Consider the following 57,671-nt stretch of genomic DNA (forward strand, 5'->3'; position numbering starts at 1 on the left):
GCAGCCGGTTTCTATGCTAATCCCGGATGTGGTTGGTTTTAAATTAACCGGAAAATTGCAGGAAGGGATCACGGCAACCGACCTGGTACTCACAGTGACCCAAATGTTGCGTAAACATGGGGTTGTCGGAAAATTTGTTGAATTCTACGGGAATGGGTTATCTGATTTGCCCTTGGCAGACCGGGCAACCATCGCCAATATGGCGCCTGAATATGGCGCAACCTGTGGTTTCTTTCCCGTTGATGACATTACATTGGGTTATATGCGGTTAACCGGGCGCAAAGAAGAAGAAATTGCGTTGGTTGAAACCTACAGCAAGACTCAGGGACTATGGCGTAATTCAGGGGATGAACCCATTTTCACCAGCACGCTGGAGTTAAATATGTCAACCGTTGGGGCCAGTTTAGCCGGGCCAAAACGTCCTCAGGATCGGGTGGCGCTGGGAAATGTACCACAGGCTTTCCAGTCTGCCATGGAGCTGGATATTCACAAAACCCAACAACATTCATCGTCAGTCACCGTCACCCTGGATGATCAAACCTTTTCTCTGCTGGATGGTGCTGTGGTTATTGCGGCCATTACATCCTGTACAAATACGTCTAATCCCACTGTACTGATGACCGCAGGCTTACTGGCTAAAAAGGCGGTTGAAAAAGGTTTGCAACGTCAACCCTGGGTAAAAACCTCACTGGCTCCTGGCTCAAAGGTTGTGACAGATTATCTGGAGCTGGCCGGTTTCATGCCATATCTGGAGAAACTTGGCTTTAATCTGGTGGGATATGGCTGTACTACCTGTATCGGGAATTCAGGGCCATTGCCTGACCCCATTGAAGCAGCGATTAAACAATCGGATCTGACTGTAGGGGCGGTACTTTCCGGTAACCGAAATTTTGAGGGGCGCATTCATCCATTGGTACAAACAAACTGGTTGGCATCACCACCGCTGGTGGTGGCTTATGCTCTTTCCGGCAGTATGAAAAAGGATTTGATGCGGGAACCTATCGGGAAAGATCAACAGGGCAATGAGGTTTACTTGAAAGATATCTGGCCCAATAGTGCGGAAGTTGCAGAAGCGGTTGGAAAAGTCAGCACTGAAATGTTCCACAAAGAATACAATGCCGTATTTGATGGTGATGAAAGCTGGCAATCGTTGAGCGTCGAAAGTTCAGCGACTTACTCCTGGCAGCCGGATTCCACTTATATACGGCATCCCCCATTTTTTAGTGACATGACGGCTGAACCTAAACCGATTACCGATATTCATCAGGCCCACATTTTGGCGATCTTGGGGGATTCAGTTACGACCGATCATATTTCCCCTGCGGGAAATATCAAGGCTGACAGCCCTGCCGGACGTTATTTGCAACAACATGGTGTTGCGCCCAAAGATTTTAACTCTTATGGCTCTAGACGCGGTAACCATGAAATTATGATGCGAGGCACATTTGCCAATATTCGCATTCGCAATGAAATGGTCTCTGGTATCGAAGGAGGATATACCCGTCATATTCCGTCACAATCTCAGCTAGCCATCTATGATGCTGCCATGCGTTATCAGGAAGAAAATATCCCATTGGCCATTATTGCGGGTAAAGAATACGGTTCAGGTTCGAGTCGTGACTGGGCTGCGAAAGGAACGAGGTTGTTGGGGGTCAGAGTTGTGATTGCCGAATCTTTCGAACGTATTCATCGTTCTAACCTTATTGGTATGGGAGTATTGCCGCTGGAATTTCCTCAGGGTATCAGCCGTAAAACATTAAATTTAACCGGAGATGAGAAGATTGATGTTGTTGGGTTGGGAAACATTAAGCCCGGAGGGACAATGGCGGTGAAAATCACTGATGCCAATGGGCAGGAAATAGTGATGGATGCTCGTTGCCGAATTGATACAGGTACTGAACTGGCTTACTTCTATAATGGTGGCATTTTACATTATGTGATCCGCAATATGTTGAAATAATACCATAGGGAAGTGCAGTAACCGGATAAGCCATACTCAGAAATAAAAACTGCGCCAATTCCGACGCAGTTTTTTATGATAGGCAACAATGTATTACTTTAATAATACGCTGGCATTTATTTGAGTAACAAGTGCCCCATCCGGCTGGCTTTGGTATCCAGGTAGTAAGCGTTTTTGGGATTTCTGCCTACAATCAGGGGAACTCGTTCGATGATATTAATGCCTGCTTCTATCATGATCTCAACTTTTTTCGGGTTGTTGGTCAGAAGGCGGATGGCATGAACATTCAACAGCTTATACATGTCTGAGCAAAGGGTAAAATCTCTCTCATCAGCAGCGAAACCTAACTGATGGTTAGCTTCGACGGTATCAATTCCCTGATCTTGTAAGGCATAGGCGCGGATTTTATTCAGTAGGCCAATATTGCGGCCTTCCTGACGGTGGTATAGCAGTATGCCACGGCCTTCTTGACTAATTTGCGATAGGGCGGCTTCTAATTGGAAGCCACAGTCGCACCTTAGACTGAACAAGGCATCCCCTGTCAGGCATTCTGAGTGGATCCGTGATAATACCGGCTTATCACCGGAGATATCACCGAAAACAAGGGCAACATGGTCGCGGCCTGTTTCGATTTCTTCAAATCCAATCATTAGAAATTCGCCCCATGGCGTAGGTAATTTTGCTTCAGCTACTCGTTTTAGCTGTATTTTAGTTTTCATATGTTGATTTGGCTCGTCATAAATATGGCAGTAATCAGAATAATCTCGGTTGAGAAATCAACTAAAAACACGAAAAAATTTTTCTGATTACAACACACGCATGAGGCGCCATTATAACAGAATTTATTAATGTGCATGGATATAAAGCGCCGATTATTCAATCATAAGTATCCTATTAGCATGCTAGACTATAAGCTGATTTTTGCGGATGTACTGTGTCACAGTGTCAGCTTGTTTGGAAAAAAAGGTAGGATTTAGCGCAATCAAGTAGAATAATGTCACAAAAAGAGGGAAATCAGCGCCTATTGCAATAAATTGCTTCCTCTGCGTAGATGAGAAATGCTAATTTAACACGCCAGTGTGTCTGTAGTTTGGCATAATTAATCAGCAACAATAGATAACAGGAAGAAATGTGAAATATTTTCTGATTTTATTACTGGCACTGGTTGTTTTTGTTATCTCAGTAACTCTGGGAGCAAATAATAATCAGATAGTGACATTTAATTATTTGATTGCCAAAGGTGATTATTCTGTATCCACATTACTGGCTGTGTTATTCGCTGTCGGTTTCGTCCTCGGCTGGGGGATTTGTGGAGCATTTTACTTGCGCGCCTGTGTTTCCCTTCGACGTGCGAAACGTAAAATCAAACGCCTGGAAACCCAGTTGGAACAGCCACCTGAGTCATCCGCAAAAGCCGTATCGACTGTAGCCTTAAAAAAGGAATAATTCTCCATGTTAGAGCTGTTGTTTCTGTTGCTTCCCATTGCTGCCGCCTATGGCTGGTATATGGGGCGCAGAAGTGCTCAACAAGATAAACAGCAATCTGCTGATCGTCTTTCCCGTGAATATGTTGATGGTGTTAACTTCTTACTCTCCAATCAGCAGGATAAAGCGGTAGATTTATTTCTTGATATGCTGAAAGAGGATAGTTCTGCATTTGAAGCGCATTTAACACTGGGAAATCTATTTCGTTCCCGTGGTGAAGTTGAAAGAGCTATCCGTATTCACCAATCCCTAATGGAAAGTGCCTCCCTGACGTTTGAACAACGTTTACTTTCGATTCAACAACTTGGTCGGGATTATATGGCTGCCGGAGTCTATGATCGAGCCGAAAACATGTTCATTCAGTTGGTTGATGAAACTGACTTCCGTGAAAACGCCTTCAATTCTTTGTTAACTATCTATCAGTCAACCAGTGATTGGAATAAAGCGATCGAAATCGCCGAAAAGCTGGTCAAACTGGGTAAACACCACTTCCGTGAAGACATTGCTCATTTTTACTGTGAGCTGGCGCTGCAATCTATGGGCAATGATGATCTTAGCGATGCTATCGGTCATCTGAATAAAGCGGCGCAGGCAGACAAAAATTGTGCTCGTGTTTCAATCATGTTTGGTCGTATCTATATGGCGCAGGGCGAATATGCCAAAGCGACTGACGCACTGAAACGTATTCTCGAACAGGATAAACAGGTCATCAGTGAATCTCTGCCAATGCTGCAAGAGTGTTACCAGCATTTATCTCAGCCGGAAGAATGGGAAGCCTTTGTCCAACGCTGTGTAGATGAAAACTGTGGAGCCATTGCAGAACTTCATATGGCTGATATTATTGAGAAAAAAGAAGGGCGTGATGTAGCCCAGAATTATATTAACCGTCAGTTGGAGCGTCATCCGACGATGAGGGTTTTTTATCGCTTGATGGACTACCATCTGGCAGATGCAGAAGAAGGGCGAGCTAAAGAAAGTTTGATCCTTTTGCGTAATATGGTCGGTGAACAAATCCGGACAAAACCTGATTATCGATGCCATAAATGTGGCTTTACTTCCCGCTCGTTATATTGGCACTGTCCATCATGTCGCTCATGGGATTCGATTAAACCGATCCGGGGCTTGGATGGTCAGTGACACGGTTTGACTCCAGACATGTTTCTCTTCATCAGTAATTCAAGTAGTAATTCAATTCATTAGTAAATGAAAGGGCCTAAAAATGACCTCCTGCACAGCTCAAATTTTAGATAAACAGATTGACTCGCCTGTTATCGTTGCACTGGATTATGACAACCAGCGTGCAGCGCTGGAATTTGTCGATAAGATTGACCCACAATCCTGTCGTCTGAAAGTGGGTAAAGAGATGTTTACGCTGTATGGCCCACAATTTGTTCAGGCACTGCATCAGCGTGGTTTTGAGGTATTTTTGGATCTCAAATTCCATGACATTCCCAATACAACGGCAAGAGCGGTTGCGGCGGCGGCTGAATTGGGTGTCTGGATGGTCAATATTCATGCCGGTGGTGGCGCGAGAATGATGACGGCGGCGAAAGAAGCATTATTGCCTTACGGTAAGAATGCCCCACTGTTGATTGCTGTCACAGTATTGACCAGCATGGAACAATCTGACCTGTTGGACGCTGGGATTAATGCGACTCCGGCACAGCACGCTGAGCGTCTGGCATTATTAACAAAACAGTGTGGCTTGGATGGCGTGGTTTGCTCTGCGCATGAAGCACAGCAATTGAAAGCGGTGTGCGGACAGGCATTCCAGCTTGTGACACCGGGGATCCGTCCTGAAGGGGCAGATGCGGGCGATCAGCGTCGTATCATGACTCCGCCTCAGGCCGTTCAGGTCGGGGTGGATTATATGGTGATCGGGCGTCCGATTACTCGTGCGGAAAATCCGGCACTGGCATTACAGCAGATTAATCAATCTATTGGGATCGTTCATGGATAATCATTCTCGCTTGGTTTACTCGACGGAGGGTGGTCGTATCCGGGAAGAAAACGTTAAACCCGTTCGTCCGAAAGGTGATGGTATTGTACGTATACAGCGTCAAACGAGTGGACGTAAGGGGAAAGGCGTTTGCATTATCACGGGCATTGATGCTGATGATCAAACACTCACCAAGCTGGCTGCCGAATTGAAGAAAAAATGTGGGTGTGGCGGTTCAGTCAAAGACGGTGAAATCGAGATTCAGGGCGATAAACGTGACTTGCTGAAGCAGCTTTTAGAAGCGAAAGGCATGAAAGTGAAATTGGCGGGAGGTTAAGTCGGGTTTCCCGCCTGACAGGCTATGCAGCAAGTGCGCTGTATAGCCTGCAAATATCGATATCCCGCAAAGAATTATGCCCTGCGTTCATTCCGCTTCTTTATTTTGAATCATGATACGTGCAGCCTCAGCCAATACATCAGGTCGGGCGCTGGCATTTTGGTTATTTGGCTGAGTAAAGTAAGTAACCAAAACCCATGGAGAACGGTTTTTTGTTGGCCAAATTACGGCTATGTCATTTGTTGTACCATAATTGCAACGCCCGGTTTTATCTCCTACCACCCAATCTTTTGGTACACCGGCACGAATGCTGGCACCACCTGTCGTATTTCCTTTTAGCCACCCAACTAATTGTTCACGCTGTATCGTCGCCAGGATATTTCCCAATGCCAAATGATATAGGCTGTTCGCCATACTTTGTGGTGTTGACGTATCACGTTCATCTCCCGGTATAGCCGTGTTTAATTCAGGTTCTTTACGATCGAGACGAAAGTGATGGTCGCCGATAGTACGGGCGAATTTGGTCACTTCATGTGGGCCGCCCAATTGGTTAAGGAGAAGGTTCATCGCTGCATTATCACTATATTGTAGTGTTGCGGCGCTCAGTTCTCCCAACGTCATGCCATCTTTGAGATGTTTTTCCGTAATAGGGCTGTATTCAGTAAGATCTGATGATTGGTAGTGAATTCGTTGACTTAATAAATGGCCACTTGTTTCACTTTGCTTCAAGAGCGCGGATACCGCCATCAATTTACTGGTACTGCATAAAGGAAAACGTTCATTTGCACGATAAACGGTGGTGGAATGATCAAAGGTATCTATCAGTACAACACCGAGACGACCCCCGGCATTTTTTTCCAGCATTGAGAGCTGATGGGTAAGTTGATTCTGCCTGAAAGTGTCTATTTGGTGGGGCACTCCAGCCTGATGAAGGGCCGCATTGGCAGAAAATGTGAGTAAGGCACCAAATAGAGGAGAGAGTGCGGTTGTCACGTTGATTAATTTGAATGAAGAAAGCCGCATGTAGAACTCTTATCTTGTTGTAATGTATCGTTATTATAAACTGTTATTATAAAACTGCCGCCAAAGATGGCGGCAGTTCATGTTGCATACGAACTTCCCGCAAGATTAACCTACAGGACGAGCTACGATATTGCGGGTTTCCATTCTGACTTCTTCAATGCGAACATCAATGATGTCATTCAGACGGTAGGCAGCTTCACCTTTAATTAATACCGAGCCGGTTTCCTGACTGCATTGCAGCTCATCACGAACAGCGTGCAAGAATGGCCCGGGAACAAAAGCAATGGCACCATTATCAACCAGACGGACGCGTAAGCCCCCACGGGTGATATCGATAATTTCTGCTGGGAAAGTTTTATCTGTACCGGCATGAGGATGCAGGAAACGAGCATAGAGCCAGTCACCGACATCGCGTTCTGCCAGACGATTTGCCCGACGGCGATCTGTCAATTGCAGACAAATCTCTTCAGTCGGTTTTTCAACATCGGTTTGCTGAATAATGGCCTTCAACAAACGGTGGTTGATAATATCGCTGTATTTACGGATAGGGGATGTCCAGGTCGCGTAAGCATCAAAACCTAAACCGAAATGTGGGCCTGGCTCAGTTTTGATTTCCGCAAAAGTTTGGAAGCGGCGAATGCGGCTATCCAGGAACTGCGTCGGTTGTTTATCCAACTCACGGCGTAATTTACAGAACCCATCCAGCCCCAACAAGGCTTCGGCATTTGCATCAATGCCATATTCTTTCAGGACTTCAACGACTTGCTCAATATGAGTGGAATCAAAACCGGTATGGACATTGTAAATCCCAAAGCCTAATTTATCGCGCAGAACCATAGCGGCACATAAGTTTGCTGCGATCATGGCTTCTTCAACAATACGGTTGGCCGAACGTCGTTGTTCAATGACGATATCAACAACATGACCGCCTTCATCAAGCATAAACCGATAATCTGGACGCTCCTTGAAAACCAGTGCATGTTGATGACGCCAGTTATTGCGGCGTTCACACATCTCTTTCAGAAGTGTGATTTGTGTTTTGACGGCTTCAGATTTCGGCTCCCAACCTTCCTGGCCTTCTAACCAATCTGAAACTTCGTCGTAAACCAGCTTGAATTTTGATTCAACCCATGCAGCGAAAAATTGAATATCATCGCCTAATTGACCATTTTCCAGAATAGAAACCTGACAAACCAGAGCCGGGCGGCGAACATTCGGACGCAGAGAACATAAATCATCTGACAGTTCACGCGGGAGCATTGGGATATTGAAGCCTGGCAGATAGTTGGTGAAACTGCGCTGGTAGGCAATTTTGTCCAGTTCACTGTCAGCTTTGATATAAGCTGTTGGATCTGCAATAGCAATAGAAAGTTTTAGGCTACCATCATCATTTTGGGTGATGTACAGAGCATCATCCATATCTTCGGTTGTTGCACTGTCGATAGTGACAAAATCAAGAGCGGTCAGATCAGTGCGTTCAATGGACTCATTGTCTAACTGGCAATCCGTCATTACGGGTGCCTCACGTCCCAGACTATGACGTGTCAGAGTTACCCACCAGGGAGCATAATGGTCATCTCCTTGAGTGATATAGCCCGTGACTTCAGCTTGGAATCCGCGATCGCCTTTCAGTGGATGGCGGCGCATTTCCGCCACAGCCCAATCGCCATGTTGGAAAGTATGGGTAACCTGACTCGCAGGGCGGCAGGGGATGGTATCTTTTAATAATGGGTGGTCAGGGATAATCCACAGTCGATTATCATTTTCTTTCTTTTGGATCCTTCCGACAAAACGAGTCAGGAATGGCTCAACCAACGTTTCCGGATCAGCAATCTCTTTTTCTTTATCTGTATGAATAGCCGCAGTAATTCGGTCACCGTGCATGACCTTTTTCATGTAGGGAGGTGGAATAAAATAACTTTTCTGTCCGTCGACCTCTAAAAATCCAAAACCTTTTTCAGTTCCCTTAACTAAACCTTCTACGCGAGTGGTTTTGGCGTGAAGTTGCTGTTTTAGCTGCGCAAGCAGCGGATTATTTTGAAACATAATATCTGGGGAGTATGGAGTTATTATCGATAATTTTGGACAACAGTTTTACGCGAATCGACGTTGTGGAGCAAGTAACATCTTATCAAAACAGGAAAAACTGTGGGATAAGATCAAAAATCGGGCATAAAATTTCTTACCGAAACGGATAACAAATCAGAGATCGATTACATTGTCATTTTAGTTACAACATACTTATAAGTTAACAAAAAACCACCTCCATCAACATCAGATCATCAAAAAATAGCCTACTAAGTGAACGGAATCACCTAAATAAGTTTCCGTAATTGTGACACACTGAAATTCTGAAGATCCCTTACCCCCACACTGCGTGGGGTAGTTCCTTTTTTATGTAGGCTTGTAGAGTAGTCGGATTCGGCCGGTCTCCTATAGTAATTTATAGGAGACCGGTTTTTGAAGCACAGAGGTGAGAATTAAAGATGAAAGATGAGTCTGGGGGGCTTATTATTCAGTTTTATCCCTGTATTCACACAGATCTTCAATAATACAAGATCCGCAACGCGGTTTACGGGCAATACAGGTATAACGGCCATGCAAAATCAGCCAATGGTGGCAATCAACCTTGAATTCAGCCGGCACGACTTTCAATAGCTTCTTTTCTACCTCATCAACATTTTTCCCAGGTGCAAACTGGGTCCGATTACTGACGCGAAAGATATGTGTGTCAACCGCAATAGTTGGCCAGCCAAAAGCGGTATTCAAGACAACATTGGCTGTCTTACGACCAACACCCGGTAATGCCTCCAATGCTGTGCGATCTTCCGGTATTTCACCTTGGTGCTTTTCCAGCAAAATCCGGCAGGTTTTGATCACATTTTCAGCTTTAGTGTTATATAACCCGATGGTTTTTATATACTCTTTTAAACCATCAATGCCTAAATCAAGGATCGCCTGAGGGGTACGGGCAATGGGATATAGCTTTGCGGTTGCCTTATTAACACTCACATCTGTCGCTTGTGCAGACAGTAAAACTGATATCAGCAATTCAAAAGGCGAACTGAAAACCAGCTCTGTCGTTGGATGTGGATTGTTATCCCGTAAGCGGGTGAGTATTTCGACCCGTTTTTGTTGATTCATATCTAATTGCACCCTCAGCTTCTCGTGATATGGCTGCCACAGCCTTTTTCGACGTTGTATTGGCGTTCTTTATTTTCTGTCCGATTTTTGATGCGTTCGTCAATGATATATTTTCCTGCCAGCATCAAGCCTAATCCAACAAATGCCCCTGGTGGTAAGATGGCAAGCAAGAAGGGGGAATCCATATGGAGAATTTCAATGCGTAGTGATTTAGCCCAACTGCCCAGCAGCAAATCCGCACCATCAAAAAGAGTCCCGTTACCCAAGATTTCTCGTATAGCGCCCAGCACAAACAGGGAAAAAGTAGCGCCAAGTCCCATTGCCAGACCATCAATCGTTGAATGGTAGATGGAATTCTTCGAGGCGTAGGCTTCCGCGCGACCAATGACGATACAGTTAGTCACAATCAAGGGAATAAAGATCCCCAATGATTCATATAACCCGAATGCAAAGGCATTGATTAACATCTGAACGGCGCTAACGACGGATGCAATGATCATCACGTAAATGGGGATACGAATTTCATGGGGAACCCAACGGCGCAGGGCTGACACGGCAATGTTGGTGCACAGTAAAACCAAGGTCGTCGCCAATCCCAGCCCCAGTGCATTGGTCGCGGTAGAGGAAACGGCCAATAGAGGACAAAGCCCTAAAAGTTGAACCAATGCGGAATTATTTTTCCACAGTCCTTGGATAAATAGGTTTTTGGTTTCATTCATGATTATTCTTCTCCACAAATTGGAAGGGAAGAAAGCCGTGCAGGAACGGTCTCCAGATAAAGCGTTGTCCGCTTAACTGCATTGACGACAGCACGAGGGGTAATGGTTGCGCCGGTAAATTGGTCAAATTCCCCACCGTCTTTCTTGACGGCCCAATGGTGATCGTCTTTTGACATCACTGTCTTGCCAGAAAACGTGTTGATCCAGTCGGAAATACGGGTATCAATTTTATCCCCTAATCCCGGAGTTTCATGATGTTCAGTCACACGTACACCGAGTACCTTGCCAGAGAAATCAGCCCCAACCAACAATTGAATCGCACCTGAATAACCATCAGGGGCGGTACTTTCCAGTGCCGCTGCAACGGGGATCCCATTTTTACGGGCGAGATAAAGGTGATGGGGTTGTGTATTACCCAGTGTATTATCTGTCACCAGATAACACTCATCCTGCATTTTATTGTCATACAAATTCGGGGGAACAATTTGATCCAGCAAGACCTTATGTTGTAGTGCGGCTTGTTCTGTAATCCGGTCTTTTGTCAATGAATAAACAATGGCGGTTAATCCTGTTGTGCAGGCTGCAAAAATGGCGAGGATAACACCGTGACGTCGCATGGTTTCTAACATGGCAGTCTCCTTTTCCCTATTTATGACCGTAAGCACGGGGTTGTGTGTAATGGTCAATCAGTGGCACGCAGATATTGGCCAATAATACGGCAAATGCCACTGCATCTGGATAACCACCATAAACACGGATCACCCAAATGAGTCCTCCAATGATAGCGCCATAAATCAAGCGACCTTTTGGTGTCGTTGATGCACTGACAGGATCTGTCGCAATAAAGAATGCCCCCAGCATGGTTGCGCCGGACAGAAGTTGTAATAGAGGAGGTGAGTAACGGGCAGGATCAATGAGCCAGCTAAGTAATGCACAGGCACCCAATGACAAAATGAATGCGGTTGGGATTTGCCAGTTGATGACTTTTCGATTGATCATCATCAGCCCACCGACCAGATAAGCAATATTGACCCATTGCCAACCAATCCCTGCCAAAACTCCCTGTAATATCGGCTGCTGCAATACTTCATCCATATTGTGGGTCAGCCGGCCGGTTTTAAAACTATCCAACGGTGTTGCCTGACTCAGTCCATCAATCCCTTGTTGTAGCTGTAGTAAGGTAGAACCATCAGGGGCATGACCTGTGAAGATAACCATCAGGCTATCCCAAGGGGTTAAAGTGAATGCCTGTAGAGATGCGGGTGGCATCCAACTGGTCATTTGCACAGGGAATGAAATAAGCAGGACAACATAACCCACCATGGCGGGGTTAAAGGGATTTTGTCCAAGACCACCATACAGATGTTTGGCAATAATGATGGCAAAGAAAGTTCCGAGAACGATCAACCACCATGGTGCTAATGGTGGCAGGCTAATCCCCAGCAGTAATCCTGTGACTAAAGCCGAATTGTCTTTGAGATAAGGGATTACCCATTGTTTTTTCAGTGCAATCGCTGCGGATTCTGCTAACAATGCGGTAATGACTGCCAATAAGATTTGGAACAAGGTTCCAGAGCCAAATAAATAGGTTTGTACCGCAATGCCGGGGATGGCAGCTAAAACCACCCAAAGCATGATCTGGCTGGTGCTTTTCTTATTGTGTGTAAAAGGCGAACTCGCGATCTTTAGCTGGTTATTGTCAGTTTTTACTGGCCTGAATTTCATCGATAATGGTCACTATTCTGTTGGAATTTCATGTTTTTCTTGAGCGGCTTTTTTGTCCTTAACGCGGGCAATCGCGGCCGCAACGGCGGCTTTACGCGGATCGGTTTCTTCCGGTTCAGCGGCAACGGTTGGTTGCGGAACGGGTTCAACCTGATTTTGCGCGTCTTTTTTGGCCTTAACACGGGCAATCGCGGCCGCAACGGCGGCTTTACGTGGATCGGTTTCTTCCTGTTCAGCGGCAACGGTTGGTTGCGGAACGGGTTCAACCTGATTTTGCGCGTCTTTTTTAGCCTTAACACGGGCAATCGCGGCCGCAACGGCAGCTTTACGCGGATCGGTTTCTTCCGGTTCAGCGGCAACGGTTGGTTGCGGAACGGATTCAACCTGATTTTGTGCGTCTTTCTTGGCCTTAACGCGGGCAATCGCGGCCGCAACGGCGGCTTTACGCGGATCGGTTTCTTCCGGTTCAGCGGCAACGGTTGGTTGCGGAACGGGTTCAACCTGATTTTGTGCGTCTTTTTTGGCCTTAACACGGGCAATCGCGGCCGCAACGGCGGCTTTACGCGGATCAGTTTTTTCCGGTTCAGCGGCAACGGTTGGTTGCGGAACGGATTCAACCTGATTTTGCGCGTCTTTTTTAGCCTTTGCTCGAACGATAGCCGCCGCAACAGCCGCTTTGCGCGGATCGGGTGTCTCTTCCACACTGTTTTGTGACTCGTTTGGTGACATTGTCACTTCTTCACTTTGGGCGGCCTTTTTCGCTTTTGCTCTGGCAATCGCCGCAGCGAGGGCCGCTTTACGTGGATCATCACTTTCAACTGATACGGTTGTTTTTATATCCGCATTCGAACTTGGAGCTGTCTGTTTTTCTGCCTGACGAGCTCGCTGCTGTTCTTTTCTGGCCTTACGTGCTGCAATTGCGGCTGCGTTGTCAGGTAATTGTCCTGCTTGTACCGTGATAGATTCGCCAGCGTTACTTTGCTTCTCCTTGACACGAGCAAGCGCAGCTTCCACCGAACTTTTATCGCTACTGCTCACTGGTACTGCGGCTTTTTTATGGCGTTCTTCACGAGCCAATTTTTCGCGTTCCATACGTACCTGTTTGGCTTCAAAGCGTATTTTGGCTTCCGCAGAACGGCGTGACTCCACTTCTATCGCCCGTATTTCTGCTTTCTCTTGTCGGTAATATTGGACTAAAGGAATATTGCTTGGGCACACATAGGCACAGGCACCACACTCAATACAGTCAAATAAATGGTGGTTTTTAGCTTTTTCATGCTCTTGTCCACGGCTGAACCAATAAAGTTGTTGCGGCAGTAATCCGGCTGGGCAGGCTTCAACACATAGACCACAGCGGATGCAGGCTTCTTCAATCTCTTTGGGTTCCATCTCTTGTGCCGAGGGGACAAGAATGCAGTTACTGATTTTGACGATGGGGACAGTCAGATCCGGTAAGGTAAAGCCCATTAATGGCCCACCCATAATGACCATCTGTTCTGTATCAGGCTTAAACCCCGCTTGTTGTAACAGGAATTGAACCGGAGTGCCAAGGCGTGCCCAGAAGTTACCGGGGGAGGTGAGAGCTTCGCCTGTCAGGGTTACGATCCGTTCAATGAGGGGTTCACCATCAATGACAGCTCGCTTGATGGCCATCACGGTCCCCACGTTTTGCATGAGAACGCCGATATCAGAAGAACGTCCTCCGGATGGAACCTCTTTCCCGGTCAGGATTTTGGTCAGTTGTTTGGCGCCCCCAGAAGGATATTTTGTTGGAATAACCCGCACTATAATGGCGTTATCGCCCTTGAGCGCGGTATTCAGGGCATCAATGGCTTCGGGTTTATTATCTTCAATGCCAATCAACACCTGTTTGGGATTGAGCAGGTGCATCAAAATGCGGATACCTTCGATAACTTCGTTTGCATGCTCCTGCATCAAACGGTCGTCAGCAGTGATATAGGGTTCACACTCAGCAGCATTGATAATCAACGTACTGAGGTTGTGTTTTCCACCCTTGAGCTTTGTCGCTGTAGGGAAGCCGGCCCCACCTAATCCTGCAATTCCCGCTTGCTGAATGCGTTGTAATAGTTCATCGGCATCAAGGGTTGTGTAATCGGGGGACTGAATACGTTCACCCCATTGATCTTCGCCGTCAGGCCGCAACCGTACACACAATTCTTTCAGCCCGGAAGGGTGCGCCGTGACGCAAGGTTCAATTGCGGTAATTGTGCCTGAAGTAGAGGCATGAACAGGTACAGTCCGACCTGTGCCGATAGTCAAGGGTTGACCTTTCAGAACCTTATCACCCACTTTAACCCGCAATTCACCTTCCGGCCCCAAATGTTGCTGTAGGGGAATGATGAACTCATCGGGCAGTGGAGCCTGGCGCAATGGCGTGTGGCTGGATTGCAACTTCATTTCAGGTGGATGGATGCCACCTTCAAAATCCCATATTTTATTTTTGTTAAGCCAATTGAGCAGGTTAAACATTATTTTTAACCTCAATCGGATTAACAGGAGAGAAAAAAGGAGGTTCAGAGGTAACAGGAATATTTCTTACCGGAATGGTATTTAAATCCCATTTCCAATTTGATGTGGTAGCAGCGACTGGGATCATTGTAATGCAATCGGTTGGACAGGGAGAGACACACAGGTCACAGCCCGTGCAGAGATCTTCAATAACAGTGTGCATGGCGCGGTTTGCACCAATAATGGCATCAACCGGACAGGCTTGAATGCATTTGGTACAGCCAATACAGTTTTCTTCGTCAATGAACGCCACTTTTCTGGCCGGGTTTTGTACGCTGTCATCGCCATCCAGTGGTTGAGGTTCTATGCCCAGTAATTCGGACATCTTGAGCATCACTTGTTCCCCGCCCGGCGCGCATTTGTTGATCATTTCGCCGTTATTGGCGACGGCTTCCGCATAGGGACGACAGCCGGGATAGCTACATTGCCCGCATTGACTCTGAGGTAACAGGCTGTCTATTTTCTCAACGATGGGATCTTCTTCTACTTTAAAACGGCGAGCAGCAAAACCAAGAATTAGGCCAAATATTAGCCCAAGCACACTTAATACGCCGATAGCAATCCATAAAGGCATCATCAGAATTTCACCAAACCACTAAAGCCCATAAATGCGAGGGACATTAATCCCGCAGTAATAAGCCCTATCGATGAACCACGAAAAGGGGCAGGAATATTGGCAACGGCCAAACGTTCACGAATAGCGGCAAACAGCACCATGACAAGGGAAAAACCCGCCGCCGCGCTAAAGCCATATACCGCAGACTGGAGGAAGCCGTGAGATTGGTTGACATTCAGGAGTGCCACCCCAAGTACAGCACAGTTAGTGGTAATCAGTGGCAGGAAGATCCCTAAAAGCCGGTAAAGCGTCGGACTCGTTTTGCGGACGGCCAGTTCAGTAAACTGAACAACAACCGCAATAACAAGAATGAAACTCAGAGTACGCAAATAAACCAAATCAAGTGGTACAAGAATAAAGGTGTTTATCAGCCATGAACTGATGGAAGCCAGAGTTAGAACAAAGGTTGTCGCCAATCCCATACCAATAGCGGTTTCGAGTTTTTTGGATACGCCCATAAAAGGACATAAGCCCAAGAATTTCACTAAAACAAAGTTATTGACCAAAACTGTGCCAATAAATAACAAGAGGTATTCAGTCATTGCTATACCTGAAAATGAGATGTTGGAAAATAATACACGGTTATATAGTCTGAATAGAAATTCCTCACCTGACGGTGAGGCAAGTGGAGGCAATGATAACAATCAATTGTGGGGGGTGTTATCGATCTTGTGTGAAAGTCATTTTTACCCGGTGAGAGCGCTTAATATAAGGAACAAAAACGGCAGCAGCCAGTAATGGCCATAATAAGGTTCGTATTGCCATCTCATCATTAATGGGAGAAAAGGCAAACGTCTTTATGGCAATCAGAACAGAAACCATCAGCCAAATAATGAAAATACGCGGGAAACGTTTTGATCGAATAAAAAGTAACTGCAAAACCCAGACGGTAAAACACCACATAATTGCCGAGGTTAATACAGAGAGATACCACATAGTAGTAAAATTCCCAGCAACTTGGTGGATGGCCTCGTTTTTATGGATAAACATCATGGCATATAACAGCAACATCAGGCTGGCGGCGATGAAGGTCATGATGAGATAAGCCGCAGGAGCCAATAACCAGCCGTTAATACGATAATAATCATTGGATTGATACATAAAAGAATTTTCGCTCCATAATGAGTACTCTGATATAGAGAAATTGATATAGAAAAAAGAGAGTAACACAGGTATCAGGATTATTTGCTAACGTGTGATAGGTAGTGATATTTTCTGATGCTTTGAGGGTTATTAATGGGTTACCAGTTTGTGATATTGCGATTCTCACAGGCCGTTATGAGGGGCGTAGTTATGGAAAATAGTTATGGAAAATAGTTATGAGGAATAGTTATGAGTGATTTGTTAAAAGTGGGTTTGGTCGGTTATGGTTATGCCAGCAAAACTTTCCATGCACCATTGATTGCGGGGACACCCAACGTTGAACTAGTGGCTATTTCAAGCAGTGATGCAGAAAAAGTCAAAAAAGACTGGCCAACAGTGTCAGTCACATCTTCCCCGGAAACACTATTCAGTGATCCTGACATTGATCTTATTGTGATCCCAACGCCAAATGATACTCATTACCCACTGGCACAAAAGGCACTGGCGGCAGGTAAGCATGTTGTTGTTGACAAGCCTTTTACTATTACGGTGGAACAGGCTGAGTCCCTGAAAAAACAGGCAGAAGAAGCTCATTTATTGCTGTCTGTATTCCATAATCGTCGTTGGGATTCAGGTTTTTTGACAGTGAAGTCACTGATTAAAGAAAATAAATTGGGGGCATTGAAATATTATGAATCCCATTTTGATCGCTACCGTCCGGCTGTTCGTCAGCGTTGGCGTGAAGCTGCCGGTGCGGGCAGTGGTATTTGGTACGATTTGGCGCCACATTTATTAGATCAGGCTGTTCAGCTTTTTGGCAAACCAAACGGCATTACCGTGGATTTAGGCATGATACGCCCGAATGCAGAGACGGCGGATTATTTTCATGCGCAACTCAGTTACCCTGATTTGAGAGTGGTGCTACATGCGACCATGCTTGCGGCTGCACAATCCCCTATCTATACCTTGCACGGTATGGCAGGAAGTTACGTGAAATATGGTTTGGACCCGCAAGAAGAACGCCTGAAAGCGGGAGAAAGACCACCTCGGGCAGATTGGGGATATGATGCCCGTGACGGTTCAGTGACGTTGTCACAAGGTGATGACCTGATTACCCAAGTGATACCAACAGTACCGGGTCATTATGGTGCATATTATGCCGCTATTCGTGATGCTATCTTGTTTGGTAAGCCTAATCCCGTGACTGCCAGTGAAGCCATTCTGGTCATGAAACTTATTGAAGCGGGTGAACAATCGGCGAGAGAGCAACGCACAATTATTATTGATTAATGGTGATTAATTGACCAAGCCATAGCTTGTAAGGCAAAGGGAGCTATATTGATGAACGTGTTGCAGAAATTAAGAATTGATCCTTTTTTAGTGGTACTGATTACCGTGGTCATCATCGCCTCGTTTTTACCTTGTGAAGGCGAAGCCCAAAAATGGTTTCAGCACTTAACCACAGCCGCCATTGCATTGTTATTTTTTATGCATGGGGCGAAGTTATCCCGTAGTGCCATTTGGGCCGGCATTGGGCACTGGAAACTGCATTTGGTCATTTTTATCAGCACCTTTGTCTTATTCCCGATACTGGGTATGGGGCTGCATTTCATCGTACCGGAATGGATATCACCTACAATTTATATGGGATTTCTTTATCTTTGTGCGTTACCTGCGACGGTGCAGTCTGCCATTGCCTTTACTTCTGTTGCCGGAGGCAATGTCGCTGCGGCGATATGCAGCGCTTCTGCTTCAAGCCTGTTAGGGGTGTTTCTGTCTCCATTATTGGTGGGTTTTTTGATCCAAACCCATGAAGGGGGAGCACATGCCGATACCTGGAAAGCGATAAAAGATATTATATTGCAACTGATGGTGCCGTTTATTGTCGGTCACTTATCACGCCCCTTGATTGCCCGATGGGTGGAAAAACATAAAAAACTGGTCAACATAACAGATCGTTCCTCCATTTTGCTGGTGGTGTATGTTGCATTCAGTGAAGCGGTGGTGGAAGGTATCTGGCATAAAATCGATGCCTATTCACTGGTTATGATCGGTATCGTGTGCTGTGTTTTATTGGCACTCGTGCTCGTCATTAATGTATACAGTTCACGTTTGCTGGGGTTTGACAAACAAGACGAAATTACCATTGTCTTTTGTGGTTCGAAGAAAAGTCTGGCGAATGGGGTACCGATGGCTAACGTGTTGTTTCCTGCTTCAATGGTAGGGGTAATGCTATTGCCGCTGATGATTTTCCATCAAATTCAACTGATGGTTTGTGCTGTACTTGCCCAGCGTTATGCTCAACGTTCAAAACCTAAAAAGGCAGATTAATTTCTGCCTTTAGAGTTAATATTTTTAGCGAGTTGCCACTTTGTCTATCAGGGCCTGTTTTTCCGCTTCACTGAGGAACGCGCTTGCCAATCCATTCATCTGTGCCTGTCGGATCTGTTTTGGAGACAGTCCTGCTGCTGGCGCAGCAATATTATACTCATGGCGAATTTCAATACCTTCGACTGCCGGGTCATCGGTATTGATTGATGCCAGAATACCGTGCTCAAGGAATTGTTTCAGCGGATGAGTGGATAATGAGTTGACGGTGCTGGTTTGCAGGTTCGATGTCAGACAGGATTCAATACCGATACGGTGTTCAGCCAGATAGTCCATTAAGGCCGGATCAGTAATAGCTTTAACACCGTGCCCAATACGGGTTGCCCCCAATTCACGAATAGCATGCCAGATGCTTTCTGCACCGGCGGCTTCTCCGGCATGTACGCTAATGTTCCAGCCAGCATCACGCGCCTGAATAAAATGTTGCTCAAACAGATGACCAGGGAACCCAAGCTCATCACCCGCCAAATCTAATGCCGTAATGTGTTGTTTATGGGCGAGAAGGCCGGCTAATTCTTGAGAACACGCCTTTTCCCCAAAGGTTCTGCTCAGTATGCCAATCAAACGGATCGGAATATCATGTTGTTGGCTGGCTGAATGGATACCATCAATAACGGCTTCTACAACCCCTTCAACAGGTAATTGATGTTTCATGGCCATGTAATAAGGAGAAAAGCGCAGTTCAGCATAATCAAGACCGGCGTTAACGGCATCTTCAACATTTTCAATGGCGACTCTGCGACAGGCAGCTAAATCGGCCAGAACGGTGACACCCCAGTCCAGTTTTTGGAGAAAACTGATAAGGTTGGGTTCATTTTCAATGATCTGGACATGAGGACGTAATGCTTCCAGCTCGTCAGCAGGGAGCGGGATATTATGCTGACGAGCAAGAGCTAAAATGGTTTCAGGGCGGATATTGCCGTCAAGGTGACGATGTAAATCGGTCAATGGAAGCTGTGTATCAATCATCATTTTTTATCCTTTCGAATTATTTTGGGTATAGCAAATTTCAGATATACAAAAAAGCCAGTCAACACGTTGACTGGCAAGAAAATGAAAGCACTATCGATATTTTTTAGCTGTTCACTTATTCAGTTACAGGCGTTTCAGCATCATCATGCTGATTTTGCTCACCATCTGCATCATCATAGGAACCCACAAGCCCATTATCAAGCAAGAATTGGTGCAGGCTGGTTTCTTTGCTGTTTAATTTAACTTTGTCATCGGCGTAGTGGAAATTAAGACCAATAACGTCGTTTTCATCAGTGAGGACATTCAGTTTAATTCCCTCTTGAGCCAGTGTGTTGACTTGTTGTTTTGCCTTGGCTTCTGCGGCGGTTTTATCTTCACCTCCCAAAACATCTGCCTGGGTGATGGATTCCACCAGCATGGCCTTGGGTACATTAATGTGTAGTGACAGGCTTTGGATCAGGGTACGGATCACCTCTTCCGGCTCCATAAGGAGCAACGCATTTTTGTCTTCAGGAATGTTCTGTAAGGACAGTTTGAAATCCACCGTACTTTCGCCTTTACTGTTTTTCCAGCTAAAAGGAGAAAGGCTGAATTGCGGGTCCTTATTCAGGAGTAGATGCAAATTACTGAGAACGGCAGCGTAAGTGATATCATAAGATGAACCATGTGTGGTCAAGGTTTCTGCGGCTACGGTATCATTATAAGCCTGAGTAAACTTACGGACTGATTCGCCATCCAGTTTTTCCATGCCCAGAACAATCTTACCTGAGCCGAAATCCATGTTTTTAACTTTTATGCCGTCAATACTGTAACCAATTTTGATGTTTAGGTTATCTTTATCTTCTGTCAAGTTGGACGTAATTTTGAGTCCCTTGAAAGCAGTATCATTGGTTTCTGTGGTATCTGATTCACCCGCAATCCCATGCGTGGAAATTTCACCAATGCCATAGCTCTGATCGCCAATATAGATATCGAAAAGACCTTTTTTACCATTCCCTTTAAAATCGATGTCTTTCAGGATGATTGATTCTTTTTTGGTCGGATCACTGAAAGATAATGCATCGCTTTTGACGGAAAATGAAAATGCATTTAAATGACGGTCAGTCTCAGCGTTGATCTGTGCGCCAGAGAATGACAGAACCCGTTTTTCCCCATTTTCTTTCGTTTCCGTATGATTCACGGCACTCAGGTTGATGTTGGAAGAAAGGCTTCCGCCATAGCTGAATTCAGCATTTATGTTAAGCGGGGATTTTCCTTGGGTAAGGTTAAACAGATCTTTCAGTGGCTCACTTTGTTCGAGTTCAGAATGGATAGACGCCATTTTTGGCATCAAGTTGAATCTTTTCAGGCTTGAAACAGGAAAGGGACCATGATCAATGGTTGATTTGAAGATAATTTCTTCACTCTTTGACTTAGTACCTTTTATGCTGAGGATTAAACGGACATCAGAACTGAAAACACCGCGTTTGAAGTTTTCTGCTTGCCATTCAATGCCACTTTCAGGAAATGCTTCTTTGAGCTCTGTATTTGCTTTGCTTATGAAATGATCCAAACGTCCTTCAAGTTGTTTACCTGTGTACCATGAAGCACCTGTCCATACCGCTCCCAGAGCAACAACAACGCTTACAGCAACTAACGATTTTTTCATGTGGAAATCCCATCCTTTTAACGCATATGCGTGGTTGATATATGCGTTTTTATTTATGTCAATAATGGTTGTTAAGTGTATAACCTAACTAAGATATTTTAATCAATTTTCTCTGAAAATGTGACTAACAACCGATGAAACAGGAATAACTCTATGAATATAGACAATTAATTGGATACTTTGGCTATTTTCCCGTTACCATGAACAATAGCGGTTCTTTCTATAGCAGATAAGAAGATTGATTCCCCTGAGAATAATCTCAATTGCTGCTTGTCAGAGTTGATAACTATTTGACCTTCAATACAAAATATAATCGATGCTGAATTGTTCTCCAATGTGATTGGTTGTTCTGAAACAGCATAAACAGAAAAATGGAAATCATTGACGGGAACAGGATAGTTCAGTGCGTCTTTTTCCTGTTTTGGCGTGGTCAGCAAAGCATCGGCAGACTTCGGCATAAAATCCAGATTAGCCATTAACTCAGGAACATCAATATGCTTACTGGTTAAGCCGGCACGCAGTACATTGTCTGAATTGGCCATCACTTCCAGGGCGACACCTTCAAGATAAGCATGGGGAGTGCGGGCATACAGAAACATCGCTTGACCGGGTTTGAGTTCAACCACGTTAAGCAGGAGGGGTGAAAACAAACCGTTATCATCGGGGTAGAAAGAGGTCATCTTTCTGATGGTGTCCCATGGCTCTCCCTGATGGCTATTGAGTGCAGATTTTAAGACGGCAATGGCTAAATGTTTTTGCTCGCCTTGCATGTTCAATAATTGGGAGAAGAGAAACGACAGGTTTTGTTCTGTCGGATGCTGGAGGAATGTCTGGATATCGGGATGTGCCGCAGAAACATAACCCAATAATTGTGCGATCTCTGATAAGGGCCTGAAAGCGTTCATTGCCTTAAATGGTGTCAGCGCATAGACCAGTTCAGGTTTGTGATTATCGTCTTTATAATTGCGCTGTGCTGAATCTAAGGGAACCCCTTGCGCATTTTCTCTGGCAAATCCCATCTCCGCAGAAGTTTTATCAGGATGCACTTGAATTGAAAGCGGTTGAGCTGCACACAAAACTTTGAACAAAAAAGGCAAACGTCCGAATTGGCGGGCAACAGTGTCCCCAAGATACTTTTCTGGTTCCTTGGCAATCAGAGTATTCAGAGCGATGGTTTCACCGGTTTGAGGAACCGTCACCAGTGAGCTGCATTTTGGATGTGCTCCCATCCATAGTTCTGCCATTGGCTGATTGTCAGGGTTTTTGATGCCGTAAATATCCGTTAGGGCAGTTTTGCTTCCCCAATCATAATGTTGGATGTTATTGGTCATTTTCAGCATGGCGACTTTCCTGTAATAAAAAACTGTAATAAAAAAATAAACTCATTTATATGACAACAATACAATAAACACGGTCAGGTCGCATTATCGATCATAAATTTATGGCATGATAAAAAGATACCGACTACTTTATCTGCAAAGTTTGTTTCGGCGTATTCAATTATTCTGTGTGCTAAGGAGATAGTAATGGCAGCCACTCGCATTGAAAAAGACTCAATGGGACCTATCGAAGTACCTGCTGACCAATTATGGGGAGCGCAAACCCAGCGCTCACTGGAGCATTTCCGCATTTCTCAGGAAAAAATGCCTGTTGCGTTGATTCATGCTCTTGCATTGACTAAACAAGCAGCCGCCAGCGTGAATATGGACTTAGGTCTTTTGCCTAAAGAACGTGCTGACGCAATTATCGCTGCGGCGAAAGAGGTGTTGGAAGGTAAACACCCGACAGAATTCCCTCTTGCTATTTGGCAGACCGGTTCGGGAACTCAAAGCAACATGAACATGAATGAAGTGTTGGCGAACCGTGGTAGTGAGATCCTTGGCGGTCAAAGGGGTAATGAACGTCTGGTTCACCCTAATGATGATGTCAACAAAAGTCAAAGCTCCAATGACGTTTTCCCAACCGCTATGCATGTCGCGGCCGTTATCGCAGTGCGTGAACATCTGTTACCAGAGTTAAAAGCACTACAAAAAACGCTGGCAGATAAAGCGGAAGCCTTTAAGAACATCGTAAAAATTGGCCGCACCCACTTACAAGATGCGACCCCTCTGACTTTAGGTCAGGAGATTTCTGGTTGGGCGGCGATGTTGACACATAACTTGAAACACATTGAAGATAGCATTCCGCATGTGTGCGAATTGGCACTGGGTGGTACAGCGGTAGGCACCGGCCTGAACACGCATCCGGAATACGCTGTTCGCGTTGCGAAAAAAATTGCGGAACTGTCCGGCCAGCCTTTTGTCACTTCCCCGAACAAATTTGAAGCCTTGGCAACCTGTGATGCCTTGGTTCACTCGCATGGTGCGTTGAAAGGTTTGGCAGCATCACTGATGAAAATTACCAACGACGTTCGTTGGTTGGCTTCTGGCCCGCGTTGTGGCATCGGTGAAATTTCCATTCCTGAAAATGAGCCGGGCAGCTCAATTATGCCGGGCAAAGTGAACCCGACTCAGTGCGAAGCAATGACGATGTTATGTGCACAGGTTATGGGTAATGATGTCGCCATCAATATTGGCGGAGCGTCTGGTAACTTCGAGCTGAATGTGTTCCGTCCCATGGTGATCCATAACTTCCTGCAATCTGTTCGTTTGCTGGCGGATGGTATGCGCAGTTTCAATGAGCATTGTGCGATTGGCATTGAGCCTAATCATGACCGTATCACGCAATTGCTGAATGAATCGCTGATGTTGGTAACCGCATTGAATACGCATATCGGCTACGATAAGGCAGCAGAAATCGCCAAGAAAGCCCATAAAGAAGGTCTGACGCTGAAACAATCCGCGATGCAACTGGGTTATTTGACGGAAGCTGAATTTGATGCGTGGGTTCGTCCAGAAGATATGGTTGGTAGCATGAAGTAATGCTCACCCTGACGTGACCTTACCTGCGTTATTAAAACTAAAAAACCGGAGAAATACGTACTCCGGTTTTTTATTGCTTAAATTTCTTTATAGAGATGCAGACGAGGAATAACGAGTTCAAGTGGTTTGGCTTTGGGTTTATATCTGTGTTTAATGGCATTGACATTATAGTTAGGCAATGCACCAATTTTCGGTTTAATTTCGCTATCTTCTGTATAGAAAACCATAACCGGAAGTGGGCACGCATATTGAACCTGCTTTTGTAGCTCGGAATACCAAACCCGGGTAATGGGTTGTACTTTTACTGGCCTCTTGATTTTCAAGATCACATCATCGGGGAGTTTCTTGATATCTGTTATTTCCAGTGCCACCAATGATGCCCATTGATCGCTGGTGTAGGGGGGAACTGCACGCCCCGCATTATAGCTTTTCTCCAGCCGTTCCAGGACTTGTTGCTTAGTGACTTTATTAATGATGTTTTTGTTGGCCCAGCCGAAATTGATGGAATCAGGGTTTAACAGGGGAGTGATAGTGCGATAGGCATTCAAGGTGATGAGACCCCTCAAATGATTATGAACAAATTCAAATCGTTGCTCTTTGCTGACACCTGATTCTTTGGTCACGATCTTTTCCAGTTCTACTTTTAACTGATTGACGTCATTAACGACACTCATTGCTTCTTTATATTGCTGGTGGCTAACGGCAAAGCATAATGCGCCGGGAAGCCGACTTGCTGCTTTGCTACTGATATTGGGATTATTATGATGTATAAATAACTTCTGATAGAATCGTAAACCTAAATTAAGCGCTTCATTTCCCCGTAGTGAATTAACTGTAATTTCAGTCACTTCTTCATGTTCTTCACCTTTTTCGACTTGAGGTAATTCAAATACCCGGGCATCAATAAGTGGATAGTTCATTAATAAGGCAATAAGTTCAGATAATTTTTCCTCCTGATTCTTAAAGCAACGTGTAAGCGACTCAGTTGAAAGGTATTTATTCATATTATCATCCCCAACGATGGTGTCCTGAGAACTTTGATTTAATTAGTTACAACATACTGTTAACTATAAACACAAAGAAAACAAATCACCACAACAAAATCAAACGAAAACTCAATAACACAAAAGGAAGAAGAACACCTGTTGCGATGCATTTCAACATTGTGATAAAAATTAAGTAACTTATTAAGTTTTGATTCAAACTACCCACTTATTCCACATAAGAAAAAGTTTTCATTCGCTTTTCCATTCCGCATTTTTCAGCGGAGCAAGTAATACATCAAGGTTGTTAAATATGAAAAGATTAGTCAAGCCTGTGAATTCCTTTAAAAAGGTGATAGATGTATTATTACCCTATTCGGAATTAATTACATCAGACTCATCTTCACAAGGAAAGTTGATTGAAATTGAAGAGGAATTTGCTAAATTTTTCTTATTGGAACAAGGTTATGTCAATATACGCAGAATAAATGATGATTTAATCATAGCAACGTCTTTTTCACCTTATATCATCGGGTTATCTTTTTATTCCGGTTCGGAAATCTATTATTCCATTGAGCTAGGACCAAGCTGTAAAATTTACCAAATCCCTCGGGTCAACGCCTTGAATGCCATAAGAAAACATGACCTTTACCGAGAGTGGATGAGGATCATTTCGTATAAGATCTCTTTCTTTTATGCAAGAGATCTTAGCCTTTTTCGCTATGAAACCCGGGAAGTTGTATACAGTCTATTATCTCGTCTGATGACTTTGCCTGATGACTTTCGGGAAAACATCTCGGTCATTAAATATATAGAGCAGCGGTGCACTCTTTCCCGTAGCTGTATACAACGGATATTATTTTCATTGAAGAAAGCCGGGAGTATTGAGATTGTGGATGGCTACCTGATAAAAATTATTGCGTTGCCTACCCAATCTTACTATTAAAACCCCGATGCTTAAAACATCAACCTTCTAATTTATTGAGTTTAAAACCCAAATAAAGAGCGATAATGGCTAAAAATGAAATAAATATTGCTACACCATTCCATGCAAAATACAACCAGAATACTCCGCCCAATGTGCCGGTAATGCTTGAACCTGCGTAGTAACCAAATAGATACAGGGATGAAGCCTGCGCTTTAGCCCGTTTTGCCCGTTGTCCAACCCATCCACTTGCAACAGCGTGAGCCGCGAAGAAACCGGTCGTTAATATCATCATCCCAAGTATCACAGCCCAGACAGGAGAGAATAGGGTGATTAGGGAACCAACCAACATAGCGCTGATTGCTGCCAGCAATACTCTGCCACGTCCATACTTACCCGTCAGTGCTCCTGCTTTTGTTGCGCTGTAAGTCCCGGTTAAGTAAACAACAGACAATAATCCAACAATAGTCTGACTGAAATGATAAGGCGTTTCTAATAACCGATAACCAATGTAGTTAAACATCGTAACGAAACCGCCCATGATTAAAAATGCTTCAGCAAATAGAAAGGGAAGACCTTTATCACGAAAATGTAGCTTTAAATTGATGAGCAATGACTTAGGCTTTAGTGAACTGGATTTAAAATTCCGGGATTCCGGCAACATTTTCCAAAATGCGATAGCGCAAATAAAAGCAAATGTACCCAGTGAGATAGCCGCAAACCGCCAGGAGAAGTAATCTGCAATCACACCGGTAAGCAAACGGCCGCTCATTCCTCCCACTGAATTACCACTAATATACAATCCAATAGACAAGGCAGCATAGCTGGGATGAATTTCTTCACTTAAATAAGTCATTGCTACAGCGGCAACACCACTGATCGACAAACCTACAAGGGCGCGAATAAGCAAAATTCCGTGCCAGCTTGTCATAACGGAACTCAAAAGAGTAAAAATAGCGGCCGCAACCAATGACATGACCATAACATTCTTACGGCCAAGAGCATCAGATAGGGGACCTGTTATTAATAACCCAAGGGCTAACATCCCTGTAGAGAGAGATAAAGCCAGACTACTATTAGCCGGTGATACGTTAAATTCATCTGACAAAATCGGTAATATCGGCTGAACAAAGTAAAGTAGCGCGAAAGTTGCCAACCCGACGGCAAAAAATGATAGTGTTACACGCAGATAGGCTGCATCCCCACGCTGAATATAGCGTTGTTTACTTTCACGCCCTTGTCTGAACGTGTTTTCTACATCACTTTCAACGCCAGAGACTACCGACTTTTCACCGACGCTTTGAATTGTGTTCACGCGACTTCCTTCTTTAAATAATTTTTTAAGTAAAAAATGTTAAATACTTGATTGAGATCAAGAATAGGAATTCATGAATATTTTGTCTAATATATTAATCATTCCAAAATGATATGTTTAAAATATCAATTGAAGTAGATAGGTGTTTTTATTTGATTTTACTGTGGAAAATTGGAGGGTAGAGTATGGCCGTCAATATTGAACTCAGGCATTTACGTTACTTTATTGCTGTCGCAGAAGAATTGCATTTTGGGCGCGCCGCAGAGCGGTTAAATATCTCACAACCACCATTAAGCCAACAGATCCAAGCTCTTGAGGCGAATATAAACGCCCAGCTACTTATGCGTAATAACCGAAATGTCAGCCTGACACCCGCAGGACAGATGTTTCTTCAGGAGGCATACCAGATAATTGCTCAGGTTGATGCAGCAGCGATTAAAGCGGCCAGAATGCATCAAGGAGAATTGGGGGAGATATCCATTGGCTTTACATCCACCGCCCCCTTTATGCGCAAGATAACACTGAGCCTGCGTCAGTTTCGGGAATCTTATCCTGATGTGGCCATTCATATGCATCAAATGAATACCAAGCAGCAAATAGCGCCTTTGCAGACAGGTAGAATTGATATGGGGATTATGCGCAATACCTCATTGCCAGATAATCTAGAGTATCAACTGCTCTTCCGGGAGCGCTTTATGCTCGCGGTATATGATGGTCACCCCTTGCTTGCATACGCAAATGAAGGCGTTAACCTGGAAATGTTATCTGATTATCCACTGGTGTTTTTTGAACGTGATGTAGGAACGGCTTTGTACGATGAAATTATCTCTTTGTTGGCAAATGCCGGTGTGACTCCCGTGATTTCACAAGAAGCCGGGGAGGCGATGACAATACTTGGATTGGTTGCCGCCGGATTAGGAATTAGTATTATCACTGAATCATTTACCCGCATGAAACTGGACGGCGTCCAATATCTGCCTTTAGCACAGAATCCCACTTACTCAGAAGTTTGGTTAGTTAAGCATAAGAATTACAATAATGGTGCAGCCGTAGATCGCCTGACTCATCTCTTAATCTCCAATATCTTAGACCAAAATGAGTAAATGAAATGGTTAATCAAAAGCAATAATCACGATAAGTTCGTGTGAAAGATCACATTTCTACTTCAAACGGATATCTTCTCGCTTAAACAACGACATAATCGTCATTAATTTTTTAGCGGCGCGAAATAAATAGCGGGAGGCGAGGTGAGTGTCGATGTTCATCCAAATCATATTGACCAGATTAAACAGACGAACGTGGGGTTGGTTTATCGGTTAATTGATCAGTACGGACCTATCTCGCGTATTGCACTTTCCAAAAAATCCCAGTTGGCTCCGGCTAGTATTACAAAAATTACGCGAGAGCTTATTGATGCCCATTTGGTGAAAGAAGCCGAATTTCCTGAACTTGGCTTTCGGGGGCGTCCTGCTATCGGGCTAAAGGTAGATAGCGAAGGGTGGCAGTTCTTGTGTATTCGTATTAACAAAACGAGCATTGTTATTGGACTTCGTGATTTAAGCAGTCATCTCTTGGTTGAAGAGGAATTGCCTTTCTCAGTACGCTCCAACCAATCTTTCTTAGGCTGCATTGTTGATGAGATTGATAACTTCTTTTTTCGACATCAATGTGCCCTTGAACGTCTGACAGCCATTAGCATTATCATTAATGCGATTATTGATCCGATTAACGGGATCATTCAAAGCTCACCGCACTACGATGTGAAAGATATCCCCATTAGAAAATTTTTGCATCAACGCACGGGACTGCCGATTTTTTTGCAGCACTGCATAACCGCATGGACAATAGCTGAATCGCTCTATGGCGCCGGGAAAAACTACCAAAATCTTATCCAGCTAGTCATTGATGATAATGTAGGGGCCGGGATCATGACGGCAGGGCAAATGCTCCATACTGGAAATCATAGCGTTGTAGAGATCGGGCATACTCAAATAGAACCGAATGGTACACGTTGTTACTGTGGTAACAGGGGCTGCCTTGAAACCGTTGTCAGCATTAACAGTATCTTGCGAAAAGCCTGCCAACAGGCAGCTAACCATCCCTGTTCCTTAATGAATACGATGGTGGTTAATAATGAGCCATTGACGATTGAGCGCCTTTGTCAGGCCGCGATAGCCGGTGATCCTCTGGTAACAGAAATTATCTATGATGCTGGAGAGCGAATCGGACGTATCATGGCGATTTTAGTCAATATATTTAATCCCGAAAGGATCTTGATCGGTTCGCCGCTGAACAATGTACAACATATTCTTTATCCAGCCATTCAAAAGCAAATATCTCAGCGCTCACTTCCCGGCTATAGCCAACAAGTTGATATTGTCGCCACTCAGTTTGACAACACTGGCACACTTCCCGCAGCAGCGTTAATTAAACAATCCCTATATAGTGGTAAGTTATTGATAGAACTCATGCAAGGATAAGAAGAATAGTTTACATTAGGTAAAACATTGAGCTAACGCAATCCCTCCCTCAAATACATCCCATACACTCTATGCCTGCTCGCTAAAAAGCGTCACCGATCTATCTGTTCTGTATTATGGAAAACGGAAATGAATTTATGTTAACTCGCTTATTTGTTACAGGCACGGATACCAACATCGGTAAAACAGTTGTTACCCGCGCATTACTGCAAGTCTTTAATCGTGAAGAAACAACCGCAGTAGGGTATAAACCCATTGCGACAGAGAAACGGGAAACGCCGGAGGGAATACGTAATCGTGATGCCTTGATTATACAGAAGTCCTCACCCGTTCAAGTGGATTATGAAGAAATCAACCCGGTCATTTGGGAAAATAATTATAGGGAAGCCAATAGGGCTGACTTTACCCAAATGACAAAAGGATTAAAAAACTTAGAACATAAAGCCGATCGCGTGATTATTGAAGGTAATGGTGGTTGGCGAATGTTACTGGAAGATGAGGTGTCTTATTCTGATTGGGTTGTACAAGAAAAGCTCCCTGTCATTTTGGTGGTTGGAATTCAGGCCGGCTGTGTCAATCATGCCATTCTAACCGCTCAGGCCATTATTAATGATGGCGTTCCTCTCGTGGGGTGGATTGCCAACCGGATTAATCCTGGGTTAGCTTATTACGCCAAGACGCTGGAAAGGTTACAGCGTCACATACCGGCACCGCAACTTGGAGAAATTCCCTATCTCTTAAGGCCAGAAGAACGAGATTTATCCTGCTATCTGGATGTTTCTGCCATGTCGGATATCGATATTTGATAGTCAGTACGTAAGTAGTAAAAAAGTAAAAAGGGGCACATATTATGCCCCTTTTTATTGGTCCAGAAAACTATTCTTGGCTTTTCTTATCGCTTGAAGTCTGGTTATCCGTTTTAGTATGAGCAAGACGGATGTACACTATTTTCTGCTTGCTGTTATCACAATGGCCAACAACTTTCCCATTAGCCGCATCGCCTTTAGCCACCTGGTCGTTAGGGACAACCTCAAGCCTAAAGCCCGTTTCAGGAACACCATTTTTAATGATTTTCTGTGCAATTTCCGCTTTCAAACTCTCACATGTCACCTTTTGTGAAGCCTGTACTGCAAAGGGAGAAAGCGTAAAAAACAACGTTACAGTCAGTAGGATCTTTTTCACCATCATCTCCTTACTTTGACGTTGGTATTGAAACTATCAAGGTTTGATCGGACGGCCTGTATTGATATCCAAACAACGTTTAGTATTTGGTTCCCAATAAACATTAATATCGGCGCTTTCCAAACATGCCTCACGATTATCAGCTTCTACTTCGTACTTATCAAATGCTTTCTCTCTACGTTGATCCATTTTCTTACGTAGGTTTTTCTGTTCATCCCATACTTCTTTGCTTTGACGGGCCATTTCTTTGCTCATCGAATTGTCACCGCCTCCATTAATGGTTACACATGTGCCATCTGATGAGCAAGGTGCAGAAAATGCCGGTGTTTGCCAAAAGAGTGGCAACAATAGGGCAAGAGCAGAAACATATTTAACAATCAAAGAACTATGAGCACGCATATTTGAACCTCTTTCAATGTGTCAATTACGACAATGTGTCATTACGATCATTGGTTTCTATGTACACTTAAACCTGCGAATGATTGACAAACCGGCATCATCTCTAATGTATTAATATTGACACGAGAAGGGAGATTCGCAACCCAAAACACCGCCTCTGCAACATCATCAGCCGTCAGTGCATCAGTCCCTTCATATGTTTTGTCAACTTTTTCCTCATTGCCTTTAAAACGGATGTGTGAAAACTCTGTTCCACCGACAAGCCCTGGCTCAATATCCGTGACCCGAATATTTTTACCTTGCAAATCAGCCCGCAATCCTAAACTAAACTGTTTTACGAAGGCTTTAGTCGCACCGTATACGTTACCTCCTGCATAAGGCCAGCTTGCTGCGGTAGAACCAATATTAATAATATGCCCACTATTCACTTTCACCATATTGGGCAGTAGGACTCGTGTCATGTTTACTAACCCTTTAGTATTGGTGTCGATCATGGTGTCCCAATCGTCAGGATTGGCTTGATAAGCTGGCTCCAGCCCTAAAGCAAGCCCGGCATTATTTACAAGCACATCAATATTGCGCAGTGTATCTGGTAATTGCTGAATGGCTTTTTCAATTGCAGAACGATCTCTCACGTCAAGTTGAATAGTATGGACTTTTTCACCCAGCTCTTTTTTCAGTTTTTCCAATCTATCCTTACGACGACCGGTAGCAATGACTACGGAACCATGCTTGATAAATTTTCTTGTAATTGCTTCACCAAAACCAGAAGTTGCCCCTGTTACAAAAACGATCATAGTTATCCTCTACTTGCGAATTGTTATTGTTAGCTTCCATATTAGTAGAGAAAGTTATTTAGTATTAGTCAAGGTTAAATTACCTTAACAATTGATAATTGATTGTTTTTAAATATAAATTTCTAATTTACTTAAAAATGGAATATTTTATGTCATAAAATACTTGATATTAAACAATAACTAAAATAAATTATTTGAGCCAAATCTACATGGATTGTTAAATTTTCTTTATAGACGTAAATAAATGTAGATCCATCAGGAAAAAACATGCCGTTTCATCAACCATTCAGAACTCACTTTGAGCAGGGCGATCTTGTTTTTGGTTTATCTAAAGAAAGAATCAAATATGCTCAAAAATACCCACAGTTTGCCGATTTTCTTGATGTTAATAACATCGCAACCATTGATAGATATTCAATTACCCAACGTGAAATTTACATACGTCAGATGTATGAACACAAAATTCCATCCAATCAGGAATGTTTTAATAAAGCGATAAAAGAACATCGTAAATACAATTCGATAAGGAATTCTGACGATACGTTGAGTATTGAGTATGGTAGTGGAAAAGTTAACTATCCCAGACAAATAACCAGTCGAAAATGCAAAGCGGGATTATCTTGGTTCTCCCAAACCTCACGCCGATCGTGTATCCATTTTATTTTAGATGGAATCGACATGGAAAGCGTTGTCCACAAACATTATGAAAATAAAATAAGAAAGGGAAGTTCATACACAGGAAGTGAATTAAGGTGGATATACCGCAACAGAAGGGACCCGAAAGTTCGATCTTGTATTCAATTTTGGAGAAATGGTATACCAGTGACGCCTCCATGGGTAGAAGGAGATAATGCCGCTTTATGGCAAAATTATCATCCGAAATTTGAAAAATCCAGAATAGAATTGGGAGAGTTTGCTGAAACAGCGCTAGACATCTATTAGTACAAAAATGGCCCGAAGTTAACGGGCCATTTTTGATTAATTTGTTGCTGCTTGGTTCATATACTCCTGAAGGAAGCCGTCAAATACGATTTGGCCTTTATCGATTTTGATAACCCGATCAGCGAGTCTAAATACACGTGGGTCATGGCTTATCATAAGTACAGTCTTACCATGAACAATATTGTTCAATGACTCTGCAAAGCTGTTTATTTTACTGGAACGTGGATTAAGGAAATCTTAGATTCTGATTGGCTTCCTTGTCAGAACTTTTACGTATGCTGATACGAAGACAGCAGAGTAAAACAACGGAACATACAATAGTCCAATTGCAATCAGCATAGTTCCTATAGAAAGCATTATAGCTACTGTGCTATCAGGGGAAGTGATATTCATTAAACCTTCTGATAATCCTAGCAAAAACTCTTTTTCTTGCAGTTTTGCGTAAAGCCAGGAAGCCCCAACAAGAACGGTCCCTAGCCAAAATGAGATCCAGCATATTGCGGATGTGAAAGAGGTTGAGTTGTTTCTCATGCTTTGCCTTTTTATTCCTTAGATTACAGATAAAAACAGTGAAATGTGTATCTATTAGATAATTAACTATTTTGTTGTAATAGTTAAATTTTTTCCATGTTTGGATATTTTAATGCAATGCTAGTGCATTGCAACTGTGTATTGTTGTGTATTCCGGCCGCACAGCCACATCTGCGCGGTTAATGAGCATTTTTCGTCTTCAGTTGTCTTGAGGGAAGATCGGCTAAAATTTAGCACGAAATATTTTTTCTTTAATTTAATTACATATTAATATGTATGATTGCTTCTTTAATTCGCTTTGTAATTAAGTCATTATGCGAGTAGAATATAGGCATTTATGTTTTTTTAATTAAAAATTAATATATGAATAAATTTAAAAATAAAATACCAACCTAAATTTTAGGCAAATTTTGAAAATGGAAATATACTTTAGTTATCTATTTTGATTTTTATAAATCCAATGAAATGGAGATTAAGTATGTTTACAGTAAATTATTACGATAGATTTGCAGCACTAGATCTATACGCAGCAACTATGTATGATCAATATCCAAATAACCTTTTACCACCTCCAGACTCACGCATAGAAAAAGATGGTTGGAAGCTAAGAGGCTATATTTCTTGTAATTATTATAATTATTCAACATTGATGAACATCAAAACAGATAAAGATGAATCAATGATTATTGATGAAAGAGTTAATTTTGGATATATTGCAGAGAGAATAGAAAATCCAGGCGAATACGTTATTACTCTCCGAGGAACCAAAACTTTTGCAGAAGCAATTAATGATATTAACTTAGGAGGATATATATCCCCATGGTCTGATACACCTGAACAAAAGGTTTTTGATGGTTTTTATTCAATGTATAAATCTTTGGATCTCATTATTTATGACAATACAACAGGTATTGATTATTCCCATCTTAAACTAGCAGATGCTATCGAAAAATTTATCGGAGTAAATGGTTACTGTATGATATCAGGTCATAGCCTTGGTGCTGCAATGGCAACTTATCTTATGAGGGATTTTTATGATAAATATCCTAACTATAGATCTTGCTTATTTGCTAGTCCAAATGTAGGGAATTATGAATTTGTTACATATGTTAGTCAAAATTTTCTTGATTATGCTGTTGTTAATTATGTAAATGACATTGTTCCTAAATTACCCTTAAATTCTTATCAACTACCATATGTTACTGAACTGTATCCAAGAGACGATGTGAAAATAAATGATTCAATAAGTTGTAACCATACCATACTCACTTACCTTGCTTTATTGAATAAATTCAAGTTTTACGATGTTCTTGAAAAAAAAGTTCCAGAAGAGTATGAAACATGGAATGAATGTCTACAAGTTACAATACACGGTTAACTAATAAAAATACTTGGATTCGCCTAATAAGTGCAATTTCTAAGAAAGGCGGTCAGTTACTATAGTAGGCATCTTTCTCGCCAAAGGAAAATGCACTATGGCCTATATGCAACTGACCGAAATAGAAAGATATCAGATTTTCAGTTTAAAAGAAGCCGATTTTACACAATGCCTTATCGCAACATCTCTCAATCGAGCCCATCAACGATTAGCCGGGAATTGAGACGAAACAGAGAAGCACAAACATACGGCCCTAAACAGGCTCAGCTTAAAGCCGCCACGCGGCGGTAAAAGCCGTCAAAGTGACACCCGAGATCGTCAAGTTGATTAAACAGTTAACTTGGCAAGATTTAAGCCCTGAACAAACAGTCGGTTATCTCAAAAGGGAAAATATCATCTCTTTGCATCATGAAACCGTTTATAGATTGATCTATAAAGATAAACTTAATGGTGGTGATTTATGGCAGCATCTCAGAATAGCTAAAAAACCGTATCGTAAACGCTATGGAAGTCGTGAACGCAGAGGAAAGATCAAAAACAGAGTCAGCATTGAACAGCGCCCAAAATGGGTTGATAAAAAGCAGCGTATTGGTGATTGGGAAGGAGATACTATCGTTGGCAAAGATCATAAAAGTGTATTATCAACATTAGTTGAACGAAAAACGTTATTTGCGTTCATTATTAATCTTGAAGATAAAACAGCAGAAGGCGTCGCAAAAGTGGCAACAAGACACTTATCAATGATAAAAAACAAATTTAAAACAATCACCTTTGATAATGGTCTCGAATTTGCTTAACATGAACTTATCAGCAAAAATTTATTTTTCCATATGAAAGGTTAAAACCACCGACTTTAGTCGGTCAGCTTTAGCTGCGATACTGTATTGCACGAGAGGTGCAATATGGATTACAGATATGGCAGCCACACAGTATTTCAGATCGAATATCATTTTGTGTGGGTAACGAAATACAGGTACAAAGTGCTGACAGGTGAAGTCGCCCTACGAGTGCGAGAGTTAGTCCGTCAGACATGTGAAGCGTTTGAAATCAGGATGATTGTCAAAGCAGTTTTAAAGTGTCACCTCTTTGTGCAAGTTAGAAAGGGCACTTTTGGTCTATGTTATCGTCATGAAGTACAGTAGAGTTACTTCTGCATCGACAAAAACTTTATCCACATGATTTTGAACCAGTTACATCTCTGGATGTCTGGTCAAATTTTCTTTTTAAATGTATTAACAATTTTTTTCATGAAATTGACTATTAGAAAATATAAAAATTACTGATTCGGAGGGATTATGAATAAATCATTAGATGAGCTAATTGTTAAATTAACTGGTTATCTTGGCGCTTTAAGGGAACAAAAATCCAACAATAAAAGCATAGATAAATTCCCGAGTAAAAGAAATCTATTATCCAATAATGAAGCACACATAAAAATCATTATTGAACAAGGAGAAAGATTGTTAAGCCTTAATAAGGAGAACGAACTATTTGGTTTAAAATCCCACCAAAATGATAAAGCAGTTTTAATGGATAACTTTTCGTCAGACCTTGAGCAATTCGCCACAACAAAAGGGCTTTGTTTAGGCGGAAAACATATACTCTCGTACGGTCAATCCAGGATACCAGAGCATGCCTTTTTCCACTTGGCCACATCGTCACTCCTACCCAATACTTACGCATCAATAGAGCAACCTGCTGGGCAGGCTTTTAGTGTTTATTCTATTCCGTTCAAAATAAGAGTGGCACTTGAAAATAAGATTAAAAGCATTATCGGATTTAGAAGTCTAAATATAATAAGAAAGAATGGAAGGAAAGATGAATCTTATGAGTTACCTTTTACGCACATCCTCAATGAGTTAAAATACACAAAGTGTTTAGACTTACCATGTTCATTAGATGATATAAAAAATATATATCAATGGAGCTGTAATTTTTGTCATACAGGAGAAAAAGAACCATTATGGCTTTTAATGAAGGCATTGGAGATTATTTCACCACTATTTATCTATAAGTATCAGAAGATACATGAAATTGATATTTCAGATCTGTGGCATAGATATGTTTTATCGGAAGAATATATTATGTCTAAATTATATGATTATAAAGGCTTTGTTCGCCCAGTGTATCATTTTAAAAAAGGGTGGTCCGTCCAAAAATTACAATTACATCTAAACAACCCTGAAGATCCGAAAAGAAAATACAGTAGAAAAGATGCAAATGAAATTACGTTTAACTTATCTGAAACGGAACTTTGTGAGGTTTCATGTTATTGGTGTTCTAGGACAAAGGAGCACTATTGAACTGTAAAAACCTATATAAATGAAATTTCAAAGTACCACTTTTACTTGTAAGGTATAAGTGGCACTTTTCAATGCTTCTCAATCTCCTGCGGAAAATTGGGCCGCAATTAGTTTCATTGTCCTTTCCATGCCCTGATAGACAGTCGCATCTGTAATATTTAGCCTTGCGAGTTCCTTCAATATTCTAGCTTTGTTTCTGATCACTATTTTTTCTACTTTAAACTCTTGCATAGAATCATCAGGATTTGATACTAAATCTGGATAAACAGCATTGTTTCCGAATAATAAGAATGCACCTGACTGTGATGACATTCTTTCATTATTATTTCGTCCTTTAACGAAAATTAACCTTTCCAAATCTGTTGGTATAATTACATCTTTAAAATAAGGCTTTTCATCCTTAATGTAATGTATGAGCTTTTGACAAGCTTCAATTTTATTGAAAGTCTCCTTGTCCATATTGCAATCCAGCTGATCTTTCAAGGTTTGGCTTAGCATTGATATGTTTGAGATGCAACTTACTGTATCAGAATCAAAAAATTTTATACGTTCCCTTTTGGTTTTGAAAATAATCACATGTCCATCAATCTCATTTGTTAGTTCTTTATTACTAATGTCACAACAAGCGAAATACAGAGCGATTAGTGGATTTGATGTTATATCCAACAAACGAGTTGGTAGTCCGTAATGTTGCATCCTTACTAACTTATCTAGCATTGTTTTATCATCAACAAACTCAGCAGGCCTTGCTGTTAGGGCTTCACGGACTAAGCTTGATTCATTGTGTAAATGCTTAAAGTTACCTTTTTTGTTTTTCCTGAAAACAGATGGGGCTAACTCATAAGATACGTCAGAATGCCCACGATAAAAGATTTCTTCATCTTCTTTATGTTCTTGCTCTAAAACACACGCCATGAAACTTTGAACATTATCAATTATTGGGTAATTATCGATTTCATCGGGAAGTGCTTCGACAGGAGGGAGTGGGGTGCTTCTTGTTGTTATATTTAGAAGGGCTAGTGTTTGATTTAAATCGCTAGACTTTATTCCCCAGTGAGTACGTTTCAATCCATATGAACCTAATTCTAAAACTTTTTGATATAACTCTTTGTCTATCACGACCACATCATCTTGTGAATGAGTGATTTGAAAATCAAACTCAACGTTTTTGTTAACTGTTCGTAGGTTTGATATAACCCCAAGCCGAAGAGTAATGTACTCAACATTATTTCTGGAATAAAGCTCTGATATGAATAACGTAGGTAATTTCTCAATATAAGATAGTGCCTTGTCATTCAAAGGGGTTAACTTCAGTCGGATGTCCTCAGAGGTGCCTTCTAACATACGTGAAATTGGGAAGTCACAACTACCATTAACCTTTTCATACATGGGCCAATGTTCAAAATAGTCAGGTTCTCCGCCCATAATTAGATTAAACATTAAAAATAAATCCTTATATTAAATTAGATGAGTGTTTGACAATCCATTCTATTGCAGTAGGTGTTCTTATCCATGACTTAATATTATGATTTACATAATCAATGGCCTCATCCAATTCACCTAACGTAATATATCCACTGTTGGACTTCGGTTGCATACGGCACTTTGATAACAAGCCGGGGATGTGGCTGTTAGAATCAATCGCAGTTCTGGCGATATCATCGGCATCAGGTGATGACTGTCTGTAGGCGAGGAGGGCGCGTGTATACTGAAGATACGGACGCACATCTTCTGAATAATCATTCAGTAGTAAGGTCAGCTCCTCCACCATTTCCAGTTCGAGATAATAGCCAGTTAATAAATGACGAATCCCCTGGTTGTCGTTCGGGTTGAGCTTGAGCATTTCGCGGCAATGAGCCATGGCTGGGTAGAAATTACCTGACTCCCATAAGGCATCAGCCAAAGCTGCTTTTGCTCTCATATATGGACGTGTTTCGACAAATCCCCAGAAATTGCCCGCAAATTCCTGAAAATCTTCGCCTAGTGCAACACTGGCCGCATATAACGCCGTTTCCAGAGTACCGATTTTTGACTCAGGGGGCTCTTGAGATATCTCGCAGTAGAATGAGTATGCGTCAGCACAGAGCGGGGATTTCTTGATAGCTTTTCTGATGAGTTTCAGTACAACTTCCAGGTCATCAGTTTCCCAGGCATCGAACATAAATTCCTGAGCCGCAGCCAGATCCAGCTGTAATTGCTCAGAAGTGATGGCATTTTTATATAAATCAACGCGCTTTTTAGTCGGGAATTTAATCATCTCAAGTATCCTTTTGGGAACTCACTGTTCCGGCACTTTGCAGCACTGATGGTCGATTCTACCGCTTTGAACTTGCCACAAACAAGCTCGGGTCTGCCAGAACGGGATTTATAGCCCGTAGCTGTTCCTGGACGCGCACCTGAGCCTTACGGCTGGGCGATTTTTTGCTTCGTTCCCGCTTGCCTTCGCTTTCCCGCTCATCCTGTTTTACCTGAGCGAGTCTGAGTACTGTCCCGAGGCGTTTGTTATCGACAATCTGTCCCTGATCGACACAGGCCAGCTTATCAAATGCCTGGCAATCAAGACTCCGATGCCCGTAGTGGAAGGCGAGGGTGCCATCGGGATAATCCAGTACTTTAATTTTTTCACCGGCAAGACGGCTATTTTCTTCTGTGGGGTCCATGAGATAAAGGATCTTATCGTACTGGAAGGTCAGTGATTTCGACACGGTACGAACATCATGCCAGGCAAAGATGTCTCTTAATTCATCGGGGCTTTCCTTCACCGGACGATGCAAATCTTTCGGGAACCTGGCCGGACGTGAGAATCGGCGGTTAAAGTCTGCAATGAAAGTGGCAAGCCAGGCATTTGCAGCCTCAATGCCGGTAATATCTTCCAGACGCATTTCTTTGATCAGTCGATCCTGAAGTGTCTGATTCGCACGTTCCACGCGGCCTTTAGCTTCAGAGCTGTTGGCACAAATAAGCTCGATTGCCAGGTCATAAAGCACACGTCCGAACTGGGTAACAGTGGTATTGCGGTTCTCCGGACCACTGACTCGAAATATTGCATGTTTGTCACTGTACAGTGATACCGGCTTTCCGTGTTGCTCGATGTATTCCCGGGTTGCAAGCATGTAGTCAAAGGCTGTTTCTGACTCGCTGAACCGCAAATGCATCAGACGACCGGTGGCATCATCGATAAAGACCAGCAGGCAGCATTTTGGTGCACGGCCTTCAAACCAGTCATGGTGGGAGCCGTCGATCTGGATCAGTTCCCCCAGGCAATCACGCCTATGTCGGGGTTGATATACCCGTGACTTGCGTCGGGCATGCGGAACCCAGAGTCCGTCAGACGTCATCCAGTTGCGGACGGTCTCGATTGAAAGCCGGATATTATGGCGCTCTCTGAGTTTTTCTGCGGCCAGTGTGGGCCCAAAGTCAATGTAGTTTTCACGTATCAGCGTGAGTACACGCAGTTTGAGAGATTCGGTCAACCGACGGTTGCTGGGTTGACCACGTTTGCGGCTGACAAGTCCTTCAGCACCAGAAACCCGGTAGCGATTTATAAGCCGTTGCGCCTGACGTTCTGTGATGCAGCATCGCGACGGCGCAGACGCTTTTCACAAACTGCCTGTATCACTGGCAAGCGATGAATCTCTTTATCTGACATGGTCACCAACATCCGTTGAGTCCCTTAGAATTGCATTCAGTTTAGCTTACTCTAAGGTGACATTTCTATCTGGATAAAAAGTGACATTACTAAATGGTTCTAACAATGATGATTCGCACAATCTATATTATGTTAAATTGTATTGATAGATATTTCAGTTCATATCTTCTCCCCTTATGCAGCATGAACAAAAACCATAACAGACCGTGTTTATGCTCGTTTTTATCAGGATTCGCCTTACCGCATGGCTGTTTGTTGCAGGTAAAAAAATTTCTGTTACTGTAAAAAGGAAGAAACAGTGGGACGAGGTATAATATGTCATCAAATAATTGCTCCCCTCAACATGGTTTACATAACAAAATCAGGTTGCTCTATACCCTTCTTTCAGCTAGCGCCATCGCTGGCGTTTTACTCAGTGCTTCTGTAAATCCATCATGGAGTTGGCTCCACTATCTGACTAAGCCCACAGCCACAGTACTATTAGTGTTTTGGGTTCTGTTGATCCGCGAACCTGTTTCAATACGTTATCGTAACGCCATTGCTTTTGGACTTGCATTTGCCGTAGGTGGCGATTTGTTTTTGATGTTGCCGCAAGACTATTTTTTGGCTGGATTGTTTTGTTTTCTACTCACCCATTGCGCTTACATTTATGCGCTATGTTGCGACAGTGTTTATATTTCTGATGTTAAAAATAACCATTTCAGCTCGAAATTTATAATTCTCCGAACGATTGTCATTATATTTGCCGTTTTTATCCTATTTGTAATAATCGCATTCTTAATACTCATCGGACTGTGGAATAATCTACCTGACGGCATGAAAATTCCGGTTGCCATTTATGCTGTTATTTTGGCTATTTTTGCCCATCCCCCGATAGGGTTCAAAGTTACTTTTCAAGCCCTTCCACTGTTTATGACTTTAATCTGTAAATAATGTCGTCAGGTCAACCGACTTGACGAACTCACCAACGCTAAATGTTGTCGCTATGTCATTAAACTCAAATCGACCGTAGAAATTAATATGTTGCCACGCCACTGGCGATATTTTACCCAGCTTTTTACCCAGCTGTCCCATCTCAAATAAACCGTCAGGATCACCTCTCTCAAGCAAACTGGACAAGAGTTCTGCGTTGAAATAAATAACTGCATTGGCTATGAGTCGGGTACATTCGTGGATAATATGTTGTTCATTTTCACTTTTTACATTCATTTTGCCCCCGTTGACATGCGCTATCGCTTTTTTCAATCGGTGGTAAGCTTCACCACGGTTTAATGCTTTGGCAACGTATTGGCGCAGGGAGTTATTATCAATATAGTCGAGCATATAGATGCTTCTTATAATATTATCCAGCTCCCACAACGCTTTTTTTGTTTTATTTTGTCGGGCATAAGAGCTTAATTTCCTAACAATGGATGATTGCGTCGTTTCCTTCTGACCAAGAGAAGCCATTATATGTTGAATATTTGGCCACTCTTCGATAATCCGTTCTTCATTCACTTTACGAACAGGCTTAAGAAGGAACTCTTCACTGTATTTCCCTGGCGGCTCAAACCCAATGATACTCTCTGTTTTTGTTGGAAAATTTTTATAACGTGGGGCAAACTGATAGCCAAACGCGTATAAAATCCAAAAGTTAACCTGATTAGTGCCGTGGGTATCTACAGAGTGGCGATCGGGATCTATCTCTGTCGTATTATTGTAAAGGAGGTCGAACACAAAATAACTCTCGTGCTCGTGGGTGCCTATTACTTTTGCATTGATTGGCACATGATTACCGACCAGTGTTAACGCTGAAATTCCTTTTTTAAGACCGAAGTATTTTGATGCATATCTTGCGTTGGCTGTATTTCTTTGGCTCTCAAACCGTTGTCCATCACTGCTGGAGTGGATCACATCCGACTCAATATCGTAGTGTCGGAAAATAGATAATTTGGCGGTCGCATTAGCGACAATATCATTGGACTCCTTTAACGTTTCCAGTCGGAAGAAGTTTTGATATGTCATTTGTAGCACCTGATGACTTATGTCAGAAATCTCGCCCATCCTGCCCAGGCTCATATTGGTGCCAAGGGCAATAATACAGGCAATAAGTGACTTTTTATCCTGGTTGACTTTAGTATATCTGCCTAAAACATGATTGAAACCCGCTAAAAATCCTGTCTTTTTCTCCACATAGCTTAATAAATTAGCGATGCTGATCGTTGGCACAAGATGATAAAAACGATGATTATCTTCGTCTTCTTCCTTTTTATAAGGCAGAGTCCAGTTAACGGTACGGCCTTTACGGTAATTGTTAAATTTAACGTCCTTATTTTTTCGGCTGATTATCCTTTGATTTACATGTTGTAGTTTTTCTTCAAGCTCATCTTTAAGTTCTTGCAAAGTTTGGGATATTGGTCTCTGTAATACGGGCAGATCTAGGTCATTCAGGACACTTTCTTTGTCGGCTTCCCACCTGTTCATGGGAATTAAGTCGTCTGTAAAACTTCGATATTTAGTGGTGTTCTGGTTAAAAACATCCCCTGATTCAAAAGCTGTTTTAAGCATCCTGTATACGGCAAATTCATATCGGTCAGGAATGAGTTGAGGTGATTTTTCCCGGCTGTAAAGGTATTTTTGAAGTGATTTAGTGAAAAAATTAACAGGGAAATCTTTGTCGGGTATTCGCCGTAAAATTTTTCCGTCCCTAAGACAAGTCTGGACAAAGATTGCGGCTTCAAGAAGTCCTGACTCATCGGTATGACTACTAAAGTCCAGTACCCGGATAATTTGACGCAGATTCTTTTTAAAGGCGGCCGATAAGGTATCCAAGTGTTGCCAATGAAACTCCTCTTCATCAAAGCCTGATGACCCGATAAAGAGGGTTACTATCTCCATTTTTTCCCTGTTCAACAACTTAAATGCTTTGGTTCGTATCTCACCAAAAGAGACATTGTCAGTGATATCGGGGTTCAAGAAAAAGCCCAATATTTTGCCTGTGGCCTTGATATCTTCATTCGTTTGAGCCTTCCTTTTATACACCATATCCTTAGCAAACAGTTTAGCGGCTTCTTCATACTGGCGGACGTGGCAAATAAAGGCTTCGACCAGATTGTCATTGATGACATGCGTTCGATGGTAGGTGTAGCAAAGAAGATAAAAATAAGCGATCAAAGGGTCAAATCGCCGAAGCTTATAAACTGAATAATATTCAATCAGTGTTGCGTAATAGCGGATGCTTTCATTTGATATGCAAAGTGAGGGTAACCACTGACAGGCAAATTCATAAAGGGGACTGAGTTGCTTTACCCAGGTGGATTCTCTGACAATTTATGTATAACTAAAGTCCCTTAGTGCCTTTTTTAGTTGGGTTATCCAGTGCAGACCCCCTGATTCTTCAGATAATAAATTTGTGAGTGCCTCTTCCATATCAGGATTAAGATCTGATTTTAATTGCTCACAGATACGCCTCCTCTCATCCGATAAACATCGTCCAATCAAATCTTGAAAGGTACTGTACGCAGGGGTAATGATCTGATTTTTATTGAGGTGACTTAACAATTCCCGCAAGATAAACACAGGCTTAGCTGACCTTTTAACAACCCGTGCGGCCAGTTCAGCTAATTGTTCTGCCATGACACTGCCATAGCGTTGATAATTCAGATGCTGACAAATAAGTCTTTGCAGTTGTATCCGGGTCGTCTTGCCTGAAACTTTTATATTGGCGGCAGAATGATCAGGGAAATGGCAAGCCAGAATATAAGAGATATCCGTGATGACATCTTCCCGCGTGTAGGTAAAGAATATTTTCCTAGATTTAAAATACCCAAGCATAAGAATGAAGTTCACTCTGGAGTTAACAGACCAACCTTGCGGTATTATCTGATGCTCCGTATCGGATAAGGTGAAATAGTATTCTCGCTCCTCCAAAGTAAATCGAGGCAGGCCAAAATAGTCCTGAATTTCAGGTTGAGTCAGTATAGTCAGGCGCTTTTTATTGGTATTCATTTTTTTAATTCTTAATATGGCAGGGTCACATTGAGTATGTCACTTTATCTTTTTCTTACCACCTTTAATGGACATAGATTTATATACAGTTTATATTACATCTTTCCATCCGTATTTAGGCTAAAACAAGGCTGTCATTTAAACCTTCGTTTAACTGACACACCCAAAGCGAGAAGAAAGGTTTATGGCGCAAAAAATTGATGTTAGGGGTATAAAAGTCTCTGTCTTTTCCGACAAACAAGATGACTATATATCGCTATCTGACATCGCTAAGTACAAAGATGGCGACCGTGGTGATTACATTCTGCAAAACTGGATGAGAAACCGCAGTACCATTGAGTTTATCGGTTTGTGGGAACAGCTCCATAATCCCGATTTTAATTCCATCGAATTCGATGGATTTAAACATGAAGCGGGCGCAAACAGTTTCTCTCTCACGCCAAAACGCTGGATCACAACCACCAATGCAATCGGGATCATCTCGAAAGCGGGCAGATATGGCGGAACTTATGCGCATCGGGATATTGCTTTTGAGTTTGCTTCCTGGATCAGCGCAGAGTTTAAGCTCTATCTATTAAAAGAATTCCAACGGCTCAAACAAGCAGAAAATGAACAGAAAAATCTGGAATGGAATGTTTCGCGCACTCTGGCCAAGGTCAACTATCATATTCATACAGAGTCAATAAAAACGAACATTATTCCCGCCCTGGAGCTTAACCCAAAAGCAAGAAACTTTGCTTACGCTAATGAGGCCGATATATTGAATCTGGCTTTGTTTGGCAAGACAGCCAGCGACTGGCGTAAAGAGAACCCGGAACTAAAAGGCAATATACGGGACTATGCCACACTGGAACAGCTTGTCGTGTTATCTAATTTAGAAAGCTTCAATGCTGAACTTATCGAGCAAGGCCTCTCTGCAAACGACAGGTTCCAAAAGCTGAATCGCGTTGCGGTCAGTCAAATGAAGATCCTGATAGAAAACAAATCCATTGAAAAACTTAAACAATTAAAATAGGTCGTTCATGCGAATTGGGTATGCCCGTGTCTCCAAATCTGATGGAAGTCAGGTGCAGGATCTCCAACTGGATGCTTTACTTGCTGCCGGTGTTAATAAAGAAAACATTTATCAGGATGAAATATCAGGGAAGTCAGACAAACGTCCTGGATTGGATGCCTGTTTGAAAGCCCTCAGGGCTGGCGATGTGTTAATGGTATGGAAGCTTGACAGGCTTGGCCGAAGCTTAAAACACCTGGTGAATACTATCCATGATCTGGCGGATCGAAAAATCGGCTTTAAGGTACTGACCGGGCAAGGTGCAGAAATTGATACGACGACGGCCAGTGGCAAATTGGTCTTTGGGATTTTTGCCGCGCTGGCCGAATTTGAACGGGAGTTGATCAGTGAACGAACAAAAGCAGGGCTGGCAGCGGCCAGAGCAAGAGGACGTGAAGGCGGACGTTCTTTTAAACTCACAAAATCTCAGGTTCGCCTGGCACAAGCTTCCATGAAGAGTAGAGATTGTAGCGTATCTGAATTATGTGAAGAGCTTGGGATTAGCAGACAGGCTCTCTATAAGTATGTAGGGCCAGATGGGGAACTCAGGGAACACGGCAAAAGAGTATTAAAATCTTAGCGCTAACTGAGTACCCATTTTTTTCCTCATCAACTTTGAACCTTATCGGGGGATGGGTAAAAATAGCCATTTTGGCTTTCATGGCTTGGTTAGCGGTTAATAGAGCGATTATTTATCCACTTAAAAACCCGGAGCCTCCAGCACAACATGCAGCAAATACAGCAGCTCTTGGAGGTATCTTTTTTGTTATCAGCGATAGCATGCTCGCTTATGGTCGTTTTTACTTTGAAACTCCGTTAAGTCCGCTCTTGGTACTCAGTACTTATTATATAGCTCAATGGTGTTTTGCCAGTTCTGTGGCCAAGAAGTGACCAATGACAGAATTAATCAAGGCTAAATTTGACGCACTGTGTCAAGCATGGGAACAGAATCGACCTGATGAAGACCAACGCCGGGATGATCTGCTGCGCCTGCGCGCAAGTTTTAAAGCCAGTCTGAATGAAATGGTGGAAGCCGTTTCCTGCGATTTTGGTCATCGTTCCAGCCATGAGAGCATCATGGCAGAAGCGATAATTGTGTTACAAGAAATTGATCTGTGTCTGCGTTATCTTAAAAAATGGATAAAACCGCAAAGACGCAAGGCGGGATGGCAGTTGTGGCCGGCCAAGGCTGAAATACGCTATGTACCACTTGGCGTTGTTGGCATCATGGCGCCGTGGAATTATCCGGTTAATTTGGTTCTCACCCCATTGATAGCGGTTATTGCCGCAGGTAATCATGCATTTATCAAACCTTCAGAACATACACCGCATACCAATGCCTATTTAGAAAAACTGCTAAGCAAAACTTTTCCTGAAAATCGTGTCAGTATTGCACAAGGCGGAGCAGATATTGCAGCCGCTTTTTCTGCCCTACCCTTTGATCACCTGCTTTTCACTGGCTCCAGGGCGAACGGTAAAAAAGTCATGGCCGCTGCCGCACAAAACCTTACGCCTGTTACGTTGGAACTTGGCGGCAAGTCTCCAGCACTGATTGCTCCCGATGCCGATCTGAAAAAGGCTGCTGCCCGCATTATAACCGGAAAACTGTTCAATTCCGGACAAACCTGTATAGCACCAGATTACGTATTATTGCCGGAAAGCATCATTGAGTCGTTTATTGCAGAAGTTAAAGAACAGATTTCGCAACGCTATCCCCAACCAAACAACTTTCCGGACTATACAAGCATTATCAATAACAACCAGTATCAACGCCTTATCAAATTGCTTGAAGATGCAAGCATACGCGGTCATCAGATCATTCCGCTTATGCCTCTTATTGATCCGGAGCAAGCACTTAAGCAACGTGTTCTTGTTCCTACACTAGTGCTAAACCCTAATGATGACAGTGCTATCATGCAGGAAGAAATTTTCGGTCCACTGCTACCGATTAAAACCTACCGCTCTTATGGTGAAGCGATCCATTATATTGCAAGCCGTGAACGCCCATTGGCCTGTTATTGTTTCAGCAAAAATAACAAGCAAATTGAAGCTGCTTTATTGCACATCGTTGCAGGCAGCATTTGCATCAATGACACGCTGTATCAGTTTGCATGTACAGATTTACCCTTTGGTGGCGTAGGCCCGAGCGGTATGGGGCAATATCACGGCCATGAAGGCTTTAAAACCTTTTCCAAGGCCATGCCTATTTTGCGCAAATACAATCCGGCACTGACAGATCAGCTACGTCCTCCTTATGGTAAGTTTGTTAATATGATTCTCCGCTTTTTCACACGATAAAAAATCTCATGATAAGGCGATCTATAAACAGCACCATATCGGCTTTTATCTATGATAATTGCTTTTAAAAGAATTTATAAAACAATTGGATACGTTATCGTTTCAAGATGCTTTTTTTTGTTGCAATAACCATTTATCCAGTTCATTTGCGAACCGTTGGCGATCACGTTGGTTTAATGTAGCCGGTCCTCCCGTTTGGATCCCACTCGCTCGCATCGTATCCATAAAATCACGCATAGTCAGACGTTCACGTATTGTCGCTTCACTATAACGTTCACCGCGCGGATTGAGCGCTATTGCACCTTTTTCGATCACTTCAGCAGCAAGAGGAATATCGGCGGTAACGACTAAATCACCTATTTCTGAGCGACGAACAATTTCATTGTCAGCGACATCAAATCCGGCGGGAACTTGCAATGTACGTAAAAAAACGGATGCTGGTACACTTAATCGCTGATTTGCCACAAATGTAACCTGTACTTTTTCACGTTCAGCCGCCCGATATAACACTTCTTTTATAACCTTAGGACATGCATCAGCATCTACCCATATAGGCATAACAAATTCCTCTCAATTTCATATTGTTAGCTAACTATAGGATATTACGACTATTTTAAAATAATCACATCTTTTAGTTGATTTATATTGTTCTTAAACGATATTTTCGTCTTTTATTGTTTTTGTTGGTTGATTTGAAAACAAGATGGGCACTAAATCAAGGACAGATCACAACCACCTTACTGAGATAGCATTATGAAACTCGCTTATTCACATTACATTAGGTGTTTTTTAATTTTATCAATACATGAACGACTATCGCTCACAACAACAATCTTAGGTACAAAGACCGGATGCATATCAAAGAAGTTATCTAAACGATTATCAAACTGTTTAGCAAAGCGTAATAGTTCCAGAGTGTTATAAAATGTCTCTTTAGGGCGTGTTCCTGTTAGTTTTGATAATAAAAAACGTTTGACGGCGCATTTAACCCAATGTTCAGCGGCGTAGTGCTTACAACCTTACCCCCGTTTTCACTGTTCGCTATTTTGATGGGAGTTAGCATATTAGCCTGGTTGTGTATGCTTAAAGGTATGCGGATAAAAACAGTGCGAACAACGTATCTGATGTGAAGATATTTCTTCGATTGTAAAAAGGTGATTATATCAATGAATAAAGTACATATCATTCAATCCGAAGACTTTACACTAAAAGTCATTGAACAAGGTGTGGGAGAAACCCTTCTGATTATTGGCAGTGCTGATTACTATCAGCGAGTTATGCCCGAATCCTTTTATGGCCACTATCATTGTGTGTTTGTCGATCATCGCGGATTTGCAGTCTGTAACCGTAAAGTTGACGAGTCTGATGTTTCTCTGGCTCAGATTACGCAAGATATTGATCGAGTCTGTTGTGAGCTGAATATCGAGCAATGTTGGATATTAGGTCATTCCGGTCACGCTTACATGGCACTGGATTTTACTGCGAACAACAATGACAGGATTAAAGGAACCATTCTGGTTAATGCTCCACCCTGTTTATCCAAGTCCATGCAAGCGTTACAGTTTGCCAGGTGGGAAGCGGATGCGGATGAAAACAGGAAACAGATTTTCAACAACAATATCACCCAACTGGAGTCTGATATTCAGTCTGAACCTGAGCGGAAATTTGTTCATCTTTGTTGCCGATTAAGTGCTATGCGCTGGTTTGATGCAAACTTTGATGAAATGTTTTTATGGGATGATGTACCAACCCACACTGTCATGTTTGATAAATTGTGGGGGAATGTGTTTGCTGAGATCAATATCTTGGATTACACGACCAGAATCACTTCTCCTGTATTAATTATCTCATGTTCACATGATTTTAGTATTGCCCCACCCGCTGTATGGCTTGATGTTCATCCAATGTTTGAAAATGTGGAACATGTATTGATCAATAACAGCGGCCATACTCCCATGCTGGAACAGCCTGAAGCGTTTGACAAAGCTCTGCAACAGTTTCTGAAAAGAAAATAATAGCCACTATTACATGTTAAAGTTAATAACTATTTCAAAATGAGCGCCTATATACTCACCAATATTCTTACTGATGATTTAATCAGCATGCGAGACTTGTTTGTGAATTTATTGAATTTTCATATTGAATATGAGTCTGACCGGTTTATTTCAATGTCTTCAGAAAATGTCTCTGCGCCAACCGCGCCACTTGACCTCAGTTATGGATAAGATAGGCTTCATCTTTTATTAATATATTTTCTGACATAGATAACCTTAAATATGCGTAGAACTGATCATCTGGGTGGGATAACCGCGTTTGTCACAACAGCGCAATTGGGAAGTTTTACAGCGGCGGCAGAACGCCTTGGTTTGACAAAATCTGCTGTAGGTAAAAGTGTCGGGCGGCTTGAGAACCGCTTGGGGATTAAACTTTTTCAGCGCTCGACACGCCGCTTGAGTTTAACACCCGATGGAGAAGCCTTCCTGATAAGTTGTCAAAGTGCTCTTGATATTCTTGAACAAGCTGAAGCGGCGCTTACTTCACATATTCCTCATCCTGCTGGTCGATTGCGGATTGATCTGCCGGCTGCTTTTGGGCGTCAGCGAATATTGCCCGTTCTGCTGCAAATGGCGGGTGATTATCCCGAACTGGCTCTTACCGTTTCATTCAGTGAACGTTTTGTCGATTTGATAGAGGAAGGTATTGATCTTGCTATACGGATCGGAGAACTCGCTGACAGTAGTGGATTGGTCGCCCGTAAATTAACGACGCAAAAACTGGTTATCTGTGCTTCACCGGATTATTTACATTCTAATGGTGAACCCGGTACTCCAGAAGAATTGAGTCAACATCAATGTGTGGTCGGGTTTCGCAGAAATCAGCCTATCTCTTGGTTATTGAAAGAAAAAACTGGCGAGACAAGACGTTACACTCCACCAGCAACGTATGAATTTTCTGATGGAGATGCCATGTTATCTGCGGTACTGGCAGGATGCGGCTTCGCACAGCTACCATTATGGATGGTAGGGAGTTACCTTGAAAGTGGAAAACTCAAGGAGGTATTGCAAGGACATTCTGGCGTAGAAATTCCGATTAGCGCGTTATGGCCTAAAAACCGCCAACTGTTACCCAAAATACGTCATGTCGTAGATGCCTTGGTAGAAATGGCAGAAAATGGCTTGTTGGATTAACGCTTAAGCGTGTTTTTAATGCAAATGCTAAGAAATGCCATAGATGCAAAGAGGATACTGCTTAGTACAACGGTATGCACGCCGAACTGAGAAAGAAACCATCCGCCTGTAACGGAGCCAATGGTGATGCCTAAATTAGAAAACGCAATGTAAAGGCTGTTGGCAAATTCAGGGGCTTCATTGGCTTCCTGCATAAGCCATGTTTGGCTGACCATTAGCCCCGCCGTATGTAGCCCACCCCAAAACACGGTCAATACACACATAGCCACTGGCGAAAAACCCAGATACCAGACTTGGATATAGAGAAGGATTAACAAAATCGGATAAATATAGGTCGTGTTTATAACGCTTTTTTGCAGGAAATGGCTAAAGACAAAATTGCCTAAAAATCCACAAAGGCCAAATAGTATTAAAATTGCGCCAATAAAATCATGATCAAATTGAGTAATTTTCGATAAATAATCCGCTATATAGCTAAAACTTGAGAACATTGCGGAAAAAATTAATGTCACGGTAACCATCGCCAACCATAGCTTTCCTTTACGCAGTACGTTTAGTTGTTCAATAACAGGATTGTTTTTTGTTGCCGGGATAGAAGGAACAAAAAACAGAATACCGATAAAAGCGAGTGCACAAGTCGCCGCCCCAAAATAAAAGGCAGCGCTGAGTGATAAATGTTCGGCGATAAAGGAACTCAGTGGCATTCCTAATACCATCCCCACAGCAACGCCAGCAAAAACCTTTGCAACCGCCCCTGCACTTTTTCTTCAGAAACGGAATTCGCGGCAATGACAAGAGCAACCGCAAAGAAAACAGCATGTACCAATCCGGGAAGGATTCTGAATAGCAGCATCAAATTAAAGCGATCTGTCATAGCATAAATAAGGTTAGAAATCACAAAGATCAGGAGAATAGAGAGAAGAACATGCTTCTTGTTATATCCAGACAAAATCAGAGTGATAAATGGCCCGGCTATTGCCACAACGATGGCATAAATCCCGACAAGAAAACCGACTTGGGTGGGTGTTACATGCAATTGCGCTTCCAGTTGTGGCAGCAATCCAATCACCGCAACTTCCGTTGTAATAACGCCAAAAACGGCAATGGATAACGTCAACAACAGCATAGCGCTTTTATTTTTCATCATGGGAGTTTTGGGAGTTTATTGAATATCTGTTTTTAATGGATAAGCAAAATAATGGCAAATCATCTGTAAAAACAAAAGGATGCTTTGGTCTATTCTCTGTAGACATAATTTCTTAAATGATTTTGTCTCAATAGATTTCAAGCCGCAGTAAGGCGGCTTGAATCTCTGTCGGAAATTTAAGGGATTAGTTAGGGGGAAAATCAACGGTCTTAAATTCGATAACAATAATTTCCATGTCGGGTGAAAAAACACCCATGCGCCCAAAAAAACGTTGATGCTCCGCTTGCCAGTGAAGCAAACTTCGGTCTCCCTCTCCTTCTTTCCAGGCCAATTCTGTCGTCATTTCTGAAAATTGCATTAAGTGCATAGCAATAACTCTGACAACACAGATCGGACGTTCTTTACTGTCGAAGACAATATAGTGATTGCCAACGGTAATTTTGTCACCTTCTGACTCATCAGAATCATATAAATTAAACGAGCAAGTCGTTGCTGTTTTGATACCTTTGGCAACCAATTCAGCCAGTTCATCATTCATGGCAGGAGAATCACCAAATACCCAACGTTCAGCTTTTGGATATTTGTCTTTCATCAATTCCATAATGTGGTCTGTTTTCATATTTGTCTTTTTAATGTTGGGTTAAATTTTGGCGGCCAAGGGCACCGCCCGTTAAATAAATAATGATGAAGATTAATTATTGCTGGGGAAAGCAAATTGAGCGGCTTCATGGCGTTTGCGTTTAATCCAACGCTGAGTGATCGTTTTACGGCGAGTATAAAAACGGACACCATCCGGGCCATAAGCATATAAATCACCGAATAGTGAACGTTTCCAACCCCCAAAGCTGTGATAAGAAGCAGGAACAGGCAATGGAACGTTGATCCCTACCATACCCACTTCAATTTCATTGGCAAACATGCGAGCCACTTCGCCATCATTTGTAAAGACGCAAGTCCCATTGCCATATTCGTGGGCATTAATCAGTGTTATCGCGTCTTCCAAACTGGCAACCCGCACAATACATAGCACTGGCCCAAAGATTTCTTCCTGATAAATACGCATTTCTGGTGTAACACGATCAAACAGGCAACCACCAATAAAGAAGCCATTTTCATATCCGGCAACAGAGAGATCCCTGCCGTCAACCACCAACCTGGCTCCGGCGTTGACACCTTCGGTAACATAATTTGACACCTTTTTTAAATGCGCCTGAGTCACTAATGGCCCCATATCCAGACCACGTTCAGTTCCGGCCCCAATTTTGAGCGTCTTAATTTGTGGCGTCAGTTTTTCAATTAAGGCATCAGCGATTTGATCACCGACACAGACCACAACAGAAATAGCCATACAACGTTCGCCACATGAACCATAGGCAGCGCCCATCAACGCGCTGGCGGCATTATTTAAATCTGCATCCGGCATTAAGACAGCATGATTCTTCGCTCCACCCAATGCCTGAACCCGTTTGCCGCGTCGCGTTCCTTCACGGTAAATATATTCTGCTATAGGCGTAGAACCGACAAAACTCAGTGCCTTCACATCGGGGGATTCAATTAAACCATCAACCGCTTCTTTATCGCCGTTGACAACGTTCAGTACCCCTTTGGGTAACCCTGCCTGCTGGAATAACCCTGCGATAAACAATGCTGAACTGGGATCACGCTCAGACGGTTTAAGGATGAACGTATTACCACAGGCAATCGCCAGCGGATACATCCATAAGGGAACCATCGCAGGGAAATTGAAGGGCGTTATACCGGCAACAACGCCCACGGCATGAAAATCGCTCCATGAATCAATTTCTGGTCCAACATTGCGACTGTATTCCCCTTTCAATAGTTCCGGCGCTGCGGTGGCGAAATCCACATTTTCGATTCCCCTTTTCAATTCTCCTGCCGAATCTTCCAGCGTTTTCCCGTGCTCTTCACTGATCAACCTAATTATCTGTTCTTCATGTTGTTCAAGTAATTGTTTAAAACGAAACAAAATTTGAGCGCGTTTCGCGGGTGGTGTATCACGCCAAGCCGGAAGCGCGGCTTTCGCGGCAGCGATTGCTTGCTGTACGGTTTCCTGGTCGGCCATTTCAACTTGACGGATCACATCTCCGGTAGAGGGATTAAACACGGCGGCGGTTCTGCCATCTGCGACGGTTATTTCACCATTAATTAAATGCGTCACTGTTTGCATACTTTCTGATCCCCTTTATTTAAGCTGGTATAAAACATCACCCACGGCATTGAACAGGCGATCAAGATCATCCGTTTTAGCATTGAACATTGGACCAAATTGCAACGTATCACCTCCAAAACGGACATAAAAACCCGCTTTCCATAATGCAACACCTGCATCAAAAGGCCGAACAGTCGCATCTCCATCCCTTGGCGCAATTTGAATGGCTCCCACCAGCCCACAATTACGAATATCCACAACATTCGGGCAGTGCTTCAACGCATGGATTTTTTGCTCAAAATGGGGTGCCAATTCGGCGGATTGTTGCGGTAAATTTTCTTTTTCCAGCAGTTCCAATGAGGCCAATCCTGCCGCACAAGCAACCGGGTGACCTGAATAGGTATAACCGTGGCTGAACTCGATCATATGATCAGGTAGAGATTGTGACATAAAGGCATCGTAGATCTTGCTGGACGCAATGACCCCCCCCAAGGGAATTGCACCGTTGGTAATTTGTTTGGCAACGTTGAGAATATCCGGAGTGACCCCGAAATATTCAGCGCCGCTCCAACATCCCAGACGCCCGAATCCGGTAATCACTTCATCAAAGATCAGCAGGATATTGTGTTGAGTACAGATTTCTCGCAAACGTTGTAAGTAGCCTTGTGGTGGGATAATAGCGCCGGCAGACCCAGAAAGTGGCTCGACGATAACGGCAGCGATATTACTGGCATCATGCAGTTCAATCAGCTTAAGCAATTCATCGGCCAGTTCTGGGCCACCAGCCGAGGGTATTCCTTGAGTAAAAGCCATATTGGGTTGTAATGTATGCGACAGATGATCCACATCCATAAACTGGCCAAACATTTTACGGTTCCCCCCAATCCCGCCAAGACTGGTCCCGGCGATATTGACGCCATGATACCCACGCGCCCGGCCGATAAATTTCGTTTTTGCGGGCTGCCCTTGTATACGCCAGTAAGCACGGGCCATTTTCACTGCGGTATCAGCCGCTTCTGAACCTGAGCTGGTAAAAAAGACATGATTCAAATCGCCGGGCATTAAACGGGCAATTTTTTCTGCCAGCTTAAATGACAAGGGATGACCATGCTGAAAGCCGGGAGAATAATCCAACGTGCCCAATTGCTCAGAAACCGCCTGACGAATTTCAGTGCGTGAATGACCAGCCCCGCACGTCCATAAGCCTGATAAGCTGTCATAAATGCGCCGGCCTTGATCATCGACCAACCAGTTTCCATCTGCTGAAACAATTAAACGTGGATCTTGTTGAAAATGACGATTGGCACTGAATGGCATCCAATGTGCTTTAAGATTTAGGGTTTGAAAACAGTTTTTCGCTGACATTTTTTCACTCCTCGCACAAGGTTGTGACAAAAAAAGAGGGTTGTAACAACGAGTTTGCAATGAAACTATACTCAAGTTAAATCTCAATTATCAAATCATTAGTTATGAGTTTACTTACGTAAATGAAATCCACAAATCTTAGGCAAGTGACTGATTTTGATTTGAAACTATTACGGATCTTTAAGGTCGTGGTAGAATGCGGCAGTTTTTCTGCGGCAGAAGGTTCACTGGGTATGACTCGTTCAGCCATTAGCCTCCATATGAGCGATTTAGAAAAACGTTTAGGGATGCGATTGTGCCAGAGAGGACGTGCCGGATTTTCTTTAACGGATGAAGGCCGTGAAATTCTTTGTGCCAGTGAAACCATGATGGCGTCAATTGAAGAATTCCGTCAGCATGTTAATCAGATGCACAAACAGTTACGGGGAGAATTCAACATCGGTATTATTAATAATTTAGTGACACAGCCGATGATGCGCATCACTAATGCGCTGGAGCATCTACGATCAGCCAGTTCTCACATCCAGATTAACATCAGCATGAGTACACCAACGGAAATTGAACGAGGCGTGTTAGATGGAAGATTACAGGTTGGCGCCCTACCGCTGATTATGCCCCTATCAGGGTTGAATTACGCCCCACTCTACAATGAACGGGCTTACCTATATTGCAGTCATAAGCATATGCTGTTTTCAGCCGCTGATAATTTTGATTATCGCCGGCTCAATCAACTGGATGCCGTTATTCCCAGCTATCGGATAAGTACGGAAGCCATGAATCATCATGCGATGCTGAACAGCGCGGCAACAGCGTCTGATCGTGAAGGCATCGCATTTTTAATCTTAACGGGTCAGTTTGTTGGATTCCTTCCGGATCATTACGCTTATTTTTGGGTGGAAAAAGGCTTAATGAAGGCATTGGCACCAGAGCAAATTTATTATGATTCTAAAATTTCAATAGTAACCCGTAAGGGAAAACGAAATAATTCGATTCTTGAATTGTTTTTAGATGAGTTAGAGTGCAAATGACCCCAAAAAACGGTTAAACACTCTCTTCTATTTTAGAATAAAAACAATAAGATTATTGAAA

50 protein-coding genes and 4 pseudogenes (1 of these 54 only partly in view) are annotated in these 57,671 nt (G+C 42.9%); 25 read left to right on the forward strand and 29 right to left on the reverse strand.

Annotated features, from left to right (window positions below; translation table 11 throughout):
- Positions 1-1,960, forward strand: partial view of an aconitate hydratase AcnA gene (gene acnA / locus Xbed_RS08905; protein ID WP_086112583.1) — the 3' portion only. The gene continues 746 nt to the left of window position 1, outside the view; 1,960 of the gene's 2,706 nt are visible here — the last part of the coding sequence; the start codon falls outside the window, past its left edge; the stop codon is at positions 1,958-1,960.
- A 116-nt stretch (positions 1,961-2,076) separates the two neighbouring features.
- On the opposite strand, the gene ribA is transcribed toward acnA, so the two are convergent.
- On the reverse strand, positions 2,077-2,667 hold the full coding sequence (ribA, locus tag Xbed_RS08910) for a GTP cyclohydrolase II (protein ID WP_086112631.1): 591 nt from the start codon (positions 2,665-2,667) through the stop codon (positions 2,077-2,079).
- 424 nt (positions 2,668-3,091) lie between these two features.
- Between ribA and Xbed_RS08915 the strand changes: the two genes are divergently transcribed.
- The 4 genes from Xbed_RS08915 to yciH all read left to right on the forward strand — a co-directional run bounded on the left by Xbed_RS08915 (position 3,092) and on the right by yciH (position 5,721).
- The gene (locus Xbed_RS08915; RefSeq protein WP_086112584.1) at positions 3,092-3,406 is read left to right on the forward strand and encodes a LapA family protein; all 315 of its coding nucleotides are present in this window, start codon (positions 3,092-3,094) and stop codon (positions 3,404-3,406) included.
- A gap of 6 nt (positions 3,407-3,412) precedes the next feature.
- Complete coding sequence (gene lapB, locus Xbed_RS08920; RefSeq protein ID WP_086112585.1) at positions 3,413-4,582, forward strand: lipopolysaccharide assembly protein LapB; 1,170 nt, start codon at positions 3,413-3,415, stop codon at positions 4,580-4,582.
- An 82-nt stretch (positions 4,583-4,664) separates the two neighbouring features.
- Positions 4,665-5,405 (forward strand): orotidine-5'-phosphate decarboxylase, encoded by a 741-nt coding sequence (gene pyrF, locus Xbed_RS08925; RefSeq protein WP_086112586.1) that lies wholly within the window; start codon positions 4,665-4,667, stop codon positions 5,403-5,405.
- Positions 5,398-5,721, forward strand: coding sequence for a stress response translation initiation inhibitor YciH (gene yciH, locus Xbed_RS08930; protein WP_086112587.1), 324 nt, complete (start codon positions 5,398-5,400; stop codon positions 5,719-5,721). Before pyrF ends, yciH begins: the two co-directional genes overlap by 8 nt.
- A gap of 87 nt (positions 5,722-5,808) precedes the next feature.
- Here the strand turns inward: yciH and bla are convergent, their stop codons facing one another.
- From bla to Xbed_RS08980, 10 genes are all read right to left on the reverse strand, one after another.
- Positions 5,809-6,744: a class A beta-lactamase gene (gene bla, locus Xbed_RS08935; RefSeq protein WP_086112588.1), complete on the reverse strand. Its 936-nt coding sequence runs from the start codon at positions 6,742-6,744 to the stop codon at positions 5,809-5,811.
- A 105-nt stretch (positions 6,745-6,849) separates the two neighbouring features.
- Positions 6,850-8,790 carry an exoribonuclease II gene (locus Xbed_RS08940; protein WP_086112589.1) on the reverse strand — a complete coding sequence of 647 codons (1,941 nt, stop codon included), beginning with the start codon at positions 8,788-8,790 and terminating at the stop codon, positions 6,850-6,852.
- Positions 8,791-9,255: 465 nt separating this feature from the next.
- Positions 9,256-9,888, reverse strand: a complete 633-nt coding sequence (nth, locus tag Xbed_RS08945) for an endonuclease III (protein WP_086112590.1) — start codon at positions 9,886-9,888, stop codon at positions 9,256-9,258.
- 14 nt (positions 9,889-9,902) lie between these two features.
- The gene (locus Xbed_RS08950) at positions 9,903-10,607 is read right to left on the reverse strand and encodes an electron transport complex subunit E (protein ID WP_086112591.1); all 705 of its coding nucleotides are present in this window, start codon (positions 10,605-10,607) and stop codon (positions 9,903-9,905) included.
- A 2-nt stretch (positions 10,608-10,609) separates the two neighbouring features.
- Entirely contained in the window at positions 10,610-11,236 is a 627-nt protein-coding gene (gene rsxG / locus Xbed_RS08955; RefSeq protein WP_086112592.1) for an electron transport complex subunit RsxG, read from the reverse strand.
- A gap of 16 nt (positions 11,237-11,252) precedes the next feature.
- The gene (rsxD, locus tag Xbed_RS08960; protein WP_086112593.1) at positions 11,253-12,332 is read right to left on the reverse strand and encodes an electron transport complex subunit RsxD; all 1,080 of its coding nucleotides are present in this window, start codon (positions 12,330-12,332) and stop codon (positions 11,253-11,255) included.
- Positions 12,333-12,344: 12 nt separating this feature from the next.
- Positions 12,345-14,822 carry an electron transport complex subunit RsxC gene (gene rsxC / locus Xbed_RS08965; RefSeq protein WP_086112594.1) on the reverse strand — a complete coding sequence of 826 codons (2,478 nt, stop codon included), beginning with the start codon at positions 14,820-14,822 and terminating at the stop codon, positions 12,345-12,347.
- Entirely contained in the window at positions 14,815-15,438 is a 624-nt protein-coding gene (gene rsxB / locus Xbed_RS08970) for an electron transport complex subunit RsxB (protein ID WP_086112595.1), read from the reverse strand. Before rsxB ends, rsxC begins: the two co-directional genes overlap by 8 nt.
- On the reverse strand, positions 15,438-16,019 hold the full coding sequence (rsxA, locus tag Xbed_RS08975; RefSeq protein WP_086112596.1) for an electron transport complex subunit RsxA: 582 nt from the start codon (positions 16,017-16,019) through the stop codon (positions 15,438-15,440). The genes rsxB and rsxA overlap by 1 nt, the downstream gene beginning before the upstream one ends.
- 118 nt (positions 16,020-16,137) lie before the next feature.
- Positions 16,138-16,578, reverse strand: a complete 441-nt coding sequence (locus Xbed_RS08980; RefSeq protein ID WP_086112597.1) for a DUF2569 domain-containing protein — start codon at positions 16,576-16,578, stop codon at positions 16,138-16,140.
- Positions 16,579-16,809: 231 nt separating this feature from the next.
- Here Xbed_RS08980 and Xbed_RS08985 point away from each other — a divergent pair, with 231 nt between their 5' ends.
- Positions 16,810-17,850: an oxidoreductase gene (locus Xbed_RS08985; protein WP_086112598.1), complete on the forward strand. Its 1,041-nt coding sequence runs from the start codon at positions 16,810-16,812 to the stop codon at positions 17,848-17,850.
- Between the two features lie 51 nt (positions 17,851-17,901).
- Entirely contained in the window at positions 17,902-18,891 is a 990-nt protein-coding gene (locus Xbed_RS08990; RefSeq protein ID WP_086112599.1) for a bile acid:sodium symporter family protein, read from the forward strand.
- Positions 18,892-18,915: 24 nt separating this feature from the next.
- Here Xbed_RS08990 and add read toward each other — a convergent pair whose 3' ends face one another.
- The 3 genes from add to manA form a co-directional block, all read right to left on the reverse strand.
- Entirely contained in the window at positions 18,916-19,917 is a 1,002-nt protein-coding gene (gene add, locus Xbed_RS08995) for an adenosine deaminase (protein ID WP_086112632.1), read from the reverse strand.
- A 118-nt stretch (positions 19,918-20,035) separates the two neighbouring features.
- Positions 20,036-21,568: a YdgA family protein gene (locus Xbed_RS09000; RefSeq protein ID WP_086112600.1), complete on the reverse strand. Its 1,533-nt coding sequence runs from the start codon at positions 21,566-21,568 to the stop codon at positions 20,036-20,038.
- Between the two features lie 167 nt (positions 21,569-21,735).
- Positions 21,736-22,908 (reverse strand): mannose-6-phosphate isomerase, encoded by a 1,173-nt coding sequence (manA, locus tag Xbed_RS09005; RefSeq protein ID WP_086112601.1) that lies wholly within the window; start codon positions 22,906-22,908, stop codon positions 21,736-21,738.
- Positions 22,909-23,094: 186 nt separating this feature from the next.
- Between manA and fumC the strand changes: the two genes are divergently transcribed.
- Complete coding sequence (gene fumC / locus Xbed_RS09010; RefSeq protein WP_086112602.1) at positions 23,095-24,489, forward strand: class II fumarate hydratase; 1,395 nt, start codon at positions 23,095-23,097, stop codon at positions 24,487-24,489.
- 77 nt (positions 24,490-24,566) lie between these two features.
- Here the strand turns inward: fumC and tus are convergent, their stop codons facing one another.
- A complete protein-coding gene (gene tus / locus Xbed_RS09015; RefSeq protein ID WP_086112603.1) occupies positions 24,567-25,493 on the reverse strand; it encodes a DNA replication terminus site-binding protein in 927 nt (308 codons plus the stop codon).
- A gap of 292 nt (positions 25,494-25,785) precedes the next feature.
- Between tus and Xbed_RS09020 the strand changes: the two genes are divergently transcribed.
- Positions 25,786-26,418 carry a helix-turn-helix domain-containing protein gene (locus Xbed_RS09020; protein WP_086112604.1) on the forward strand — a complete coding sequence of 211 codons (633 nt, stop codon included), beginning with the start codon at positions 25,786-25,788 and terminating at the stop codon, positions 26,416-26,418.
- Positions 26,419-26,437: 19 nt separating this feature from the next.
- On the opposite strand, the gene Xbed_RS09025 is transcribed toward Xbed_RS09020, so the two are convergent.
- The gene (locus Xbed_RS09025) at positions 26,438-27,712 is read right to left on the reverse strand and encodes an MFS transporter (protein WP_167371887.1); all 1,275 of its coding nucleotides are present in this window, start codon (positions 27,710-27,712) and stop codon (positions 26,438-26,440) included.
- A gap of 185 nt (positions 27,713-27,897) precedes the next feature.
- Here Xbed_RS09025 and Xbed_RS09030 point away from each other — a divergent pair, with 185 nt between their 5' ends.
- The 3 genes from Xbed_RS09030 to bioD all read left to right on the forward strand — a co-directional run bounded on the left by Xbed_RS09030 (position 27,898) and on the right by bioD (position 30,998).
- The gene (locus tag Xbed_RS09030) at positions 27,898-28,815 is read left to right on the forward strand and encodes a LysR family transcriptional regulator (protein WP_086112605.1); all 918 of its coding nucleotides are present in this window, start codon (positions 27,898-27,900) and stop codon (positions 28,813-28,815) included.
- Positions 28,816-28,959: 144 nt separating this feature from the next.
- Positions 28,960-30,192 carry a sugar metabolism global transcriptional regulator Mlc gene (gene mlc, locus Xbed_RS09035; RefSeq protein ID WP_086112606.1) on the forward strand — a complete coding sequence of 411 codons (1,233 nt, stop codon included), beginning with the start codon at positions 28,960-28,962 and terminating at the stop codon, positions 30,190-30,192.
- Between the two features lie 137 nt (positions 30,193-30,329).
- Complete coding sequence (bioD, locus tag Xbed_RS09040) at positions 30,330-30,998, forward strand: dethiobiotin synthase (protein ID WP_086112607.1); 669 nt, start codon at positions 30,330-30,332, stop codon at positions 30,996-30,998.
- Positions 30,999-31,068: 70 nt separating this feature from the next.
- Here the strand turns inward: bioD and Xbed_RS09045 are convergent, their stop codons facing one another.
- Genes Xbed_RS09045 through ydfG form a run of 3 tightly spaced genes read right to left on the reverse strand, consistent with a single transcriptional unit; the run spans position 31,069 to position 32,570 of the window.
- Positions 31,069-31,377, reverse strand: a complete 309-nt coding sequence (locus Xbed_RS09045) for a DUF1161 domain-containing protein (protein WP_208612218.1) — start codon at positions 31,375-31,377, stop codon at positions 31,069-31,071.
- 33 nt (positions 31,378-31,410) lie between these two features.
- A complete protein-coding gene (locus tag Xbed_RS09050) occupies positions 31,411-31,773 on the reverse strand; it encodes a DUF1283 family protein (protein WP_086112608.1) in 363 nt (120 codons plus the stop codon).
- A 47-nt stretch (positions 31,774-31,820) separates the two neighbouring features.
- Complete coding sequence (gene ydfG / locus Xbed_RS09055) at positions 31,821-32,570, reverse strand: bifunctional NADP-dependent 3-hydroxy acid dehydrogenase/3-hydroxypropionate dehydrogenase YdfG (protein ID WP_086112609.1); 750 nt, start codon at positions 32,568-32,570, stop codon at positions 31,821-31,823.
- Between the two features lie 267 nt (positions 32,571-32,837).
- Here ydfG and Xbed_RS09060 point away from each other — a divergent pair, with 267 nt between their 5' ends.
- From Xbed_RS09060 to Xbed_RS09085, 5 genes and pseudogenes are all read left to right on the forward strand, one after another.
- Positions 32,838-33,512 (forward strand): hypothetical protein, encoded by a 675-nt coding sequence (locus tag Xbed_RS09060; protein ID WP_086112610.1) that lies wholly within the window; start codon positions 32,838-32,840, stop codon positions 33,510-33,512.
- A 1,009-nt stretch (positions 33,513-34,521) separates the two neighbouring features.
- A complete protein-coding gene (locus Xbed_RS09070) occupies positions 34,522-35,421 on the forward strand; it encodes a lipase family protein (protein WP_167371888.1) in 900 nt (299 codons plus the stop codon).
- A 97-nt stretch (positions 35,422-35,518) separates the two neighbouring features.
- Positions 35,519-36,215, forward strand: a pseudogene (locus Xbed_RS09075) (IS30 family transposase); the annotation flags it as partial.
- Positions 36,216-36,323: 108 nt separating this feature from the next.
- Positions 36,324-36,518: pseudogene (locus Xbed_RS09080) on the forward strand (transposase); the annotation flags it as partial.
- A 198-nt stretch (positions 36,519-36,716) separates the two neighbouring features.
- Positions 36,717-37,724, forward strand: coding sequence for a hypothetical protein (locus Xbed_RS09085; RefSeq protein WP_086112613.1), 1,008 nt, complete (start codon positions 36,717-36,719; stop codon positions 37,722-37,724).
- A gap of 78 nt (positions 37,725-37,802) precedes the next feature.
- Here the strand turns inward: Xbed_RS09085 and Xbed_RS09090 are convergent, their stop codons facing one another.
- The 3 genes and pseudogenes from Xbed_RS09090 to Xbed_RS09100 form a co-directional block, all read right to left on the reverse strand.
- A complete protein-coding gene (locus Xbed_RS09090; RefSeq protein WP_086112614.1) occupies positions 37,803-39,164 on the reverse strand; it encodes an FRG domain-containing protein in 1,362 nt (453 codons plus the stop codon).
- A 13-nt stretch (positions 39,165-39,177) separates the two neighbouring features.
- On the reverse strand, positions 39,178-39,981 hold the full coding sequence (locus Xbed_RS09095; protein WP_086112615.1) for a tetratricopeptide repeat protein: 804 nt from the start codon (positions 39,979-39,981) through the stop codon (positions 39,178-39,180).
- Positions 39,982-40,039: 58 nt separating this feature from the next.
- Positions 40,040-41,373 (reverse strand): annotated as a pseudogene (locus tag Xbed_RS09100) (ISNCY family transposase).
- Between the two features lie 315 nt (positions 41,374-41,688).
- On the opposite strand from Xbed_RS09100, the gene Xbed_RS09105 reads away from it, so the two are divergent.
- Entirely contained in the window at positions 41,689-42,306 is a 618-nt protein-coding gene (locus tag Xbed_RS09105; protein WP_086112616.1) for a lysoplasmalogenase family protein, read from the forward strand.
- Here the strand turns inward: Xbed_RS09105 and Xbed_RS09110 are convergent.
- On the reverse strand, positions 42,292-44,682 hold the full coding sequence (locus Xbed_RS09110) for a Tn3 family transposase (protein WP_139837474.1): 2,391 nt from the start codon (positions 44,680-44,682) through the stop codon (positions 42,292-42,294). The genes Xbed_RS09105 and Xbed_RS09110 overlap by 15 nt on opposite strands.
- Positions 44,683-45,360, reverse strand: coding sequence for a DUF4158 domain-containing protein (locus Xbed_RS09115; RefSeq protein WP_086112618.1), 678 nt, complete (start codon positions 45,358-45,360; stop codon positions 44,683-44,685).
- A gap of 184 nt (positions 45,361-45,544) precedes the next feature.
- Between Xbed_RS09115 and Xbed_RS09120 the strand changes: the two genes are divergently transcribed.
- The 4 genes from Xbed_RS09120 (at position 45,545) to Xbed_RS09135 (ending at position 48,712) form a co-directional block, all read left to right on the forward strand.
- Complete coding sequence (locus Xbed_RS09120; RefSeq protein ID WP_023043658.1) at positions 45,545-46,375, forward strand: KilA-N domain-containing protein; 831 nt, start codon at positions 45,545-45,547, stop codon at positions 46,373-46,375.
- Positions 46,376-46,382: 7 nt separating this feature from the next.
- Positions 46,383-46,994, forward strand: a complete 612-nt coding sequence (locus tag Xbed_RS09125; protein WP_086112619.1) for a recombinase family protein — start codon at positions 46,383-46,385, stop codon at positions 46,992-46,994.
- Positions 46,995-47,065: 71 nt separating this feature from the next.
- Entirely contained in the window at positions 47,066-47,305 is a 240-nt protein-coding gene (locus Xbed_RS09130) for a lysoplasmalogenase family protein (RefSeq protein ID WP_279625517.1), read from the forward strand.
- Positions 47,306-47,308: 3 nt separating this feature from the next.
- Positions 47,309-48,712: a coniferyl aldehyde dehydrogenase gene (locus tag Xbed_RS09135; protein ID WP_086112621.1), complete on the forward strand. Its 1,404-nt coding sequence runs from the start codon at positions 47,309-47,311 to the stop codon at positions 48,710-48,712.
- A gap of 102 nt (positions 48,713-48,814) precedes the next feature.
- Here Xbed_RS09135 and Xbed_RS09140 read toward each other — a convergent pair whose 3' ends face one another.
- Positions 48,815-49,270 carry a YaiI/YqxD family protein gene (locus tag Xbed_RS09140; protein WP_086112622.1) on the reverse strand — a complete coding sequence of 152 codons (456 nt, stop codon included), beginning with the start codon at positions 49,268-49,270 and terminating at the stop codon, positions 48,815-48,817.
- 608 nt (positions 49,271-49,878) lie between these two features.
- Here Xbed_RS09140 and Xbed_RS09145 point away from each other — a divergent pair.
- Together Xbed_RS09145 and Xbed_RS09150 are read left to right on the forward strand one after the other, a co-directional pair.
- Positions 49,879-50,727: an alpha/beta fold hydrolase gene (locus Xbed_RS09145; protein ID WP_086112623.1), complete on the forward strand. Its 849-nt coding sequence runs from the start codon at positions 49,879-49,881 to the stop codon at positions 50,725-50,727.
- Between the two features lie 261 nt (positions 50,728-50,988).
- Positions 50,989-51,900 carry a LysR family transcriptional regulator gene (locus Xbed_RS09150; protein ID WP_086112624.1) on the forward strand — a complete coding sequence of 304 codons (912 nt, stop codon included), beginning with the start codon at positions 50,989-50,991 and terminating at the stop codon, positions 51,898-51,900.
- On the opposite strand, the pseudogene Xbed_RS20690 reads toward Xbed_RS09150, so the two are convergent.
- The 4 genes and pseudogenes from Xbed_RS20690 to aptA form a co-directional block, all read right to left on the reverse strand.
- A pseudogene (locus tag Xbed_RS20690) lies at positions 51,897-53,047 on the reverse strand (MFS transporter). The gene Xbed_RS09150 and the pseudogene Xbed_RS20690 overlap by 4 nt on opposite strands.
- A gap of 184 nt (positions 53,048-53,231) precedes the next feature.
- Complete coding sequence (locus Xbed_RS09160) at positions 53,232-53,666, reverse strand: ASCH domain-containing protein (RefSeq protein ID WP_086112625.1); 435 nt, start codon at positions 53,664-53,666, stop codon at positions 53,232-53,234.
- A 72-nt stretch (positions 53,667-53,738) separates the two neighbouring features.
- Positions 53,739-55,235: a CoA-acylating methylmalonate-semialdehyde dehydrogenase gene (locus tag Xbed_RS09165; protein ID WP_086112626.1), complete on the reverse strand. Its 1,497-nt coding sequence runs from the start codon at positions 55,233-55,235 to the stop codon at positions 53,739-53,741.
- A gap of 15 nt (positions 55,236-55,250) precedes the next feature.
- Positions 55,251-56,582, reverse strand: coding sequence for an omega-aminotransferase AptA (aptA, locus tag Xbed_RS09170; protein ID WP_086112627.1), 1,332 nt, complete (start codon positions 56,580-56,582; stop codon positions 55,251-55,253).
- Positions 56,583-56,704: 122 nt separating this feature from the next.
- Here aptA and Xbed_RS09175 point away from each other — a divergent pair, with 122 nt between their 5' ends.
- Positions 56,705-57,610 (forward strand): LysR family transcriptional regulator, encoded by a 906-nt coding sequence (locus Xbed_RS09175; protein ID WP_086112628.1) that lies wholly within the window; start codon positions 56,705-56,707, stop codon positions 57,608-57,610.
- The last annotated feature ends 61 nt before the right edge of the window (positions 57,611-57,671 follow it).

The sequence above is a fragment of the Xenorhabdus beddingii genome, from assembly GCF_002127545.1.
GTDB lineage: Bacteria > Pseudomonadota > Gammaproteobacteria > Enterobacterales > Enterobacteriaceae > Xenorhabdus > Xenorhabdus beddingii.

Coding starts and splice junctions, on each gene's coding strand:
- Xbed_RS08950 (WP_086112591.1), bottom strand. CDS start 10,607: ATGAATGAAACCAAAAACCTATTTATCCAAGGACTGTGGAAAAATAAT.
- Xbed_RS09125 (WP_086112619.1), top strand. CDS start 46,383: ATGCGAATTGGGTATGCCCGTGTCTCCAAATCTGATGGAAGTCAGGTG.
- Xbed_RS09140 (WP_086112622.1), bottom strand. CDS start 49,270: ATGCCTATATGGGTAGATGCTGATGCATGTCCTAAGGTTATAAAAGAA.
- Xbed_RS09135 (WP_086112621.1), top strand. CDS start 47,309: ATGACAGAATTAATCAAGGCTAAATTTGACGCACTGTGTCAAGCATGG.
- Xbed_RS08940 (WP_086112589.1), bottom strand. CDS start 8,790: ATGTTTCAAAATAATCCGCTGCTTGCGCAGCTAAAACAGCAACTTCAC.
- rsxD (WP_086112593.1), bottom strand. CDS start 12,332: ATGAAATTCAGGCCAGTAAAAACTGACAATAACCAGCTAAAGATCGCG.
- rsxC (WP_086112594.1), bottom strand. CDS start 14,822: ATGTTTAACCTGCTCAATTGGCTTAACAAAAATAAAATATGGGATTTT.
- fumC (WP_086112602.1), top strand. CDS start 23,095: ATGGCAGCCACTCGCATTGAAAAAGACTCAATGGGACCTATCGAAGTA.
- ydfG (WP_086112609.1), bottom strand. CDS start 32,570: ATGATCGTTTTTGTAACAGGGGCAACTTCTGGTTTTGGTGAAGCAATT.
- lapB (WP_086112585.1), top strand. CDS start 3,413: ATGTTAGAGCTGTTGTTTCTGTTGCTTCCCATTGCTGCCGCCTATGGC.
- bioD (WP_086112607.1), top strand. CDS start 30,330: ATGTTAACTCGCTTATTTGTTACAGGCACGGATACCAACATCGGTAAA.
- Xbed_RS08990 (WP_086112599.1), top strand. CDS start 17,902: ATGAACGTGTTGCAGAAATTAAGAATTGATCCTTTTTTAGTGGTACTG.
- Xbed_RS09095 (WP_086112615.1), bottom strand. CDS start 39,981: ATGATTAAATTCCCGACTAAAAAGCGCGTTGATTTATATAAAAATGCC.
- manA (WP_086112601.1), bottom strand. CDS start 22,908: ATGCTGAAAATGACCAATAACATCCAACATTATGATTGGGGAAGCAAA.
- Xbed_RS09175 (WP_086112628.1), top strand. CDS start 56,705: ATGAAATCCACAAATCTTAGGCAAGTGACTGATTTTGATTTGAAACTA.
- Xbed_RS09050 (WP_086112608.1), bottom strand. CDS start 31,773: ATGCGTGCTCATAGTTCTTTGATTGTTAAATATGTTTCTGCTCTTGCC.
- Xbed_RS09090 (WP_086112614.1), bottom strand. CDS start 39,164: ATGTTTAATCTAATTATGGGCGGAGAACCTGACTATTTTGAACATTGG.
- tus (WP_086112603.1), bottom strand. CDS start 25,493: ATGAATAAATACCTTTCAACTGAGTCGCTTACACGTTGCTTTAAGAAT.
- Xbed_RS08980 (WP_086112597.1), bottom strand. CDS start 16,578: ATGTATCAATCCAATGATTATTATCGTATTAACGGCTGGTTATTGGCT.
- Xbed_RS09150 (WP_086112624.1), top strand. CDS start 50,989: ATGCGTAGAACTGATCATCTGGGTGGGATAACCGCGTTTGTCACAACA.
- Xbed_RS09120 (WP_023043658.1), top strand. CDS start 45,545: ATGGCGCAAAAAATTGATGTTAGGGGTATAAAAGTCTCTGTCTTTTCC.
- aptA (WP_086112627.1), bottom strand. CDS start 56,582: ATGTCAGCGAAAAACTGTTTTCAAACCCTAAATCTTAAAGCACATTGG.
- rsxB (WP_086112595.1), bottom strand. CDS start 15,438: ATGATGCCTTTATGGATTGCTATCGGCGTATTAAGTGTGCTTGGGCTA.
- Xbed_RS09000 (WP_086112600.1), bottom strand. CDS start 21,568: ATGAAAAAATCGTTAGTTGCTGTAAGCGTTGTTGTTGCTCTGGGAGCG.
- nth (WP_086112590.1), bottom strand. CDS start 9,888: ATGAATCAACAAAAACGGGTCGAAATACTCACCCGCTTACGGGATAAC.
- Xbed_RS09030 (WP_086112605.1), top strand. CDS start 27,898: ATGGCCGTCAATATTGAACTCAGGCATTTACGTTACTTTATTGCTGTC.
- Xbed_RS09085 (WP_086112613.1), top strand. CDS start 36,717: ATGAATAAATCATTAGATGAGCTAATTGTTAAATTAACTGGTTATCTT.
- Xbed_RS09020 (WP_086112604.1), top strand. CDS start 25,786: ATGAAAAGATTAGTCAAGCCTGTGAATTCCTTTAAAAAGGTGATAGAT.
- Xbed_RS09115 (WP_086112618.1), bottom strand. CDS start 45,360: ATGAATACCAATAAAAAGCGCCTGACTATACTGACTCAACCTGAAATT.
- add (WP_086112632.1), bottom strand. CDS start 19,917: ATGATTGATACACAGCTTCCATTGACCGATTTACATCGTCACCTTGAC.
- rsxA (WP_086112596.1), bottom strand. CDS start 16,019: ATGACTGAATACCTCTTGTTATTTATTGGCACAGTTTTGGTCAATAAC.
- bla (WP_086112588.1), bottom strand. CDS start 6,744: ATGCGGCTTTCTTCATTCAAATTAATCAACGTGACAACCGCACTCTCT.
- Xbed_RS09165 (WP_086112626.1), bottom strand. CDS start 55,235: ATGCAAACAGTGACGCATTTAATTAATGGTGAAATAACCGTCGCAGAT.
- yciH (WP_086112587.1), top strand. CDS start 5,398: ATGGATAATCATTCTCGCTTGGTTTACTCGACGGAGGGTGGTCGTATC.
- Xbed_RS09145 (WP_086112623.1), top strand. CDS start 49,879: ATGAATAAAGTACATATCATTCAATCCGAAGACTTTACACTAAAAGTC.
- Xbed_RS08985 (WP_086112598.1), top strand. CDS start 16,810: ATGAGTGATTTGTTAAAAGTGGGTTTGGTCGGTTATGGTTATGCCAGC.
- Xbed_RS09045 (WP_208612218.1), bottom strand. CDS start 31,377: ATGGTGAAAAAGATCCTACTGACTGTAACGTTGTTTTTTACGCTTTCT.
- pyrF (WP_086112586.1), top strand. CDS start 4,665: ATGACCTCCTGCACAGCTCAAATTTTAGATAAACAGATTGACTCGCCT.
- Xbed_RS09070 (WP_167371888.1), top strand. CDS start 34,522: ATGTTTACAGTAAATTATTACGATAGATTTGCAGCACTAGATCTATAC.
- rsxG (WP_086112592.1), bottom strand. CDS start 11,236: ATGTTAGAAACCATGCGACGTCACGGTGTTATCCTCGCCATTTTTGCA.
- Xbed_RS09060 (WP_086112610.1), top strand. CDS start 32,838: ATGCCGTTTCATCAACCATTCAGAACTCACTTTGAGCAGGGCGATCTT.
- Xbed_RS09160 (WP_086112625.1), bottom strand. CDS start 53,666: ATGAAAACAGACCACATTATGGAATTGATGAAAGACAAATATCCAAAA.
- Xbed_RS09105 (WP_086112616.1), top strand. CDS start 41,689: ATGTCATCAAATAATTGCTCCCCTCAACATGGTTTACATAACAAAATC.